This is a genomic window from Marinobacter sp. (assembly GCF_046484525.1).
Classification (GTDB): domain Bacteria; phylum Pseudomonadota; class Gammaproteobacteria; order Pseudomonadales; family Oleiphilaceae; genus Marinobacter.
On record NZ_JAWOIS010000030.1, the window covers coordinates 57,400 to 115,070 of the forward strand.

Annotated in this window: 47 protein-coding genes (2 of these 47 only partly in view); 30 read left to right on the forward strand and 17 right to left on the reverse strand. The window is 59.5% G+C overall.

What is annotated here, in order from left to right:
• From R6W86_RS06910 to pdxJ, 8 genes are all read left to right on the forward strand, one after another.
• Positions 1-1,540: the 3' portion of an EAL domain-containing protein gene (locus tag R6W86_RS06910; RefSeq protein WP_410328636.1), read on the forward strand. It extends 1,187 nt beyond the left edge of the window; 1,540 of the gene's 2,727 nt are visible here — the last part of the coding sequence; the start codon falls outside the window, past its left edge; its stop codon occupies positions 1,538-1,540.
• Positions 1,541-1,646: 106 nt separating this feature from the next.
• Entirely contained in the window at positions 1,647-3,449 is a 1,803-nt protein-coding gene (gene lepA, locus R6W86_RS06915) for a translation elongation factor 4 (RefSeq protein WP_410328637.1), read from the forward strand.
• Between the two features lie 15 nt (positions 3,450-3,464).
• A complete protein-coding gene (gene lepB, locus R6W86_RS06920) occupies positions 3,465-4,271 on the forward strand; it encodes a signal peptidase I (RefSeq protein WP_410328638.1) in 807 nt (268 codons plus the stop codon).
• Between the two features lie 27 nt (positions 4,272-4,298).
• Complete coding sequence (locus tag R6W86_RS06925; protein ID WP_113861046.1) at positions 4,299-4,688, forward strand: DUF4845 domain-containing protein; 390 nt, start codon at positions 4,299-4,301, stop codon at positions 4,686-4,688.
• The gene (gene rnc, locus R6W86_RS06930) at positions 4,685-5,374 is read left to right on the forward strand and encodes a ribonuclease III (RefSeq protein ID WP_410328639.1); all 690 of its coding nucleotides are present in this window, start codon (positions 4,685-4,687) and stop codon (positions 5,372-5,374) included. Before R6W86_RS06925 ends, rnc begins: the two co-directional genes overlap by 4 nt.
• On the forward strand, positions 5,374-6,291 hold the full coding sequence (gene era, locus R6W86_RS06935; protein WP_410328640.1) for a GTPase Era: 918 nt from the start codon (positions 5,374-5,376) through the stop codon (positions 6,289-6,291). The genes rnc and era overlap by 1 nt, the downstream gene beginning before the upstream one ends.
• A 7-nt stretch (positions 6,292-6,298) precedes the next feature.
• Positions 6,299-7,027 carry a DNA repair protein RecO gene (gene recO / locus R6W86_RS06940; protein ID WP_410328641.1) on the forward strand — a complete coding sequence of 243 codons (729 nt, stop codon included), beginning with the start codon at positions 6,299-6,301 and terminating at the stop codon, positions 7,025-7,027.
• Complete coding sequence (gene pdxJ, locus R6W86_RS06945; protein WP_410328642.1) at positions 7,017-7,757, forward strand: pyridoxine 5'-phosphate synthase; 741 nt, start codon at positions 7,017-7,019, stop codon at positions 7,755-7,757. Before recO ends, pdxJ begins: the two co-directional genes overlap by 11 nt.
• Positions 7,758-7,766: 9 nt before the next feature.
• Here the strand turns inward: pdxJ and R6W86_RS06950 are convergent, their stop codons facing one another.
• Positions 7,767-10,640, reverse strand: coding sequence for an ATP-binding protein (locus R6W86_RS06950; protein ID WP_410328643.1), 2,874 nt, complete (start codon positions 10,638-10,640; stop codon positions 7,767-7,769).
• Between the two features lie 221 nt (positions 10,641-10,861).
• Between R6W86_RS06950 and cysM the strand changes: the two genes are divergently transcribed.
• From cysM to R6W86_RS06975, 5 genes are all read left to right on the forward strand, one after another.
• Positions 10,862-11,755 (forward strand): cysteine synthase CysM, encoded by an 894-nt coding sequence (cysM, locus tag R6W86_RS06955; protein WP_410328644.1) that lies wholly within the window; start codon positions 10,862-10,864, stop codon positions 11,753-11,755.
• A 23-nt stretch (positions 11,756-11,778) separates the two neighbouring features.
• The gene (rlmD, locus tag R6W86_RS06960) at positions 11,779-13,128 is read left to right on the forward strand and encodes a 23S rRNA (uracil(1939)-C(5))-methyltransferase RlmD (RefSeq protein WP_410328645.1); all 1,350 of its coding nucleotides are present in this window, start codon (positions 11,779-11,781) and stop codon (positions 13,126-13,128) included.
• A gap of 58 nt (positions 13,129-13,186) precedes the next feature.
• Positions 13,187-15,424, forward strand: coding sequence for a GTP diphosphokinase (relA, locus tag R6W86_RS06965; RefSeq protein ID WP_410328646.1), 2,238 nt, complete (start codon positions 13,187-13,189; stop codon positions 15,422-15,424).
• Entirely contained in the window at positions 15,421-16,272 is an 852-nt protein-coding gene (gene mazG, locus R6W86_RS06970; RefSeq protein ID WP_410328647.1) for a nucleoside triphosphate pyrophosphohydrolase, read from the forward strand. Before relA ends, mazG begins: the two co-directional genes overlap by 4 nt.
• Before the next feature lie 136 nt (positions 16,273-16,408).
• Positions 16,409-16,753, forward strand: coding sequence for a pilin assembly protein (locus tag R6W86_RS06975; protein ID WP_092004802.1), 345 nt, complete (start codon positions 16,409-16,411; stop codon positions 16,751-16,753).
• Positions 16,754-16,830: 77 nt separating this feature from the next.
• Here the strand turns inward: R6W86_RS06975 and R6W86_RS06980 are convergent, their stop codons facing one another.
• Positions 16,831-17,064, reverse strand: a complete 234-nt coding sequence (locus R6W86_RS06980; RefSeq protein WP_410328648.1) for a hypothetical protein — start codon at positions 17,062-17,064, stop codon at positions 16,831-16,833.
• Between the two features lie 103 nt (positions 17,065-17,167).
• On the opposite strand from R6W86_RS06980, the gene ppc reads away from it, so the two are divergent.
• From ppc to R6W86_RS07005, 5 genes are all read left to right on the forward strand, one after another.
• The gene (gene ppc / locus R6W86_RS06985; protein WP_410328649.1) at positions 17,168-19,813 is read left to right on the forward strand and encodes a phosphoenolpyruvate carboxylase; all 2,646 of its coding nucleotides are present in this window, start codon (positions 17,168-17,170) and stop codon (positions 19,811-19,813) included.
• Positions 19,814-19,858: 45 nt separating this feature from the next.
• Positions 19,859-21,229 carry an HDOD domain-containing protein gene (locus R6W86_RS06990; RefSeq protein WP_410328650.1) on the forward strand — a complete coding sequence of 457 codons (1,371 nt, stop codon included), beginning with the start codon at positions 19,859-19,861 and terminating at the stop codon, positions 21,227-21,229.
• Positions 21,230-21,436: 207 nt separating this feature from the next.
• On the forward strand, positions 21,437-22,090 hold the full coding sequence (adk, locus tag R6W86_RS06995; protein WP_410328651.1) for an adenylate kinase: 654 nt from the start codon (positions 21,437-21,439) through the stop codon (positions 22,088-22,090).
• Between the two features lie 30 nt (positions 22,091-22,120).
• Complete coding sequence (gene tsaB / locus R6W86_RS07000; RefSeq protein WP_410328652.1) at positions 22,121-22,819, forward strand: tRNA (adenosine(37)-N6)-threonylcarbamoyltransferase complex dimerization subunit type 1 TsaB; 699 nt, start codon at positions 22,121-22,123, stop codon at positions 22,817-22,819.
• 3 nt (positions 22,820-22,822) lie between these two features.
• Entirely contained in the window at positions 22,823-23,641 is an 819-nt protein-coding gene (locus tag R6W86_RS07005) for a class I SAM-dependent methyltransferase (RefSeq protein ID WP_410328653.1), read from the forward strand.
• 5 nt (positions 23,642-23,646) lie between these two features.
• Here R6W86_RS07005 and plsB read toward each other — a convergent pair whose 3' ends face one another.
• Positions 23,647-26,118, reverse strand: a complete 2,472-nt coding sequence (gene plsB / locus R6W86_RS07010; protein ID WP_410328654.1) for a glycerol-3-phosphate 1-O-acyltransferase PlsB — start codon at positions 26,116-26,118, stop codon at positions 23,647-23,649.
• A gap of 140 nt (positions 26,119-26,258) precedes the next feature.
• On the opposite strand from plsB, the gene nudC reads away from it, so the two are divergent.
• Together nudC and murI are read left to right on the forward strand one after the other, a co-directional pair.
• A complete protein-coding gene (gene nudC / locus R6W86_RS07015; RefSeq protein ID WP_410328655.1) occupies positions 26,259-27,086 on the forward strand; it encodes an NAD(+) diphosphatase in 828 nt (275 codons plus the stop codon).
• Complete coding sequence (gene murI / locus R6W86_RS07020) at positions 27,079-27,936, forward strand: glutamate racemase (RefSeq protein WP_410328656.1); 858 nt, start codon at positions 27,079-27,081, stop codon at positions 27,934-27,936. Before nudC ends, murI begins: the two co-directional genes overlap by 8 nt.
• Here murI and R6W86_RS07025 read toward each other — a convergent pair.
• From R6W86_RS07025 to R6W86_RS07040, 4 genes are all read right to left on the reverse strand, one after another.
• Positions 27,914-28,921 carry a DUF2156 domain-containing protein gene (locus tag R6W86_RS07025; RefSeq protein ID WP_410328657.1) on the reverse strand — a complete coding sequence of 336 codons (1,008 nt, stop codon included), beginning with the start codon at positions 28,919-28,921 and terminating at the stop codon, positions 27,914-27,916. The two genes, murI and R6W86_RS07025, sit on opposite strands and share 23 nt — an antisense overlap.
• A gap of 42 nt (positions 28,922-28,963) precedes the next feature.
• Positions 28,964-29,617 (reverse strand): class I SAM-dependent methyltransferase, encoded by a 654-nt coding sequence (locus tag R6W86_RS07030; RefSeq protein ID WP_410328658.1) that lies wholly within the window; start codon positions 29,615-29,617, stop codon positions 28,964-28,966.
• A gap of 231 nt (positions 29,618-29,848) precedes the next feature.
• Positions 29,849-32,023, reverse strand: a complete 2,175-nt coding sequence (locus R6W86_RS07035) for an EAL domain-containing protein (protein WP_410328659.1) — start codon at positions 32,021-32,023, stop codon at positions 29,849-29,851.
• Positions 32,020-34,026, reverse strand: a complete 2,007-nt coding sequence (locus R6W86_RS07040; protein WP_410328660.1) for an HDOD domain-containing protein — start codon at positions 34,024-34,026, stop codon at positions 32,020-32,022. Before R6W86_RS07040 ends, R6W86_RS07035 begins: the two co-directional genes overlap by 4 nt.
• A gap of 207 nt (positions 34,027-34,233) precedes the next feature.
• Between R6W86_RS07040 and R6W86_RS07045 the strand changes: the two genes are divergently transcribed.
• The 4 genes from R6W86_RS07045 to R6W86_RS07060 all read left to right on the forward strand — a co-directional run bounded on the left by R6W86_RS07045 (position 34,234) and on the right by R6W86_RS07060 (position 40,224).
• A complete protein-coding gene (locus tag R6W86_RS07045) occupies positions 34,234-35,547 on the forward strand; it encodes a MinD/ParA family protein (RefSeq protein ID WP_410328661.1) in 1,314 nt (437 codons plus the stop codon).
• A 181-nt stretch (positions 35,548-35,728) separates the two neighbouring features.
• The gene (locus R6W86_RS07050) at positions 35,729-37,270 is read left to right on the forward strand and encodes a fatty acyl-CoA reductase (protein WP_410328662.1); all 1,542 of its coding nucleotides are present in this window, start codon (positions 35,729-35,731) and stop codon (positions 37,268-37,270) included.
• 299 nt (positions 37,271-37,569) lie between these two features.
• A complete protein-coding gene (gene acs / locus R6W86_RS07055; protein ID WP_410328663.1) occupies positions 37,570-39,519 on the forward strand; it encodes an acetate--CoA ligase in 1,950 nt (649 codons plus the stop codon).
• 39 nt (positions 39,520-39,558) lie between these two features.
• Positions 39,559-40,224, forward strand: a complete 666-nt coding sequence (locus tag R6W86_RS07060; protein WP_410328664.1) for a LuxR C-terminal-related transcriptional regulator — start codon at positions 39,559-39,561, stop codon at positions 40,222-40,224.
• A 113-nt stretch (positions 40,225-40,337) separates the two neighbouring features.
• On the opposite strand, the gene R6W86_RS07065 is transcribed toward R6W86_RS07060, so the two are convergent.
• Positions 40,338-41,321, reverse strand: a complete 984-nt coding sequence (locus R6W86_RS07065) for a D-2-hydroxyacid dehydrogenase (protein WP_410328665.1) — start codon at positions 41,319-41,321, stop codon at positions 40,338-40,340.
• A 307-nt stretch (positions 41,322-41,628) separates the two neighbouring features.
• Here R6W86_RS07065 and R6W86_RS07070 point away from each other — a divergent pair, with 307 nt between their 5' ends.
• The 3 genes from R6W86_RS07070 to R6W86_RS07080 all read left to right on the forward strand — a co-directional run bounded on the left by R6W86_RS07070 (position 41,629) and on the right by R6W86_RS07080 (position 43,722).
• Positions 41,629-42,855, forward strand: coding sequence for a pyridoxal phosphate-dependent aminotransferase (locus R6W86_RS07070; RefSeq protein WP_410328666.1), 1,227 nt, complete (start codon positions 41,629-41,631; stop codon positions 42,853-42,855).
• A gap of 9 nt (positions 42,856-42,864) precedes the next feature.
• Positions 42,865-43,056, forward strand: coding sequence for a CPXCG motif-containing cysteine-rich protein (locus R6W86_RS07075; RefSeq protein WP_410328667.1), 192 nt, complete (start codon positions 42,865-42,867; stop codon positions 43,054-43,056).
• Positions 43,057-43,149: 93 nt separating this feature from the next.
• Positions 43,150-43,722 carry a DUF1439 domain-containing protein gene (locus R6W86_RS07080; RefSeq protein ID WP_410328668.1) on the forward strand — a complete coding sequence of 191 codons (573 nt, stop codon included), beginning with the start codon at positions 43,150-43,152 and terminating at the stop codon, positions 43,720-43,722.
• Positions 43,723-43,839: 117 nt separating this feature from the next.
• On the opposite strand, the gene R6W86_RS07085 is transcribed toward R6W86_RS07080, so the two are convergent.
• Together R6W86_RS07085 and R6W86_RS07090 are read right to left on the reverse strand one after the other, a co-directional pair.
• Positions 43,840-45,099 carry an aspartate aminotransferase family protein gene (locus tag R6W86_RS07085; protein WP_410328669.1) on the reverse strand — a complete coding sequence of 420 codons (1,260 nt, stop codon included), beginning with the start codon at positions 45,097-45,099 and terminating at the stop codon, positions 43,840-43,842.
• A 44-nt stretch (positions 45,100-45,143) separates the two neighbouring features.
• Positions 45,144-46,298, reverse strand: coding sequence for an isocitrate/isopropylmalate dehydrogenase family protein (locus R6W86_RS07090; protein WP_410328670.1), 1,155 nt, complete (start codon positions 46,296-46,298; stop codon positions 45,144-45,146).
• Between the two features lie 293 nt (positions 46,299-46,591).
• On the opposite strand from R6W86_RS07090, the gene R6W86_RS07095 reads away from it, so the two are divergent.
• Positions 46,592-46,948: a hypothetical protein gene (locus R6W86_RS07095; protein ID WP_410328671.1), complete on the forward strand. Its 357-nt coding sequence runs from the start codon at positions 46,592-46,594 to the stop codon at positions 46,946-46,948.
• 50 nt (positions 46,949-46,998) lie between these two features.
• Here R6W86_RS07095 and R6W86_RS07100 read toward each other — a convergent pair whose 3' ends face one another.
• The 3 genes from R6W86_RS07100 to R6W86_RS07110 all read right to left on the reverse strand — a co-directional run bounded on the left by R6W86_RS07100 (position 46,999) and on the right by R6W86_RS07110 (position 52,454).
• The gene (locus R6W86_RS07100; protein WP_410328672.1) at positions 46,999-50,061 is read right to left on the reverse strand and encodes an FAD-binding and (Fe-S)-binding domain-containing protein; all 3,063 of its coding nucleotides are present in this window, start codon (positions 50,059-50,061) and stop codon (positions 46,999-47,001) included.
• Positions 50,045-51,391, reverse strand: a complete 1,347-nt coding sequence (locus R6W86_RS07105) for an MmgE/PrpD family protein (protein WP_410328673.1) — start codon at positions 51,389-51,391, stop codon at positions 50,045-50,047. The genes R6W86_RS07100 and R6W86_RS07105 overlap by 17 nt, the downstream gene beginning before the upstream one ends.
• A 100-nt stretch (positions 51,392-51,491) precedes the next feature.
• Positions 51,492-52,454 carry a GlxA family transcriptional regulator gene (locus R6W86_RS07110; protein ID WP_410328674.1) on the reverse strand — a complete coding sequence of 321 codons (963 nt, stop codon included), beginning with the start codon at positions 52,452-52,454 and terminating at the stop codon, positions 51,492-51,494.
• Between the two features lie 77 nt (positions 52,455-52,531).
• Between R6W86_RS07110 and R6W86_RS07115 the strand changes: the two genes are divergently transcribed.
• Positions 52,532-53,476 carry an alpha/beta hydrolase gene (locus R6W86_RS07115; protein ID WP_410328675.1) on the forward strand — a complete coding sequence of 315 codons (945 nt, stop codon included), beginning with the start codon at positions 52,532-52,534 and terminating at the stop codon, positions 53,474-53,476.
• A 50-nt stretch (positions 53,477-53,526) separates the two neighbouring features.
• Complete coding sequence (locus R6W86_RS07120; RefSeq protein WP_410328676.1) at positions 53,527-54,414, forward strand: amidohydrolase family protein; 888 nt, start codon at positions 53,527-53,529, stop codon at positions 54,412-54,414.
• 57 nt (positions 54,415-54,471) lie between these two features.
• Here the strand turns inward: R6W86_RS07120 and R6W86_RS07125 are convergent, their stop codons facing one another.
• The 4 genes from R6W86_RS07125 to R6W86_RS07140 form a co-directional block, all read right to left on the reverse strand.
• A complete protein-coding gene (locus tag R6W86_RS07125; protein ID WP_410328677.1) occupies positions 54,472-55,308 on the reverse strand; it encodes a nitrilase-related carbon-nitrogen hydrolase in 837 nt (278 codons plus the stop codon).
• 88 nt (positions 55,309-55,396) lie between these two features.
• Entirely contained in the window at positions 55,397-56,287 is an 891-nt protein-coding gene (locus R6W86_RS07130) for a glycine betaine ABC transporter substrate-binding protein (protein WP_410328678.1), read from the reverse strand.
• An 86-nt stretch (positions 56,288-56,373) separates the two neighbouring features.
• Positions 56,374-57,105: an ABC transporter permease gene (locus tag R6W86_RS07135; RefSeq protein ID WP_410328679.1), complete on the reverse strand. Its 732-nt coding sequence runs from the start codon at positions 57,103-57,105 to the stop codon at positions 56,374-56,376.
• On the reverse strand, positions 57,102-57,671 hold the 3' portion of the coding sequence (locus R6W86_RS07140; RefSeq protein WP_410328680.1) for an ABC transporter ATP-binding protein. The gene runs 594 nt beyond the window's last position; the window shows 570 of its 1,164 coding nt (coding positions 595-1,164); its start codon lies off the right edge, out of view; the stop codon is at positions 57,102-57,104. The genes R6W86_RS07135 and R6W86_RS07140 overlap by 4 nt, the downstream gene beginning before the upstream one ends.

A 57,671-nucleotide genomic window follows, 5' to 3' on the forward strand; every position in this document is an offset into this window, starting at 1 on the left:
TGAACTGGTTCACAGTGACGACTGGCCACAGCTCCAGCGCGGGTTTGAGGAGTCAGTGAAGTCTCCGGGCAAACAGATGCCGGTCATCCGGGCCCGGATCCGGGATGCCGGCGGCCAGTGGCGGGACATGGAGGGCACCTACACCGCCATGCTGTCGGTGCCGGGGGTCAACGGTGTGGTACTCAGCCTGCGCGACCTCACCCAGCTTAAGGCGGCGCAATCGGAACTGCATCGACTGGCGTTTTACGACCCGCTCACCGGTCTGGCTAACCGTCAGCTGTTCCGGGACCGTCTCAACCATGTGGTTCGCCGTTGTCGCCGCAGCGGAGACTCGGCAGCCCTGATGTTCCTGGATCTCGACGGTTTCAAGCGCATCAACGATACCCTCGGCCATGATGCCGGTGACGAGTTGCTGCGCCAGGTAGCCTATTGGCTGGAAGGGTGTGTCCGGGAGGAAGATTCGGTCGCACGCCTGGGTGGAGACGAGTTCGTGGTGCTGCTGTCCAGGATCAGTGGCCCGGATGCCGCCCGCAAGGTGGCGGATACCATTCTGCGACGGTTGTGCCAGCGCGTCCGCCTCAATGACCATGAGGTTGGCGTCACCGTCAGTATCGGCATCACCATGGTGCCCCGTGACAGCGAGGATTCCGGCACACTGATGAAATACGCGGACCTGGCGATGTACCGAGCCAAGGAAATCGGTCGGAATACCTGCCAGTTCTTCACGCCGGCGATGAACATCCAGGCCGCCCGCCGGCTTTTGCAGCAGGAAGAATTGGCGACCGCATTGGATGAGGACCGCTTTGTCCTGCATTACCAACCCAAGGTGGACCTGACCACCGACCGGGTGATCGGGGTTGAAGCCTTCCTGCGCTGGCACCATCCGGAGAAAGGTTTGGTCTCGGCCCAGCAGTTTATCGGGCTTGCCGAGGAAACCGGGCTGATCGTGCGCCTGGGTGAGCAGGCTTTACGCCAGGCCTGTATCCAGGTACGGGCCCTTGAGCGGGCCGGCTTCGAGTCCCTGAAAATGGCGGTGAACCTCTCGGTGCGACAGCTGACCGACAGCGGTTTCCTGGATATGGTTCGGCAGGTGATCACCGAAACCGGGGTCTCGCCGGACCAGCTGGAACTCGAAATGCCGGCGGAATTGCTGAATGAGGACCCGCGCATGCTCCGTGAGCTGCTGGTGGCCCTCAATGACTTGGGCGTCTGCCTGATTCTTGACGATTTCGGTACCGGCTCCTGCTCACTGGTGGCGTTGCAGCAGTTGCCGCTGGACGTGATCAAGATTGATCATCGTTTCATTCGCGACATTCCCTACAACGTCAGCGCCACCGATGTTGCGTCCGCCGTGATCGCGCTTGCCCGGAAGCTGCATCTGACGGTGGTGGCCGAGGGCGTGGAAACGCTCCAGCAACTGAGTTTCCTGAGAGCCGCCGGTTGTGCCCAGTGCCAGGGCAATCTGTTCAGTTATCCCCTGGATGAGGATGCCCTGATCGGCTTCCTGATTCGCCAGTATGAGAAACCGCTGATTTCCTGATCATGGCAATGGCCGGCGGTAACCGGTAAAATCACGCCGTTCCCGGATCCCGGTAGCGGCTCCTCCGGGCTCAATCCTTCGTCTTAATTATGAGTATTCATTTTCTGTGACTGAACTGAGCCGAATCCGTAACTTTTCCATCATCGCCCACATCGACCACGGTAAATCCACCCTCGCTGATCGTTTCATCCAGATCTGTGGCGGCCTGACGGACCGTGAGATGGCCGAGCAGGTCCTGGATTCCATGGACCTGGAACGGGAGCGCGGGATCACCATCAAGGCCCAGAGTGTCACGCTCAACTACAAGGCCCGGGATGGTGAGACCTATAAGCTGAATTTTATCGACACCCCGGGGCATGTGGATTTCTCCTATGAAGTGTCCCGCTCACTGTACGCCTGTGAGGGCGCGCTGCTGGTGGTGGATGCCGGGCAGGGGGTTGAGGCCCAGTCCGTGGCCAATTGCTACACCGCCATCGAGCAGGGTCTTGAGGTGGTTCCGGTCCTGAACAAGATGGACCTGCCCCAGGCCGAGCCGGAGCGGGTGGCTGCCGAGATTGAGGATATCATCGGTATCGAGGCGTCCGACGCTGTGCGCTGCAGCGCCAAAAGCGGTCTGGGCGTGGAGGATGTCCTGGAAGACCTGATCCGGAAAATCCCCCCACCCAAAGGCGACCGCAGTGCGCCCCTGCAGGCGCTGATCATCGATTCCTGGTTCGATAACTATCTGGGCGTGGTGTCCCTGGTACGCGTTACCGAGGGAACCCTGCGCAAGGGTGACAAGATCGTAATCAAGTCCACCGGCAAAGCGTGGAATGCCGACAAGGTGGGTATTTTTAATCCCAAGCCCACGGATACCGATATCCTTGAGGCGGGTGACGTAGGTTTCGCGGTTGCCGGCATCAAGGACATCCATGGCGCGCCGGTGGGCGACACCATCGTGCACCAGAAGTTCGCGGAAGAAACCCCGATGCTGCCCGGCTTCAAGAAGGTCAAGCCGCAGGTCTATGCCGGCCTGTTCCCGATCAGCGCGGATGATTATGACGATTTCCGTGACGCCCTCGAAAAGCTGACCCTGAACGATGCCTCCCTGTTCTTCGAGCCGGAGAATTCCGACGCACTTGGTTTCGGGTTCCGCTGTGGCTTCCTCGGCATGCTGCACATGGAGATCATTCAGGAGCGGCTCGAGCGCGAGTACGACCTGGATCTGATCACCACCGCGCCGACGGTCATTTATGAAGTGGTGACCAAACAGGGTGAGACCCTGTCGGTGGACAACCCATCGAGGCTTCCGGATATTGGCTCCATCGAGGAGATGCGTGAACCGATCGTCGAGGCCAACATCCTCGTGCCACAGGAGCACCTGGGTAACGTCATCGCCCTGTGCGAGGAGAAGCGGGGTATTCAGAAGAACATGCACTTCATGTCCACTCAGGTGCAGCTGACCTACGAGTTGCCCATGGCGGAAGTGGTGATGGATTTCTTCGACCGGATCAAGTCGGCCAGCCGTGGCTTTGCCTCCCTGGACTACCACTTTGTGCGCTTCCAGCCGGCGAATCTGGTTCGACTGGATGTGCTGATCAACGGTGAACGGGTGGATGCCCTGGCACTGATTGTTCACAAGGAGCAGGCACACTACAAGGGGCGTCAGCTCATCGACAAGATGAAGGAACTGATTCCCCGGCAGATGTTTGATATTGCCATCCAGGCGGCCATCGGTACCCATGTGGTGGCCCGGGTGACCGTCAAGGCCCTGCGCAAGAACGTGACTGCCAAGTGTTACGGCGGTGACGTCAGCCGTAAGAAGAAACTGCTGCAGAAGCAGAAAGAAGGTAAAAAGCGTATGAAGCAGCTGGGTAATGTCGAGGTGCCTCAGGAAGCGTTTCTTGCCGTTTTGAAAGTCGACAAATAAATAGAAGGCACCCGGATGGATATCGATTTTCCCCTGGTTCTGGTAGTACTGACCTTTGCGACGGGTCTGATCTGGCTGGCGGACAAGCTCTTCCTGCGTGAACGGCGGCTTGCGGCGGCCCGGGCCAGCAGTCCCGGCACCGGTCAGAAAGCTGAACCGGTATCCGCTGAGGAGGAACCCAAAGAACCCTACCTGGTTGACCTGAGCCGCTCGTTCTTCCCGGTTCTGGCCATCGTCCTGGTACTTCGGTCGTTCCTGGTTGAACCCTTCCAGATTCCGTCTGGTTCGATGTTGCCGACACTGGAAGTCGGTGACTTCATCCTGGTCAACAAGTACGCCTACGGCATTCGCCTGCCGGTGGCCGGCACCAAGATCCTGGAAGTCGGCAACCCCGAGCGGGGTGATGTCATGGTGTTCAAGTACCCGGAAGACGGCGAGACCAACTACATCAAGCGGGTCATCGGACTGCCGGGGGACCGGATCCGGTATCAGGACAAGCAGCTGTCCATCAACGGCGAACTGGTTGATACCCGGTTTGTTGCCCGGCTGCCACCGATGGATCTGCGGCGGGAAGACCTCGGCGAGGTGGAGCATGATATCTTCCTCACCCTTGGGCGCCCGGGTAACTCCGGAGAAGGCGAATGGGTGGTTCCCGAGGGTCATTATTTCGTCATGGGTGATAACCGGGACAACAGCAACGACAGCCGCTACTGGGGCACGGTGCCGGACGAGCTGATCGTGGGCAAGGCCTTTGCGATCTGGATGCACTGGAAATCGATCACCAGTCTGCCATCCTTTGATCGTGTTGGTGGGATCGAATAACGCAGACTAATCTGGAGTGCAGTTATAATGAAGAAAAACAATCTCTCCACGATGGGGCGTCAGGGCGGCGCATCCGTCCTGACCATTCTGATCATGGTGCTGTTTTTCGGCAGCCTCCTGACCCTGGTGGTCAAGCTGGGGCCGGTTTACATCGATGACATCACCATTCAGGAGGCCCTGGAGAGCCTTGATGGCACGGAGGGTCTCTCGAATATGGGCCCGGCGCAGGTGCTTACCCTGATCAACAAGCGCCTGAGCGTCAACAATGTGCGTGGCTTTGATCCCAAGCACATTTCCGTGGAGAAGAATGGCGAATTCGTTGTGATCAAAGTGGATTACGAGGTTCGTAACAACCTTTTCAGTAACGTGGATACTGTTATCCACTTCAAGCATGAGTATGAGTTGAAGGGCAAGTGAGTTCACAACCGGATCTGGATCAGCTACAGCGGCGCATCGGTTATCAGTTCAAGACCCCGGAGCGGCTGCTGCTGGCGCTCACACACCGCAGTTACGGCAACCAGAACAATGAGCGGCTGGAGTTTCTGGGGGACTCCATCGTCAATATGGTGATTGCCGAGTACCTGTACCTGAACTTTGACAAGGCCCGGGAAGGGCAGTTGAGCCGGCTTCGGGCCCGCATGGTCAAGGGGGTGACCCTGGCAGAGATCGGCCGGGAGTTCGAGTTGGGAAAATACCTGCGGCTGGGTTCCGGTGAACTCAAGAGTGGCGGATTCCGCCGTGAGTCAATTCTCGCCGATGCCGTGGAGTCGATTATTGGTGCGATCTATCTGGACAGCGATTTCCATACCTGTCGCTCCCAGGTCCTGCGCTGGTTCGAGCAGCGCCTGAGGAACCTGGATCTCCAGGATACCCAGAAGGACCCCAAGACCCGACTGCAGGAGTATCTGCAGTCCCGGCAGTTTCCGCTCCCGCGCTATGATGTCATCTCGGTTGACGGTGAAGCCCACGACCAGACCTTCCATGTATCCTGCGCCCTGCCATCCCTGGACCGCAAGACTACTGGCACCGGCAGCAGCCGCCGTGTAGCCGAGCAGCAGGCGGCCCGTAACGCCCTGAAAGAGCTGGGTGTGGAGAATTCCTGATGAATGATATTACCCGTCCCGAGAATCCCGACAGCCGTTGCGGATTCGTGGCCATTGTTGGTCGCCCGAATGTTGGCAAGTCCACCTTGCTGAATCATATCCTGGGGCAGAAGCTGAGTATTACTTCCCGCAAGCCTCAGACCACCCGCCATCAGGTGCTGGGCATAAAAACCGAGGGTCCGGTCCAGGCCATCTATGTGGACACCCCGGGCATGCACGAGGACGAGCCCCGGGCACTGAACCGCTACATGAACAAGGCGGCCTCATCGGCCCTGATTGATGTCGATGTGGTGGTGTTCGTGGTGGACCAGTTGGCCTGGACCACCGCGGATGAAATGGTGCTGGAGAAACTCTCCAGGGTGAAGTGCCCGGTGATCCTGGCCATCAATAAAGTCGACAAGCTGGAAAACCGGGACGCCCTGTTGCCGCACTTGGAGATGCTGTCGAAGAAGCGCGAGTTCGCCGAGATTATCCCCTTGTCGGCCCTGCGGGAAACCAACCTCGCCCCCCTGGAAGAGGCGGTTGGCCGCTATTTGCCGGAGAGCGTGCACTTCTACCCGGACGATCAGATTACCGATCGCAGCGAGCGCTTCATGGCAGCGGAAATTGTCCGGGAGAAGATCACGCGGCAACTGGGCGCCGAGTTGCCCTACTCGGTGGCGGTGGAGATTGAAGAGTTCAAACAGCAAGGCAAGACCCTGCACATTTCCGCGCTGATCCTGGTGGAGCGGGAAGGCCAGAAGAAAATCATCATCGGCGACAGGGGCGAGCGCATGCGTCACATCGGCCAGGAAGCCCGCACTGACATGGAGCGGATGTTCGGAGGCAAGGTCATGCTCCGGCTGTGGGTCAAGGTGAAGCGCGGCTGGGCTGACAGTGACCGGGCGCTCAAAAGCCTGGGCATGAACGACTTCTGAGGCGTCTATGAGGGGGCCGGAGCAACAGGAGCCCGCCTATGTCATCCACCGCCGCCCGTGGCGGGAAACCAGCCTCATGGTGGATGTCTTCACCCTGAACCGTGGCCGGATGACCGTCATTGCCCGGGGCGCGAGCAGTGCCAAGAGCCCGCTCAAGGCGCAGCTCCAGCCGTTCCAGCCGCTTCTGCTGGACTGGACCGGGCGTGGTGACCTCAAGACCCTGACCCAGGTTGAAGTGCGTCCCGGTCCGGAGCTCAAACGCACTGCGTCGCTCTACAGCGGGCTGTACCTGAACGAATTGCTGCAACGGATTCTCCCTGTGGCCGATCCCCATCCCGCCCTGTTTGCCGCCTACATTGATGCCATAAGCGAACTGTCTGCCACCTCCGATATAGAACCGGTCTTGCGTCGGTTCGAACAAACCTTCGCCGGCGCCCTTGGCTACGATTTTGCCTGGGACCAAACCACCGATACCGGTGAAGCGGTCGAGGCCGGCCAGCGCTACGGCTATGATCCGGAGCAGGGCATTGTCTCGAAACCTTTCCAGGGTGTTCGGTTGCAGGATTTACCGGGTGAGGTTCTGCTGGCGATCGCCGCCGGCGACCTGGAATCCGCCGGCAGCCGACGGCTTGCCAAACGGGTCATGCGGGTGCTGGTCGATTACCTGCTGCAGGGCCGCCCATTGAACAGTCGAAGCCTTTTCAGTCACCTTCGTGGAGAACACCATGAATCCTAGAGTATTGCTTGGCGTCAACATCGATCACGTGGCCACCCTGCGCCAGGCCCGTGGCACCCGCTACCCGGATCCGGTACAGGCGGCGATCCTTGCCGAGGAAGCGGGGGCCGACGGTATCACCATTCACCCCAGGGAAGACCGGCGCCACATCCAGGACCGCGACGTCCTGTTGCTGCGTGAGGTCCTGCAGACCAAGATGAATCTCGAAATGGCCGTGACCGATGCCATGCTGGCGTTTGCCGAGCAGGTTCGTCCGGAGTGTGTCTGCCTGGTGCCCGAGAAGCGGGAAGAGCTGACCACCGAGGGTGGTCTCGACGTTGATGGCCAGGAAACGCGGGTAGCCAATGCCTGCGAGCGGCTGGGCCGGATCGGTGCTGAGGTTTCCCTGTTCATCGACCCGGATCCGGTCCAGATTGATGCGGCGGTGCGCTGCGGTGCGCCGGTGGTGGAGCTGCACACGGGTGAGTATGCCGAGGCAAAAACCGTCGCGGAGGAAGATAAGGCTTTCCAGGTTATCGCCAACGCCGTGGCCTATGCCCGCAAAAAAGGCCTGATCGTGAACGCCGGCCACGGCCTTCACTATCACAACACCGAGCGGGTGGCGGCGATCCCCGGTGTCAATGAACTCAATATCGGTCACGCCATCATCGCCCGGGCGGTATTCACCGGCCTCAAGGAAGCGGTCGCCGACATGAGGGCGATTGTGGACCGGGCCTGCGGTTGCGCCTGAAGCTGGGGTTCAGGGCGCGGTGCCGGTCTGGTACTTGTCCTGCCTGAACAGCCGTTGCCAGTCGGTCTGCTCACTCCAGGCGTGCAGTCGCTCCATGGCGTCCAGCAAATGGTCCTTGTGGGCCCCGGTATCCGGGGCCGAGCACTTGAGGGCGGTTTCCAGCTGGTTGGCGGCGGCTCTCAGTTCCGGCACACCGCAGTAGCGGGTGGCGCCGTGGAGCTTGTGGACGCAGTCCAGCAAGCTGTCCATGTCGTCCTCTGCCCAGAAGTCCCGGATTTTCTGCAAATCCGGATAGAGCTGCTCGAGCAGCATGCTGAACAGCTCTTCCGCCAGGTCTGCCTTGCCGGCTGCCAGTTGGATACTCTCTGACACGCTGACGCAATCCTGTTGCACCCTTCGCGAAGAGGGTCTCAGGGTTTGTCGGGTGTCACGGATTTCGGAAAAATGAGCCTGGGCGCCCCGGTTGCCGCAGTCATACCCCGTGTGGTCCCGGATAATGGTGGTCAGCTCCGCGCTGCTGATGGGCTTGGCCATGTAGCCGTCAAAACCCTGCTTTGCCAGCACTTCCTGTTCGTCGGCCAGCGCATGGGCGGTCAGGGCAATTATAGGCGTCCGGTGGCTGTTGGTGTCCAATTCGCGGATTCGGGCCGTGGTTTCGACGCCATCCATGCCAGGCATCTGAAGGTCCATGAACACCAGGTCGAAGGGCTCCTGCCGGGCCTTGCTCAGGGCTTCGAAACCATTGCAGGCGGACTCGGCCTCCAACTGACGTTCATCGAGCAGGGTCATGATCAGCTTCAGGTTTGCCTCGTTGTCGTCCACGGCGAGTATTCTGGGGACGTTGTTTCGGACTTGCCGCCCGGCGCCCTGGGTATAGCTGTCGATTGCCCGCCCGCCGGCGTTGATGCCGTGCACCAGCGACAGCAGTTCGTCATAGAGCGCGTTGCGGCACACCGGCTTGGTCAGGTGGCTACTGGAGAGGGCGGAAAGGCCTGCGTCATGGGTCTCCAGGGTCGGGGTGAGCAGTAGGGTCCGGCAGTCCCGCTCAACTTCCAGGTTATGCAGCAGGTTGCGGTACTGATTGGAGTTGAGCAGGTTTCGGGTGACGCCGACAATGGCAACGGCGTAGCCGGCCTGGCTTTTCTGGGCTTCCTCGATCTGTTCCTGCATGGCGCCGGAGGAGGCAACGCGATCCACCACCATGCCCCAGTCCCGGAGCATATGCTCTACAGCCAGCCCCGTGGTTTTCTGATGTTCCAGGTAGAGAACCTTTTCGCCCTTCAGGGCGTCCCTGGGAGCGACGGCCTCGCCGGTAGCTGACAGTTCGGTGTTCAAAGTAAACCAGAACGTGGAACCCTTGCCCAGCTCACTCTCCAGCCCGATCTGACCGCCCATTTCCTCCACCAGTCGTTTGGAAATGGCTAGCCCGAGGCCAGTCCCGCCATACTGCCGGGCAGTGGAAGCATCCGCCTGACTAAAGGCATTGAACAGGGATTGCTGCTGGGCCCGGGAAAGCCCAACGCCGGAATCAGTAATGCTGATCTTCACCGTCACCCGGTTGTTCTCCTGGTCTTCGTCCTCCAGGCTGGCTCGCAACACCACTTCCCCGGTCTGGGTGAACTTGATGGCGTTGTTCACCAGGTTGGTGATGATCTGCTTGACCCGCAGCGGGTCGCCCATGACGTTATCCGGTACGTCGTTATAGACCAGCGGGGCAAGATCCAGGTTCTTGCTGTGGGCCGCCGGCGCCAGCATGACCATGACTTCCTCGATGATGTCCCGGAGCTGGAAGGGCACCCGGTCCAGGATCAGCTTGCCGGCCTCGATCTTGGAGAAATCCAGGATGTCGTTGATGATCGTCAGCAGAATTTCCGAGGATTTCCGGATGGTGCTGAGGTGATCCCGTTGTTGCCGGGGCAGGGGGCTCTTCAACAGCAGTTCAGTGAAGCCGATAATGCCGTTGAGAGGGGTCCGGATCTCATGGGACATGTTGGCCAGGAACTCCGATTTGATACGGCTGGCTTCCAGTGCCTCCTTGCGGGCAAAGTCCAGTTCGATGTTCTGGATCTCGATGGTTTCCAGAGTCTCGCGCAGGTCCTCGGTGGCCTGATCAATATTCTGCTGCATCTCGGCCTGGGCCTTGCTCAGCTCCTCGGCCATGTCATTGAGGCCGGATTCCAGCTGCTCGAATTCCGGGCCGGCACCGGTATGGACCCGGGTATCGAGCTTGCCTTCCTTTAGCTTCGCCACCGCCTCGTTCAGCTCGAACACAGGATCGGTGAAGGCGCGGCTGAGGCGCACGGCAATAGCCAGACTCAGGAGCACGCCGCCGAGTACCAGCAGCAGGGAAATGAGCATGGCCTTGTAGGTTTCTTTCTCGGTGCGCACATGGGACATCTCCACCGACACCCAGCCGAGTGGTTCCTTCAGTTGGCTCATGGACTGGCGAGCGTCCGGATCGAGCATGGTCTCGATCATCAGGTCCTGGAGGTACACCGGTGTCAAGAAGCGGGTGCTGTCCTCACTGGCCATTCGGATGGCATGGTCGGGGGGAAGGGCTTCGGAGGCGGGGGCCTGTGAACTGCCCGGTCCGGTGTGCAGCAGCCGACGGCCGTCGCTGCTATAAAAGGTGATCGAGCGGACATCCTGTTCTTCCAGAAGGGCGTTGGAGAGGCTGCTCAGCAGGCTGCGGTTGGCGGTAAACAGGCCGTACTCGGAACCTGCGGCCAGCTGCCGGGACAGAGACTCCCCGCGATCGCTCAGCAGGCTCTCGATGTTGTTTACCCAGCTGTAGGTGAAGAACAGCCCCAGAATCAGGGTGGTCAGCAGGGTGGGGACCAGAGTCACCACCAGCACTTTCTTGCGAATGCCCCAGCGCCGCATACGATTTTCCTGAGAATTGCCTTGCCGCGGGAATGAACCCACAGTCACTTCCCTGTCAGAATAGATGATTCGGCCGGGACTGACTGTGGTATCTGTCCCGGACCATACAGAAAAAGTTCAGGTTATAGCCGCCGGTCATGGATATAGCGAGAAGCTGTATTGGGATGCCGGGGCCATAACGCGTATGATTCGGAACCAAAAGTGTACCACAGGGTTTTATTATGGATTTCCCTACCATTGAAGATTATGTTGGCCATACCCCGTTGGTCCGCCTGCAGCGCCTGCCGGGTGATACCAGCAATGTCATCCTGGCCAAGCTTGAGGGCAACAACCCGGCCGGCTCGGTGAAGGACCGGCCGGCACTCAGCATGATCCAGGAGGCCGAGCGCCGTGGCGAGATCAAACCCGGGGATACCCTGATTGAGGCCACCAGTGGCAACACCGGAATCGCCCTGGCCATGGCGGCGGCGATCAAGGGCTACCGCATGGTGCTGATCATGCCGGCCAACATGAGCGAGGAGCGGCGGGCCTCGATGCGTGCCTACGGGGCCGAAATCATTACCGTCAGCAAGGAAGAGGGTATGGAGTCGGCCCGCGACCTTGCCTTGACGATGGAAGCCGAAGGCAAGGGCAAGGTGCTGGACCAGTTCAGCAACCCCGACAACCCGTTGGCACACTACCGCACCACGGGCCCAGAGATCTGGGAGCAGACCAAAGGGCGCGTGACCCACTTTGTCAGTTCCATGGGTACCACCGGAACCATCATGGGGGTTTCCCGCTACCTGAAGGAACGTAACCCCGATATCCGGATCATCGGTCTGCAGCCGAAGGAAGGTGCTTCCATTCCGGGCATTCGCCGTTGGCCCGAGGAATACCTGCCGAAGATCTACGATGCCAGTCGCGTGGACCAGGTGCTCGATATCGGCCAGGAAGAGGCTGAGAACACCATGCGTGCCCTGGCCACCCGGGAGGGCATTTTCTGTGGGGTGTCGTCCGGCGGTTCGATCGCAGCGGCCCTGAAGTTGTCAGAGCAGGTTGAAAACGCCGTGATCGTGGCCATTATCTGTGATCGCGGTGACCGCTACCTGTCGACAGGTGTCTTTCCCGGCGCCTGAACCAGCCAGCAAGAGATTTCAGTATGAGTAGAAGACGCAGGAAGATTCTGCCCAAGGAGCCTGTGCGCTGTGTGATTGAATCCCTGAGCCATGACGGCCGGGGCATCGCCCGCAATGACGGCAAGACCCAGTTCGTGGACGGTGCACTGCCCGGCGAAACGGTGATGGCGAAAGTGGTCTCCACCCGCAGCAAATTCGACGAGCTGCGAACACTGGAAGTGCTGGAAGCCTCGTCCGAGCGCCAGGAAACTCCCTGTGAGTTTGCCGATCTTTGTGGCGGCTGCAGCCTGCAGCACATGAGCGGCGACGCCCAGATCCGGTTCAAGGAAGACACCCTGCGCCAGCATTTTGCCCATTTCGGGGGCATTGAACCGGAAGAATGGGTGGCGCCCATGCGTTCCGAGGCCAGCCTCGGCTACCGGCGCAAGGCTCGCCTGGGAGTCCGTTTCGTCAAGGCCCGGGAGTCCGTGCTGGTGGGGTTCCGGGAGAAGCGCAACAGCTTCCTGACCGATATTGACCGTTGTGTGGTCATGGATCCGCGCATCGGGGAGCGTATCCTGCCGTTGCGCGAACTGGTGCACAGCATGGATGCCTTCGACCGCATTCCCCAGGTCGAGGTGGCTTGCGGTGACGACATGGCAGCCATGGTGTTTCGCAACATGGATGAGCTCAGTGCCGGGGACCGGGAAAAACTCATCGCCTTTGGTCAGGCGCAGGACTTGCATATTTACCTGCAGCCCAAGGGGCCGGATACCGTGTACCGGATCTGGCCGGAATCGGCCGGTCGGGACGATGAGCGGCTGGGCTATCGACTGGACGAGTTCGATCTGACCATGCAGTTTCATCCCATGGACTTTACCCAGGTCAATGCGGGTATCAACCGATCCATGGTACATCGTGCGGTCGAGTGGCTGGATGTCCAGCCGGGCGAGCGGGTGCTGGACTTGTTCTGCGGGCTGGGTAACTTTACCCTGCCGCTGGCCCGTCGGGGTGGGCAAGTGGTCGGTGTCGAGGGTGACGAGGCCATGGTGGTGCGCGGACGGGAGAATGCCGAACGCAATGGCCTGGCCAACGTGGCTTTTCACGGCGCTGACCTGCATGGCGATATTACCGGTCAATCCTGGGCGAAAGAGGGCTTTGACAAGATCCTGATCGATCCGCCCCGCTCCGGTGCCGAGGAGATCTGCAAATATCTGACGGCCTTCGGCGCCCGTCGAATTGTTTATGTCTCCTGCAACCCGGCAACCCTGGCCCGGGATGCGGGCGTCATGGTACGCAATGGCTACCGCCTGGTGCGCGCCGGTGTGATGGACATGTTCCCGCACACCACCCATGTGGAGTCTATCGCCCTATTCGAGCGGGCCGATCGCTGAACAGGATTGAGCGCGGGCAGGGATGTCCGCGACCACGAACAGGAACAACAAGACCGATATGGTAAAAGTTCGCGAAGATTATGCTGTAACAGGTGACGGCGACGTCGACATCGAACGGTGCGTCAGCCACATTGCCTCGCAAACCCATCTCGAAGACGTTGACCAGTTCTGCCGCGCCTGTGAGAAAGCGGCCGAGATCGATCTGCAGGCGTTCCGGGAGGACCGGCTGTGGGCGCCGGGCTCCAGCAGCTTCCGGATCGGACTGGAGATGGCTCAGGTGCTGGCGGAGCTGCACTTGGATCAGGCCAGTCTGGTCGCCGCTATCCTCTACCGGGCGGTGCGCGAGGAACGGGTTCCGCTGGAGGAAATCCGCAAGGCTTTCGGTGACGAAGTGGCGGGGCTGATCAACGGTGTCCAGCAGATGGCGGCCATTTCCTCCATCCATCACCCGCTCAAAGGCAATGTCCTGGGCCAGAGCGAAGGCCAGCTGGATAACGTTCGCAAGATGCTCGTCACCATGATCGACGATGTCCGGGTTGCCCTGATCAAGCTGGCGGAGCGCACTTGCGCCATCCGGGCGGTCAAGAACGCGCCGGAAGAAAAGCGCATGAGGGTTGCCCGGGAGGTTTTCGATATCTACGCGCCCCTGGCCCACCGCCTCGGTATCGGTCACATCAAGTGGGAGCTGGAGGATCTGTCCTTCCGGTACCTGCACGAATCGGCCTACAAGAAGATTGCCAAGCTCCTGGACGAGAAACGTCTCGACCGCGAGGGCTACATCCGCCGCGTGATCGAATCGCTGCAAACGGAGCTTCGCGGCTCCGGAATCGAGGCTGAGCTTTCCGGCCGGGCCAAGCATATCTACAGCATCTGGCGGAAGATGCGCCGCAAGGGTATCGACTTTTCCCAGGTCTATGACGTGCGGGCCGTGCGCATCCTGGTGCCGGAAGTCCGGGACTGCTATGCCGCGCTGGGGATCGTGCATTCACTCTGGCGCCACATCCCCAACGAATTCGATGACTACATCGCCAACCCGAAGGAAAATGGCTACCAGTCGTTGCACACCGCGGTGATCGGGCCCGAGGGTAAGGTCATGGAAGTGCAGATCCGGACCCACAAGATGCACCAGGAGGCCGAGTTGGGCGTTTGCGCCCACTGGCTTTACAAGGGTACCGACAAGCACAACAAATCCGCCGGCTACGACGCCAAGATCAACTGGCTGCGGCAGGTCCTGGAGTGGCAGGAAGAGCTGGGGGATCTGTCCGGCCTGGCCGATCACCTGAAGTCCGACGTGGCCTCGGACCGGGTTTATGTCTTTACTCCGGAAGGCCACGTGGTGGACCTGCCCCAGGGCGCGACGCCGGTGGACTTCGCCTACCGGGTTCACACCGAGATTGGCCATGCCTGTCGGGGTGCCCGGGTCAACAGCCGGATTGTCCCGCTGACCTATCCGCTGAAGACCGGGGATCAGGTATTTATCCTGACCTCCAATAACCCGGCGCCGAGCCGTGACTGGCTGAACCCGAGCCTGGGCTATATCCAGACCTCCCGGGCCAGGGCCAAGGTCACCCACTGGTTCAAGCAACAGGACCGGGATCGCAACATTATCGACGGCCGCGCCATCCTGGAGGATGAGTTCAAGCGTCTGTCCCTGTACGACGTGGATCTCGAGGAACTGGCCAGGAAAGTGAACTGCCACAGCTCAGCCGACATGTTCGCTGCAGTCGGGGCCGGGGATCTGCGCCCGACCCACGTGGCCAATGTGGCCCAGCAGATGTTGGAACCCCGTTCCGGTCAGTTGGACCTGAAGTTGACCACCCAGCGCAGAAAGCCCTACGACACCGAATCGGATATCCAGATTCTCGGGGTGGGCAAGCTCAAGACCCAGGTGGCGAAATGCTGTAAGCCGTTGCCTGGAGATCCGATCGGTGGCTATATCACCGTGGGTCGCGGGGTAACCGTGCATCGCCTGGATTGCCTGACCTTCCTGAACCTCAGGGAGTTCGAGCCGAACCGGATCATTGAGGTGAACTGGGGCGGCAAGCCGGCGGCGGTCTATCCGGTGGATATCGAGATTGAGGCCTACGACCGTTCGGGATTGTTGCGGGATATCACCCAGGTGTTGTCTGCCTCCAAGAGCGATGTGCTGTCATTGAATACCCAGACCAACAAGGACGAGAACACCGCGATGATGACGGTTACCGTGGAAATTTCCAGTCTGGAGCAACTGGCGCGATTGCTGGCGCAGATCCGTAACCTGCCAAACATCATCGACGTGAGGCGCAAGCGCGGATGAGTTACACCATTGACGATCTCAAAATGCTGATGGCCAGGTTGCGGGACCCTGAAACCGGGTGCCCGTGGGACACCAGGCAGACCTATGGCACCATCGTGCCGCACACCATCGAAGAGGCCTACGAGGTGGCAGATGCTATCGAGCGTGGTGACTATCCCCACCTGAAGGACGAGCTGGGCGACCTGCTGTTCCAGGTCATCTTCTATGCCCAGATTGGGCGGGAGGACGGCCACTTCGATTTCGATACCATTGTCGATTACCTGGTGCGCAAGCTGATAAGGCGTCACCCCCATGTCTTTCCCGAGGGTAACCTGGAGAGCCGCATTGACCCGGATAACCGGCCCAGTGAAGCCTGGATCAAGGAAAGCTGGGAGCGCATCAAGGCTGAAGAGCGTGCCGACAAGCCCGAGACCGTGGAGTCGGTCAGTCGCCTGGACGGCATCGCCCGTACCCTGCCGGCCATGGCGCGGGCCGAGAAACTCCAGCGTCGGGCCGCCCGCCACGGTTTTGACTGGCCGGACATCTCGCCGGTGTTTGACAAGCTCCACGAGGAAATCGATGAACTCAAGGAGGCCTGGCAGGCCGCCGAGAGTGGTGTCGGTGATCGTGATGCTGTCGAGGATGAACTGGGGGATCTGCTATTTGTCTGCGTGAACCTGGCACGTTTCATGAGGGTAAATCCTGAGCAAGCCCTCAAGCGTACCAATCATAAATTCGAGGCCCGGTTCCGGGCCATCGAGCAGGTGCTGGCGCAGGAGGGTCGCGACATGGACGAGGAGTCGCTTGAGGCGCTGGATGCTATCTGGCAGGCGGTTAAGGGTGTCGAGAGGGACCGCTCCGGGCGTTGAGAACCTGTCTTCGGTAAGTACAATCCGTTACCAATCAGGTGGTTCCCAAACCCGAGGCTTCGTCTACACTTCCGGTAACGGACGCACGACTACAGTGCGCCGGATGCTATCAATAAGATGCAGGAGTGCAGGCACCATGAAAATCAAAGATCTGGTCAACTACTGGGATAAGCACGCACGGGGACGGCTGACCCGAGACGCCTATTTTATGGCGCTGTCTGACCAGCATCACAAGCGACTTGAGAAACTTGCTGCGCTCTACCCGATGAAGTCGCCGCAGGACCTGATGCGGGATCTGATCTCCGCTGCGCTGGATGAGCTGGAAACCAGCTTTCCGTACGTTCAGGGTACCCGGGTGGTGGCTTACGATGAAGATGGTTTCGAGATCTACGAGGATCAGGGGCTGACCCCGAAGTTTGTCAGCCTGAGCCAGAAGCACATCCAGCGCCTCAAGGCCCGCCAGCTGGAATCCGTGGCCTGACCACGGGAAGAATTCCAGCCTGAATTGCTTTTCCGGAGTGGTGCTTTAACCACTCCGGCATGAATCCCTGCCCCTGTTTACTTATCCTTGCTTTCCAGCTTGTCTTTGATCGGGCTCTGACGCACCAGGTCGTCCAGCGCAGCGCCGATCATGTCATTCAGAATGTCGGCCTCGGTACGATCCGGGTATAGTTCCGCCAGGGCGGCAATCCTGGCGGCATCCTCCAGTGGCAAGCGGAGGTTGTAGTCGTGGGTGCGTTCCACGGGTTTTTTGTCTTTTTCCCAGTGCCTGGGAAGATCAGTTACTTTCATGAATACTCCTTGCGACCACAAGCGGTTACGCCAATAGACTTTCTCGGCTGATTCTTAGTATCGTAAGTTTACTTCGCCTCCGTCAATTCAAAAGGACGTCAATGTGACTGAGCTACATCCGGATCTGCGCGAAAACGTACGCATGCTGGGCGAACTGCTGGGGCAGAGCATCCAGCGTTACCCCGGCCAGGACTGCTACGACCTGATCGAGGAAATACGGGCGGCGGCGAAAGCCGATCGCCGGCAGGAGAGCGGCTCCGGCCAGCGACTGGTGAGCCTGCTGAGAAAGCTTGGCGACGATGAGCTGCTGCCAGTCACAAGGGCCTTCAACCAGTTTCTCAACCTGGCCAACCTCGCCGAGCAGTACCATGGTATCCGCCGCAAGCGTGGGCACCAGTCCGATTTGATGGTGGAATCCCTGGAGGAAGTGTTTGACCGGCTCAAATCCGGGGGTGTGCCCGCGGAGGAGCTTCACCGCCGGGTTGCCGACCTGCGCATCGAGTTCGTGCTCACCGCCCATCCCACCGAGGTGGCCCGCAGAACCCTGATCATGAAGTACGACGAGATGTCCGACTGCCTGTCCCAGCTGGATCATGATGATCTCATGCCGGCAGAGCGGGACGAGATCGTCACGCGATTGTCCCGTCTGATTGCCGAGGCCTGGCATACCGATGAGATCCGCCATGAGCGGCCGACGGCGGTGGATGAGGCCAAATGGGGATTTGCCGTCATCGAAAACAGCCTCTGGCAGGCACTGCCGGACTTTCTGCGCAGTCTTGATATCTCCCTGTCCGACGCCACTGGCAAGGGTTTGCCACTTCAGGTGTCACCCATCCGTATCGCCTCCTGGATGGGGGGTGACCGGGATGGCAACCCGAATGTGACCCACGAAGTGACCCGTACGGTGTTCCTGCTCGGTCGGTGGATGGCAGCGGATCTGTTCCTGCGGGACATCCAGTCACTGCGGGCCGAGCTATCCATGTGGCAGGCCAGTGACGAACTGAAAACAGTGGTCGGCGAGTCCCGGGAACCCTATCGCCAGGTGCTGGCGGAACTCCGGGAACGGCTGGTGAAAACCCGTGACTGGGCCGAGGCGAAGGTGCATGGGCAACCGGCGGATGCGGAGGGCATCCTGTTCGAGAACGAGGCCCTCACCGGGCCTCTGGAGCTCTGCTACCGTTCCCTGATCGACTGCGGCCTGGAAACCATTGCCAACGGGCCCTTGCTGGATACCATCCGGCGTGCCCACACTTTTGGCCTGCCGCTGATCCGCCTGGATATCCGGCAGGAGGCCTCCCGCCACGCCGAGGCCGTGGCTGAAATGGTCGACTACCTTGGCCTCGGCGACTACACGAGCTGGACCGAGGACGAGCGCCAGGCCTTCCTGGTCAAGGAGCTTCAGGGTCGCCGGCCGCTGGTACCCCGGAACTGGGAGCCATCGGATAACGTCCGGGAGGTGCTGGCCACCTGCGAAGTGGTGGCAGCACAGACGCCCGAAGCACTCGGTTCCTATGTTATCTCCATGGCCAGCAAGCCCTCGGATGTGCTGAGCGTGATCCTGCTATTGCGGGAAGCGGGCATGAAGTTTCCGATGCGGGTGGCGCCCCTGTTCGAAACCCTGGATGACCTTCGGGGTGCCCCGGATGCCATGGCCGCCCTGTACGAGGTGGACTGGTACCGGGAGTACTGCCAGGGTCGCCAGGAAGTGATGATCGGCTACTCTGATTCATCCAAGGATGCCGGTCAGCTGATGGCCGCCTGGGCCCAGTACCAGGCCCAGGAAAAGCTGACCCGCGTGGCCAGTCAGTACGGTGTTCACCTGACCCTGTTCCATGGTCGCGGAGGCACCGTCGGGCGGGGCGGTGGCCCCGCCAATCGCGCCATCCTGTCCCAGCCGCCAGGATCGGTGAACGGAAGTTTCCGGATCACGGAGCAGGGTGAGATGATCCGCTTCAAGTTTGGCCTGCCACGTCTGGCGGTCCAGAGCCTGACCCTTTACAGTACAGCCGTAATCGAGGCGACCCTGGCACCACCCCCCGAGCCCGAGGACAGTTGGCGGGAGACCATGGACTGGCTGACCGAACGGTCATTGAAAGCCTATCGGGATGTGGTTCGTGAAAACCGTGACTTTGTGCCGTATTTCCGCCAGGTGACGCCCGAGCAGGCACTGGGCAAACTGGCCCTGGGCAGCAGGCCGGCCCGGCGCAAGGCTTCTGGAGGGGTGGAGAGTTTGCGGGCGATTCCCTGGATTTTCGCATGGACCCAGATGCGTCTGATGCTGCCAAGCTGGCTGGGCAGCGATGTGGCACTTGAGGACGCGGCCGGGGAAAAACGACTGCCGGAACTTCGGGAGATGATGCGGGGCTGGCCGTTTTTCCGCACCTATGTTGATATGTTGGAAATGGTGCTGGCAAAAGCCGATCTTCGGATTGCCAGCTATTATGAGCAGACACTGGTCGAGGAACCGGCGCTGCAGACCCTCGGGGCAGGCTTGCGCGAACGTCTTGCCGGCTGTATCACCCATGTTCTGGAGCTCAAGGAGCAGCAGGAGCTGTTGGAGCAGGAGCCGGTCTTTGCCCATTCAATGAAGGTTCGCAATCCCTACACCGACCCCCTGCATTACCTGCAGGCTGAACTCCTCAGGCGAGATCGGGAGAGTGAAGGCAAAGGCGAAGTGCCGGAAATGGTGGAAAGGGCCTTGAAGGTGACCATGGCGGGCATTTCGGCCGGCATGCGTAATACTGGCTGACCTGGCGCCAGCTGATCGCCAGACGTAGACAGAGGAGTACCGGATGTGGCGCTTGCTGCCAAGCTGGAGCACTATCTGACAGAAAGGGGACTGGCCTTTCGGGAGGTGGCTATAGAGCCAGCTCCCAACCTCGACGCGGCGGTGATCGCGTCAGGCAGGTCCCAGCATGACTTTGTCCAGGCGACACTGTTACTTGACATTGACGGCGTGGTCATGGCTGTTCATCGGTTTGACAGCACGCTTGATCTGCCGGCGGTCCAACAACTGACCGGCCGGCGGCTGCAGCCCTTGACGGCGCGACAGAGCCGACGGATCTTTGAAGACTGCGAGCCGGGATTCGTGCCGCCGGTGGGTTGCGCCTATTGTGTACCGGTTCTGGTGGACGAGGATGTCATGGATGCGGAGTCGGTGCTGCTGTCCGGGGGGCGGAACGACGCCCTGATCGAACTGGACAGGGAAACTCTGAAAATCCTGCTGGCGGACGCGTTCCGGGCCCGCCTGGTGATTCATGGTCAAGGCGGGGACGACCGAGGGGGCCTGACTCTGGACGAGATTGCGTCGAAATTACGGGACATATACCGGCTCCCCCCCATGCCCGCACTCGCACCCCAGATACTGACGATGGCAACGACGGACGGTGCGGTTGCCGAGGACCTCGCTGAAATCATTGAGCTTGACCCCAGTCTGACGGCCCAGATACTGCGATATGCCCGTTCCGGCCTGTTCGAGAGGTCTGGTCAGACAAGCAGCGTGCGGCATGCTGTCACGGGGATTCTCGGCAAACACCGGGTAGCGCATATCGTGCAGGGTAGTGCCCTGGTTGGTGATTTTTCTGTTCCCCGGGATGGCATCCTCGGCATGCAGTCATTCTGGTCCCATGCCCTCTATTGCGCATTCCTGAGCCAACGGATTGCCCCCCGCTGTGGTGCAGACCGGGATATGGCCTATCTGTGCGGATTGCTTCACAACTTTGGCCTGCCATTACTCGGGTATCTTTTTCCGTCGGAATTCGAGGAACTCAGTCGGCTCCGGGAAGCCAACCCTGGAGCCAGCATGAAATCCCTGGAAAAGCAGGTATTCGGGCATGGCGACGATGAGGACTTGCTGGCGGTGGGTCACGGTGCCATTGGCGGTCTTCTCCACCGGTTCTGGCAGTTGCCCGAGCCGGTTATCAAGGCGGCCGGCATGCATCAGTACCAGGGCTATACCGGTGAGCATGAGACCTATGTACGGATTGTGCAGTTGGCCAACGGATTGCTGAAAGCCAGGGGGATAGGGGATGAGTTCAACGAGGATAACGTCCCGGTCCTGCTTGGTTCCCTTGGCCTGAGGCAGGATGCGGTGTACGACTTCGAGAACGAGATCGACAGCCTGTCACCCGACCTCGACGCACTGACTTCTTCACGCCCATCCTGACTGCCCGCCGAGCCTCTGCAACCGTCCGGTAATGCTGCTTTTCGGTGCATGATACTGAGGTCGACTTTCTATGGGGAGGCCGACTTCGTATAATGCGCGTTCGCCGTTCCGGGCTGTCATCTGTCCCGCAGAGAGAGGTTGTCGCAAAGGCAGGCGTTTTTGCCACAGCTTTTCGAACGATAATGACTAAAACGGGAGCACAGCGTTATGCGAATTATGATGTTAGGCGCGCCAGGCGCAGGTAAGGGGACTCAGGCACAGTTCATCACTGAGCGCTTTGATATTCCCCAGATTTCCACTGGCGACATGCTGCGGGCCGCGGTCAAGTCCGGTTCCGAGCTGGGTAACCAGGTCAAGGAAGTCATGGCTTCCGGTGGTCTGGTGTCAGACGACATCATCATCGCCCTGATCGAGGACCGTATCCAGCAGCCGGATTGCAAGAACGGCTTCCTGCTGGACGGTTTCCCGCGCACCATCCCCCAGGCGGAAGCGCTGAAGGACCAGGGAATTGCTATTGACTATGTGGTCGAGATCGCAGTGGATGACGAGGAAATCGTCAGCCGCCTGTCGGGCCGTCGTGTCCATGAGGGCAGTGGCCGTATCTATCACGTCAAATACGATCCGCCCAAGGTGGAAGGCAAGGACGACGAAACCGGCGAGCCGCTGGTTCAGCGTGAAGATGACCAGGAGGAAACGGTTCGCAAGCGTCTGAAGATCTATCACGAGCAGACTGCTCCGCTGGTGGGCTTCTACCAGGACTGGGCGGAGAAGGATCCTTCCGCTGCACCCAAGTACGTGCGTGTAGAAGGCGTTGGCAGCCTGGACAGCATCCGCGACCAGATCCTGTCCAAGCTTCAGTAATTTATCATTGATGTCGAGGCGTTCACTGCCGTGAAACTGCTGGCACTGGATACGTCATCAGAGGGCTGCTCGGCAGCCCTTCTTGTTGATGGCGAGATAACGGAGCGATTCGAAGTCGCACCCCGTGGCCATACCCGGCTGCTCATGCCCATGGTGCGGGAACTGCTGGCGGAAAAGGGCCTGATGCCTGCCGATCTGGATGCCCTTGCATTTGCCTGCGGGCCGGGTTCCTTTACCGGTCTGCGGATCGCGACCGGTGTGGTGCAGGGCCTGGCCTGGGGCCTCAACCTTCCTGTGGTTCCGGTCTCCTCCCTCGCTGCCGTGGCCTATGGCGCCATGGAGTCCCTCGATATCGCCGAGGGCGATGCCGTGGCTGTGGCTTTCGATGCCCGCATGGGGGAGGTCTACTGGGGCTGCTACCGTCGCAACGACGGCCTGCCCGAGTTGCTGGGCGAGGAACGGGTCTGTCCGCCGGGGGCGGTCAGCCTGACTGGCCAGGCCGAGCACTGGTATGGTGTGGGCCCCGGCTGGCAGTTCCTGGACCAGATGCCGGCAGAAGTGTCCGGCCCGATGGTATCCGTGGCGCCGGACCTGCTGTTGCGCGCCAGTTGGGTCGCGCGTCTGGCCGAGAAGCCGGCGGCAGAGGGCCACACCGTGCCCGCTGAACAGGCGCAACCGGTCTATATCCGTGATGAGGTGGCCTGGAAAAAGCTGCCCGGCCGCGAGTAAGCCGTGGCGACTCCCCGTCCTGACCTCTCATCTTCTTCCCTGGCTGTTGCCCGCAGCAGCTTGGGTGATCACACCCGGGCCATTGAGCTCAGCGAACGCCTGGGGTTTCCCTATCTCGGGGTCGTTCGCCCTCGCGATGTCGCCGATGCGACCGTACTGCTGTTCCTTGACGAACAGGGCCTTTGCCTCCAGCTGACCGGGAAAGGCGCACCCGGCCCAGTCCGGGTCGAGTTTGTTTCCGGCAAGATGGGATACCGGCGTGAGCATGGTGGCGGTGCCGGCCAGCTGGTTGCCAAAGCCGTGGGTCTGCAGAAGACCAGGGCCAGCCTGCATGTGCTGGATGCGACCGCGGGTTTGGGTCAGGATGCTTTTGTTCTCGCCAGTCTCGGGTGCGAGGTGACCCTGTTTGAACGCAATCCCGTTATCCATGCTCTGCTGGAGGATGGCCTGGCCCGAGCCGCACTCAATGTTGACTGCGCGCCGATCGTCGCCAGGATGACCCTGGCCGCCGGTAGCAGCATCGACTGGTTGCGTCAGACCGACAGTGGATCGGTGGATGTGGTCTACCTGGACCCTATGTTCCCGCACCGGGACAAGTCAGCTCGGGTAAAAAAGGAAATGGAAGTGTTCCGGATGATCGTGGGCGATGACGAGGATGCCTCCAAGTTGCTCGAGGCGGCCCTGAAGGTGGCTACCTACCGGGTGGTGGTCAAGCGCCCCCGCAAGGCTCCAACTATCGAAGGCCCCGAGCCCAGCACCCGGGTCGAAGGCAAGAGCAGCCGCTACGATATATACGCCTTCAAGGCGCTACCGGTGACCTGAACCGCTCAGGCGCCGAGCATGGTCACCTGCTGGATGGCCTGACGCTTCTCTACGCTCAGCACCAGGCGGGCGTCGTCCGCCACTTCCTCCAGTCCCTCGCCATAGTTGATGAGGCCGTTGTCATCGGTGGTGATGACGCCGTTCTCCTGCATGTTGGCAATGAAGTTCCGAAACAGGGTCTTGTCGAAGAATTCCGGCGCGTTAAGGCCGAACAGAATCGACATGCGCTCCGCCAGTAGGGTGCTCTGTTCTTCCAGTTCCGAAGCACTGATTTTGCCTGAGCCGTACTTGCGCAGGATGCCCAGTGTGATGTGGTAACGCTCCAGGGTCTGGATGATGAACCGGGACAGCACCCGCAATCGCAGCATAACCTCGGTGCCTTCCTCGGGGCGGCCAATACGGTTGTCCTCCAGGGTTTCCAGCAGCCCCTGTTCCACCAGGATATCAATCCAGTGATTGATGACGCCCTTCACCTCGTCCGCAGAATGCTTAAGGAACAGTTCGGACTGCAGGTAGGGGTAGGCCACGGTCGCCAGGAATACAATCTTGTCCCGGCGCAGTGAGTCCCTGTTCTCGAACAGGCTTGCAACCAGGGATGGGAGGGCAAACAGGTGCTGGATATTGTTGCGGTAGTAGGTCATCAGGATGGCATTGCTGCCTTCAAGGGCAATGATGTCGCCCAGCTTTTGGGGCTGGCGGGTAACCAGTCCCATGTCCTCACAGTAGGCGACCCAGTCTTTGCCGGATCCGTCCGGCAGGGTGACGGTTTCAGCATAGGGGTAGGCTTTCAACAGACCGGCGTATTGGTCCATCAGCCGGATCAGCTGGCCTTCGTCCATGGCCAGGCGGTCGGTTCCCAGTAATACCGTGGCGGTCATGCCGATGGGATTTACGGCAACCGATGCGTTGATGTTTGAAGCCACCCGGAGCGAGAGCTGATCCACTGCCCGGGTCAGCCAGGCCGGTCGGTACTCGGCATCGTAGGCTTCCTCGCGCCAGCTCTCGTGCGTATCGTCGAGGACATCGGCCAACGGAATGGCATCGCCGAAATTCACTGCCACCCGGCCGAAGGAATTGGTGAGTTTGCGGACAGTCTTGGCCAGCCCGAACACACTCTCTTTCTGCTTTTTCTTGCCGCGCAACTCGCCCAGATAGGAGCGGCCTTCCATAACCTTTTCGTAGCCAATGTAGACCGGCACGAAGACGATGGGCTTGCGGTGATCCCGCAGGAAGCTTCGAACAGTCATGGAGAGCATGCCCGGACGGGGTTGCAGCATTCGTCCGGTCCGGCTGCGCCCGCCCTCCACGAAATACTCCACCGAGTAGCCCCGGGAGAACATCACGTGCATGTATTCGTTGAACACGGTGGCATACAGTGGGTTGTCCCGGAACGAGCGACGCATGAAGAAGGCTCCGCCCCGACGCAGGATAGGCCCGACGATGGGCATGTTCAGGTTGATGCCGGCGGCAATGTGCGGGGGCATCAGGCCGTTCTTGTAGAGTACGTAGGACAGCAGCAGATAATCGATGTGGGATCGGTGGCAGGGCACATAAACTACGGCGTTGTCCTGGGCGACTTCCTTGGCTACTTTGATGTTGTTCACGGCAATGCCGTTGTAGATGCGGTTCCAGAGCCAGGACAGCACCACCTCCAGAAAACGTATAGTTACGATGGACATGCTGGCGGCGATTTCGTCCGCATACTTGTAGGCTTTTGCCCGCACTTTCTCGGGCGGTATGTCATCCCGGGCAGCGGTTTCACGAATCGCTTCCTTCACCGCCTGGGTGCGCACCAGCCCCTCCACCAGGGTACGCCGATGGGACAGGTCCGGACCGAGCACGGCCTGGCGCACCCGGCGGAAATGGGTACGCAGCAGCCGGGCAAGCTTGCGGTTGGCTCGCTCCTCGCTGTGCCGGTATTCGTCAATGACCTGTTTCAGGGACAATGGCTGGTTGAACTGCACGTAGGTATTTCTCCCGTGCACCAGAATGATCAGGAACTTCTGCAGGCGCCCGGCCACCGACCAGGTGTCGGACAGCAGCAGTTTGACCAGGGATTTCTCCTTGTCCGGCGACCGACCCCAGAACATGGACACCGGCACGATCTGCACGTCCCGGTCCGGATGCTCCAGCCCATAGCGGACCAGCGACTTGAACTCGTTGGTGGGCACCGGTGTCTGGCGACCGCCACTGAACAGGCCGCCGATGCGCCGATAGAGGAAGAAAAATGAATGGGAGGGCCCGTTTTTCACCGGCAGGGCCTCGGTCGCCCCGGGGAACCCGGCGCGGATGACCTCCTGTTCCAGCACCAGCCGGCTCGAGAGCGAGCTGTACTGCAGCACGTAGCACACCGGTTTGTCCGGATCGAGGCCCAGGGATTCGGCATTGTTTCCGCTGACGTCTGTCCGCACCCACAAGAACAGGATCTTGCGGAGAATGGTCAGAATCAGGCTGCGAATGCCCTGGTAAAGTCGCATAAATTGATGCTCCGGTGACTGAAAACAGGCGCTAAGTTTACTTGGTTGCGTACGGTGCGGAAAGTCGGCCCGTGATTCTTGGCACTTGCCGCAATGTGGTACATTTCTCCATCACCGTTTTTTGTAAAGCGACCCATTGGATGAACTACTCAGATACAGACTGGAAGCCCGGCTGGAATACCGTCAAGCCGGAGCCGGACGACTTGGTGCTTCTGGTTTCCGGAGCCCACATCCTGAAGCCCGAAGAAGGCTGGCTGGTAGCCCGGGATGATCCCCGGATCGCCGGTGTCGGTGCCGATGCGGTGGCCCTGGGCTCCATCCGTGAACGGGCAGTCTATGTTACCGAAGTGCCGGAAGATACCGTGGGCTTCGAGCAGGTCAACCTCCGGGAGGCGATCCTGATGCGAGAGGGTGTGCCCACGGCCCTGGTGAGCACGGGGTTCCAGGTCTGGCAGTGGTGGCGGGATCACCGTTTCTGTGGCCGCTGCGGGGGGGAGACCGGATTCCATCCCCACGAACGGGCAAAGTGGTGCGACACCTGCAACATTCCCTGGTATCCGCGGCTTGCGCCCTGTGTGATCGTGGTCATTCGCCGGGATGATCGCTTCCTGCTGGCGAAGAATGCCCGGGTCAAACGTCAGTTCTACAGTCTGATCGCCGGTTTCGTGGAGCCCGGTGAGAGCCTGGAGGAAGCGGTGGTCAGGGAGGTCATGGAGGAAACCGGTCTGGCCGTCACCAACGTGCAATATTGCGAATCTCAGCCCTGGCCGTTCCCTCACCAACTCATGGTCGGTTTTTTTGCCGACTACGCCGGTGGTGAACTGGTACTCCAGGAGGACGAGTTGTCGGATGCGGGCTGGTATCGCCCCGGGGACACTCCGCCGGTTCCTCCGCAGACGACCATTGCCGGCCGCCTGATCCGTCTCATGGAGCAGGAGATAACAGAGGCAGGGGGCACCCGTGACTGATCCCGCGTCGCCGTGCATCCTGGTTTTCGATTCTGGCGTGGGTGGACTAAGCGTCGCCCGTTGTATCCTCGAGGCCCTGCCGGGTGCCGAGCTGGTCTACCTGGCGGACAATGCCGGCTTCCCCTACGGCGATCAGCCGGAACCGTTGGTGATCGAGCGTTGCACCACACTGATTCGCCGGGCGCTTGAGGAAATACCCTGTGACGTGGTGGTGGTGGCCTGTAACACCGCCAGTACCGTGGTTCTGCCCCGGTTGCGGGCGCTGATTGATGTGCCGGTGGTAGGGGTGGTGCCGGCGATTAAACCCGCAGCTGGCCAGACAGCCAATCGCCGGATAGGTGTGCTGGCCACCCCGGCCACGGTCCGCCGGCCGTATCTGGATCGGCTGATCGATGAGTTTGCCGGTGATTGCCAGGTTGTGCGGGTCGGGCACCCGGCCCTTGTGTGCTGGGCAGAACAGCTGGTGCGTGGTATTCCGGTGCCGGAGGCGGAGCTGCGGGAAGCGCTGGCTCCCCTGAAACGGTCAGGCGTGGATACGGTGGTGCTTGGGTGCACTCATTACCCTCTGCTCCTGGATGCGTTGAGAGCCGTGTTACCGGAGATCCGTCACTGGGTGGATTCCGGTGACGCCATCGCCAGGAGGGTGCAGTTCCTGCTCGGTGAGACTGGCCGGGATCTGGAGGCCATCGCCGGAGGCGAGCACCCCGAGCCGGTCCGAGCGGTGCTGCTGTCCGGGGAGGTGCCCCACGGATTGGCGGAGTTCATGGCGTCACGGGGCCTGGCGGCGCGGCGAATCGATGGGCGCTGGGGTGGGCTGGCCGACCCGGTCAGAGCAACCGGGTCAGCTTGAACATGGCCAGAAATTCCATGGCGGGTATGGCCCGGCGGTGGCAGCAATAGGTCTTGAAAACCTCACCCCGGAACCGTGATTTGGTGAACTCCAGTCCCTTGAAGTTGTAAAGAAAGTTGGCTTTCTCGTACACCAGGTGCAGCAGGCGCTTGAGCAGTCGGCTTTCCTGGTGTTCCGTGGTACGGTCCAGCGACAGCGGAATCAGTCCCAGATCCAGATAGGGCACGCCTTCGGCCCTGAATACTTCCATGGCATGGGCCATCAGCGTGTAGAAAATGCCCTGGCGGAAATCGGCATTGGCCCGGGAGATGTTGGGCACGTAGCTGATGATTTCGTTATTCCGGTAGATTGGGTCGAAGTAGATGAACCCCACCGCCTTGCCATCCTGGTAGGCATAGAAGTGCCGTTCATTCTCCCGGTATGCCATCTCCATCGGCCGGATCAGGAAGCGGATTTCGTTACTTTTGCATTTCCGGGTGCGGATCCAGGCTTCGGAGATCTCCCGGGTGTGGTCGTCGCTGAAACGTTCCTTCACGGAGATCCCGTTCTTCTCTGCCTGGTTCAGGGCCGTGCGCAGAATCTGCTTTTTCTTGCCGCTGAGACTCCAGCGGGACAGGTCTATCCGGGATTCGCTGCCGAACTGGGTTCCAAACAGGCCAAATCGCTGGTGCAGGCAATCCACGACCGGTCGTGACACCTGGATGTAGCTGGCATTGGGGTAGCGCCGGTAAAACTGTTCCAGGATCTGCCCGAAGTTCTCGGGGGCACAGACCGGATCGGACAATACAAATGTGCCACCCCATTTGCGCATGAACGCGATGTAGCCGATGCCCGGCAGGTCAAAGAAATGCATGCCCGGCTGAAGCGTTGAGAAGGACTGGGAGTGGGTGCCGTACTTCTTCAGGTAGCTCACCCGTTCGGCAAAACTGAAGGTCCCGCTATCCAGTTCGCGGGCGCTGTCCAGTGCAAGAATCTGGTCCGTCATGTTTCTGCTCCGGTGTTATTGTTCTTGGGCAATCTTTTGGAGTCAGGCCTGCTTGCGCCCGAGGATGGACCAGTAACAATCCATGTTCAGAAGCTTGAAGTGCTTCTTGTCAGTGACCTCGAGGCCCAGCCGCTGCATGTGTTCCGGGTAGTTGTAGATCTTGTGGAAGGCATTGTTGGCAAACAGCCAGAACACGAACACGGCCATGTACCAATAAAGCTTCTTGAACAGGCGGGAGATCAGGTTGCCGGTGGGGTAGCAGAAGTCACCGACCACCACCCGGGCATTCGCCTTGCCCAGGCGGATCAGGTGTTCCAGAACCTTTACCATCATGGTCTCGTCGAACACGTTGAGGAAGAAGTTGGCGACAACCATGTCGTAGTGCTCGAATTCCTCGACCTTCATGATGTCACTGTGAATCCTCCGGATACTCAGCTGCGGGGCCTCCTCCTGCTGGGCTTCGCTGAACTTGCGCAGCATGGTTTCGGATAGGTCGACCACGGTGACGTCGGCGCCAAGCTCGGCGGCACGGATTGCGTCCCGGCCATGGCCGACGCCGGCAAACAGGATGCGGTCGCCCGGATGGACGGTTTCCACATCCAGCATGGCGGTTTTGCAGCGATGAATGTTCTTGCCGCTGTAGAGGTTGCTCAGGAAATCGTAGACAGGGCCAATGTATTTGTACTTGTCGCGCATGATCACTGCTGCCTGTACCTGTTCGGGGGATGCTGAAGCGTTATTGTCTTTGTTGACCCTGATTTCGTAACAGGGAGTTCCGTTCCAGCGCCTTGAGCTTCGAGAGTAGAGAACAGGTGGGGGGAATTATGTGCAGTACTGCGCATTTCCGGATACATAAAGTAACGCAACGCAACACTTTGCAAACCCGATCAAGAATTGTGATAGGAGTGTAAGACAATCGGTTGGGTGTCAGAAGGAGGCGGCTTTGACGAACCTCTCTGCCAGGGCCTTGAAAACTTCCTCCGCCGGTCGGGCGGGCCCGTAGAAGAAGCCTTGCACCTGGTGGCAGCCCAGATTGCGTAAATAGGAAAGCTGCTCGTCGGTCTCCACACCCTCGGCCACGATTTCCAGCTTCAGGCCATGGGCCATGGCAACGATGGCGTTGACGATGCAGGCACCGTCCTCGCCGCTACGAATGGCCCGGACAAAGGATTGGTCAACCTTGAGGGTATGGATGGGCAGCCGGTGCAGGTAGTTGAGGGAGGAATAGCCTGTGCCGAAATCGTCGATGGCGATGCGCACACCGACGGTCGCCAGTTCACGCAACTTGTGGCTGATCTGGTCAAGATCGCTCATGATCACGTTTTCTGTGATCTCGATCTCGAGATTGTCAGGGGGGAAGTGCTGTTTGGTCATCCGCTTGACGAGATTGTCCACGAAGCGGGGATGCTCGACCTGGGTCGGGGAGAGATTCACTGCCAGGCGCAGGTCCGGATGGCCGTTCCGGATCCAGTCGCCCACATCCCGGAAGGCGTGGTCCATGACCCATTCGCTGAGCTGCACGATGAGTTTGGTTTCCTCGGCCAGCGGCAGGAAATCCCCGGGATACAGCAAGCCACGTTCCGGGTGCTGCCATCGCACCAATGCTTCGAGACCGACAATACGGTTGCTCCTGGAGCAGACCTGGGGCTGGTAGAAAACCCGAAGTTCTTCGCGCTCCAGGGCCAGGCGAAGATCCCGTTCCAGGTTCAGCCGATTGGCGGTATCCACGTTCATGGTCCGGGAGTAGAACCGGTAGCCATCCTTGCCCCGGCCTTTGACATGGTACATGGCAATATCGGCACTCTGGATCAGTTGATCCAGGTTCTCGCCGGCCTCGGGGTAGACCGCGATGCCGATGCTAACACCGACGAACACCTCGTGCTTGCCCAGCTGGAACGGGGCCTGGAGCGCCCGGATCAGCTTTCTGGCGATCTGCCGGGCATCGTCATTATCGTTAATCGCGGGCAGCAGCAGGGTGAACTCGTCCCCGCCAAAGCGGGACAGAGTGTCCCCCTTGCGCAGGCACTTCTCCAACCGCTGGGTGACCGCCTGGAGCAGGCGGTCACCCATGGCATGGCCGAGGGTGTCGTTGATGACCTTGAAACGATCAAGATCCAGAAACATGACTGCCAACTTCTCGTTACCCCGCCGGGCCTGGGCAATTGCCAGTTCCAGACGGTCCTTGAACAGGGCGCGGTTGGGCAGGCGGGTCAGAAGGTCATGATACGCCTGGAAATTGATGAACGCCTCGGCTTCCTTACGCTCCGTCACATCTCGGGCCGTGCCGTAGTACCGGGCGGATTTGGGCGTCGCACCGATCTGGCTCTCACCGGTGTGTGGCCAGGTCTGGGGGTCAATCGGAAAGGCCGTGATTTCAAAATGACGGGTAGCCTGCTGACTGCCACGGGTTTTGAGTCGTACTTCCAGTGTCCGCGGGTTATCCGCGTTGATATTGGCCCCTTTCAGGGCATAGGTTCCCTTTGACACGTCCCGGTCGTCGAGAATTTGCCGGAAGTGCTGGCCGCAGAGTTCCTCCGGTTGATAGCCAAGCAGTGATTCGACCTTGCTGTTGATGAAGCAGATATAGCCATCATCATCGAGCATGAACACGATGTCCGGTGAGGTGTTGACGATATAGCGATGCAAGGCTTCGGATTTCTCCAGCCGCACCTGGATATGTTCGTGTGCCCGCATGAGGGATTGCTTGTTGATGACGTTCTCGACGGTTGCCAGCAGTTCCTCGGGGTCGAAGGGTTTGCGGATGTAATCCAGCGCGCCCCGGCGCAGCGCCCGGCTGACCGCCGCAAACGAACTTTCACCGCTGATGACGATGGTGCCACAGTCCGGTTGCTTACCGGTCAGTTCCGCCATGACCTCGAAGCCATCCACGCCGGGCATTCGAAGGTCCAGAAGCGCGAGGTCAAACGAGTGTTGAGCAATCAGCTCACAGGCTCTTTCGCCGCCCTCCGCCTCGGTTACCTCGTAGCCCTGGCTACGCAGCAGAGAGGCAAGCGAACTGAGAAGCCGGGGCTCATCATCCACTACCAGGAGCCTGGCCGGTAAACCCTGACTCGGGGTCTGATCAGCATGTTCAGGTTTCATTGGTCGGTACCCGTCGTTTGGTCATCAGTCGATGTCATTTTATGAATCGTTGCCGGCAGCAGGATGCGGAAAGTGGTTCCATCCTGCCCCGTCCGGCAAGCGATGATGCCTTCCATGTCATCAACGAGCTGCTTCACAATGCTCAGGCCCAGACCGCTGTGGCCCTCTCCCTTTGTGGTTTTTACCGGCGCAAACAATTTGTTCCTGACTGCTTCCGGGATGCCCGTGCCGGTATCGGATATTTCAAGTTCCACCCAGGTCCGCTGGTTTTGCCAGACCGGGGCCGAGGTTCTCAAAGTGACGGTGCCGCCGCTCTCCGGCAATGCCTCGGCGGCATTGCGCAGCAGGTTGATAATGACCTGTCGCAGAGCCGAGGCGGGACCGCTGACCAGGGCGGGGTTGTCGGTCAGATCCAGCCTGAGCCGACATTTGCCATCATCAAAGAGGCTGTCCTCGACAATGCGACTGAGGCTATCAAGCTCGTCATTGAGTGAGATGCTGCCCCCATGTTCGGGGCCCGGCTCTTTCTGTCCCATCTGCTGCAGCAGATCGCCCGCCCGGTCCAGTTCTTCGCGGATGATGTCCAGCTCCTGGTGGACATCGGGGTCATCGAGCCGATTTCGTAACTGGTAGATGTACTGGCGGATGATGGTTAGCGGGTTATTGACTTCGTGAACCTGTTTGCGAAGCTGCTGGCGGTCGAGCTCCTGCTGGAGCTGTTCCGCAGCCCCGGTAATCTGCCCGGTGGACTGGCGGGTGGCGAGGATCTGACCCAGACGGTGACTGAAAAGGCTCGCCAGTTCCAGGATACTGTCCTGCCTGGTTTCATCAGAGCCCAGTGCAAAGACGCCGGTGCATCCAGTGCCGGCGTTGACCGGTATTGCTGCCAGAGAGGGCGTTCGCAGCAGGGAGAGTAGCTGGCGGTCGAGAATCGTGCGGCTGCGACCGGCAAGCTTGACCGCGCTGCCCGTATTGAAAGCCTCGGTCAGGACGCTGCCGCCTGGTTTCGCTGAAAGGGTGAGTTCCGGAATGTCGACTCCTGTCCCTGCGACCAGTGCCAGGAGGTCATTTTTGGCTGCAAAACAAAGGACGGGAGATCCGGTGATCAGCCCCAGGCTGTTCGCGGCCTGGGCAATAAGGCTGTTGGCTGGTTGCCCCGAATCGGCGAAGTCCAGGGCCTGGCTGACAATGGCCTGCTGCAGGATCACCTCTTGCAGTTCGCGGAGGGCCTGTTCGCCATCATAGCTGTCATCAAGGACTATCCCGAGGGATCGGGCGATCCCGGCAACTTCGTGGGCGATACGCCGGTTGATCTCCAGGGTCAGCTCTTCGCTGAGACCGAAGACGATGCCGGCAGCGGCAATGCCCTCAACATTGGACAGGGCGAGCCGGGTGGCCAGACTGATCAGTTTGACCAGATGTCCGGCATCCCTCGACTCCTCCGGCGCGGCCTGCTGATAACGCATGGCGTCCGCGGCCATCGATCCCAGGCCCCATGCGCTGACCAGATCGGCAACCACATCGCATTGGTTATTCAGGTAATGCTGGCGGGCATCCGGGGTGCTGGTTTTGATAGCAACCAGTTCGCCGACGTTATGGAGCATACCGAGCATGTACGCTTCTTCGGGATAAGGGTAGGCGGTGAGTGTCGCCAGTGCTCGGGCCGTCAGCGCGGTGGTCAGGGAATGCCGCCAGAAGTCCCGGACCTGCCGCCAGTCGTCGGTGTCCAGTCCGAACTGTAACTGGTTGAGGGCGGCCGTCAGCACTAGAGTGCGCAGTCGTTGAGGGCCGAGTCTGACCAGGGCCTGTTCGATGGACTGGATCCGGCCTTCATGGGTGTCCATTGTTGAATTGGCGAGGGAGAGAACGCGGACGACAAGTGCGGTATCGGCAGAGATGATGTCACTGATCGTCTGGAAACCGGCGTCCTGGTGACAAGCCTCAAGCACCCGCAACGTCACCTCCGGGAGACTCGGTAGCTGTAGCTCTGGCGCTAGTTCCATAGGCATGCCTTGCCGAACCCTGATCAGACGTCGTTTCCTGACGCCGGTTTCATTCTTGTTATCCGAAAATCCTAAACAATCGCTTTCGGTTATTAAATGCTCTTTGTTGTTTTAATGAGCAATATATTATCTCATCTGTGATATGTGTAGACTTTTTACAGGTTAGTTTGTTATTCGCTGTTTTCCCAGGGACGAGAACACATTCAGATGGCCCTTGATCCGGATACCGACAAGCATGATTCGAACCAGCCTCACACGGTTGCCATTGCGGGGGGCGCGGGTGGAGTAGGAAAAACCTCCGTGGCGCTGAATCTGGGCCTTACCCTGGCAAGGCGGGGTAAACGGGTGTTGTTGCTGGATGGTGACACAGGGCCCTCCAGCCTGAGCGCGCAACTGGGACTGGAATCAGGCAAGGATTTTACCGACGCGCTGGACGGACGATGCCGTCTGGAAGAGGCGCTGGCGAAAGCGGATTATGACCTGGCCATCCTGCCCGGGGCCGCCGGGCTGCGCCAGTGCCTGGACATGGATCAGCTGGATGCCGTGACGGTGCTGGAAGAGCTGGCCGATCTGGAACGGGCTTATGACTATGTGCTCGTGGATGCCGGCAGTGCCCTGGATCTTACGGGGCTGCACATGGTGGCCAGCGCAGCGCTGGCCTGCATGGTGGTGATGCCGGATCCCGAGTCCCTGAAGCATGTGTTTTCACTGGTCCGGAATCTGAGAAAGTGCGGTTATCGGCGGGTCCCCAGCGTGGTCGTTAATATGGCATCCGGAGCCAGTCAGGCGCAGTCGATTTTCCAGCGGCTGGACAGCGCTGTCGGGCGTTATCTGGAGGTTTCACTGCATTATCTCGGCGCGGTCTGGCGTGACGAAACCCTGCGCCAGTCGGTAGTGACCGGAGTCCCGGTGGCAATGTTGCCGGTATCCGATCCTTCCTGCCGCCAGTTCCATACCCTTGCTGACATACTGGACGTTCGTCTTTCCCGTCTGCCGCCCGAAAAATCGGGAGTGGCGGGTTACTGGCAGTCGGTTATTCGACGCCGGTACAAAACGGAATTGCACCATCGGGAAGAAACCGTCGAGCGCCCTCGGAGCGAAAAAGAACGTCTCTCGGTCTCCCTGGATGAGCTGGATTCGCTACTCGGCCAGCGCCTGGACCCCATGCTTCGTTATGAGGCATTCAACCGTTTTTTTGCACTGCTGGGGCACAATCTCGGTGCCGATAGCATCGAGTTTATCCAGACCGGTCTGGCAGCAATGCCCTGGGAGAAAATGCGTCCCGGGGACCGACAACACATGGCCACTCATTTAAGGCATCTGGCAGACCAGATCGCACCTCCGGAGGATGAAACCCCCGAGTTAGCCGCTGCGCCTGCGGCAGCACCCGAGCCCTTGTTTGACCGTATCAGCCTTGGTGAGCAGGAGCGCCTGGTGCGGGCTCTGAGGGAACAGCCGGCTGATGTTTCCATTGATCAGTTGCTTCGCGCCCTCGCCAGTCACGGTGCTGACCGCTCCTGAGATCTGTCTCAGGTGTGCCCGTTTTATTGTCATTTTATTTGTACTTTATGTGTCGTAACTTTGCGGTTTGTCACCATGTTGTAACAGGGATTGTGCAAATATTGATCGTAGAGAAAGGCATGGTGGCCCGTAATATGCAACCGATCCGGCTAACCAGCTCAGTCAGAGAAGGAGTTCGTCCATGGCAACACAGCAAATCACCCCCGAAGTATCTTCATCGAAGGTACTCGATGCACTTCGAGGCAAGCAGGTTCTGGTTACCGGAACCACCGGATTCCTGGGCAAGGTTGTCCTGGAGAAACTGATCCGGACAGTGCCGGACATTGGTGGCATACACCTGCTCATTCGGGGGAACAAACGTCACCCGGATGCCCGTAGCCGGTTCCTCAACGAAATCGCTACGTCGTCCGTGTTCGAGCGCCTGCGTGTCGAGGATCCCGAGGTTTTTGAAGCCTTTATTGAGGACAAGGTCCATTGTGTTACCGGAGAAGTGACCGAATCCTGCTTCGGCTTGCCCCTGAAGGATTTCGACGCTCTGGCCAACGGCCTGGATGCCGTAATCAATTCTGCCGCGAGTGTAAATTTCCGGGAGGAGCTCGACAAGGCACTGACCATCAATACTCTCTGTCTGGACAACATTGCCGAGCTGGCGCTCAGGAGCCGCGAACTGGCGGTGATTCAGGTTTCCACCTGTTACGTGAACGGGATGAATGCGGGGCAGGTGACCGAGTCCGTCATCAAGCCTGCCGGCGAAGCGATTCCCCGCAGTGAAAACGGTTATTTTGAGATCGACGAGCTGGTCAACCTGCTCGAAGACAAGATTGCAGACGTGCGCTCACGCTATTCCGGCAAATTGCTGGAAAAGAAACTGGTGGAACTGGGTATCCGGGAAGCCAACCGTTACGGCTGGAGTGACACCTACACCTTCACCAAATGGCTGGGTGAACAGCGCCTGATGAAAGCGCTGGCGGGTCACCCCCTGACCATCGTTCGCCCTTCTATCATCGAGAGCGCGCTGGAAGAGCCGGCGCCAGGCTGGATTGAAGGTGTGAAGGTGGCGGATGCCATCATCCTGGCTTATGCCCGCGAAAAGGTGACCCTGTTTCCGGGCAAGCGCTCCGGTGTCATCGACGTCATTCCGGTGGATCTTGTGGCCAATGCCATCATCCTGGGTGTGGCCGAGGCGCTGTCCGAGCAGGCAGGGCGCCGCATTTACCAGTGCTGCAGTGGCAGTTCCAACCCGATCTCCCTGGGCGAGTTCATCGACCACCTGATGGCGGAGTCGAAGAGTAACCATGCCGAGTATGACCAGCTGTTCTATCGCCAGCCCACCAAGCCTTTTGTGGCGGTGAACCGCAAGCTGTTTGACACTGTGGTTGGCGGTGTCCGCATACCGTTGAGGCTCACAGATCGGGTGCTCAAGCTACTGGGCCACACCCGGGAACTGAAAATGCTCCGGAACCTGGATACCACCCGGTCGCTGGCGACAATCTTCGGTTTCTATACTGCGCCGGACTATATCTTCAGGAATGACGAGTTACTGGCCCTGTCAGCACGGATGGGTGGCCTGGATCAGGCCCTGTTCCCCGTGGATGCCCGCCAGATTGACTGGTCGGTGTATCTGCGCAAGATTCACCTTGCCGGCCTCAACCGTTATGCGCTCAAGGAACGAAAGTTGTACAGTCTGCGCGCGGCCCGTGACCGTAAAAAGAAAGCGGCCTGACCTTGCCCGGGTATACGGATCCGGTCGCAATGACCGGGTCCGGCCATTTTTACTGGCGATTTTCCTGTCTCGGACTATCCTCAAGATAGCTTCTCAGTTTGTGTTTTTTCCAGCCGTTTCTTGCAGTTTGCCGTCAGTTTGGGGCTAAAAGTGCAGGCACATTAGGACGTTAGTCTAATTCATTGTGTGGTGGCACACATGTTGAACTACGACTATCCGTCTTCTGGGCCGGAGAGGCCCGATCGCTCTGTTTTTAAAAACCGACAATGACAACAGACTCTAACTGAAAGGGGAGCACAATGACTGATAAACAGCTATATCCGGTAAGCCCCGAAGTGGCCGAAAGGGCCTTGGTCACCCGGGAACAGTATGACGAGATGTATCGTCAGTCAGTCGACGACCCGGATGTCTTCTGGGGTGAACACGGTAAGCGGATTGACTGGATCAAGCCTTTCACCAAGGTCAAGAATACCTCTTACGACTACAACAACCTGTCCATCAAGTGGTTCGAGGATGGTGTCCTGAACGCTTCCGCCAACTGCCTGGATCGTCACCTGGCGGATCGCGGCGACCAGACTGCGATCATTTTCGAGGGTGATGATCCCTCCGAATCCCGCAATGTCACCTACCGTGAACTGTACGAAGAGACCTGCAAGTTCGCGAACGTGCTGAAAGATCAGGGTGTCAAGAAAGGCGATGTGGTTACCATCTACATGCCGATGATCGTGGAAACCGCGGTTGCCATGCTGGCCTGTGCCCGTATCGGCGCGATCCATTCCGTGGTCTTTGGCGGTTTCTCCCCGGAAGCACTGGCGGCGCGGGTCGTCAACGGCAAATCCCGCTTCGTCGTTACTGCTGACGAAGGCCTGCGTGGTGGCCGCGCGATCCCCCTGAAGAAGAACGTGGATTCCGCACTCAAGCATGAAGAAAACGCCAACGTCGACAAGGTGGTTGTTGTCACTCGCACCGGCAACAAGGAAGTACCCTGGACCGAAGGCCGTGACCTGCGTTACGAAGACCTGATGAAGTCCGCCTCTGCCGAGTGCGAGCCCGAGCCGATGAACGCGGAAGACCCACTGTTCATGCTCTACACCTCCGGCTCTACCGGCGCTCCGAAGGGCGTGCTTCACACCACCGGTGGTTACATGGTTTACACCTCCATGACCCACGAGTATGTCTTCGACTACCACGACGGTGACGTCTACTGGTGTACAGCCGACTTCGGGTGGGTGACCGGCCACAGCTACATCCTGTATGGTCCGCTGGCCAACGGTGCCATCACCCTGCTGTTCGAGGGCGTGCCCAACTACCCGGACAGTTCCCGTATGGGTCAGGTGGTCGACAAGCACAAGGTCAACATCCTGTATACTGCGCCGACCGCCATCCGTGCCCTGATGGCACAAGGCGAGTCCTGCATGGACGGCACGACCCGTGAAAGCCTGAAACTGCTGGGCTCCGTGGGCGAGCCAATCAACCCGGAAGCCTGGGAGTGGTACCACCGTGTTATTGGTAACAGCAAGTGCCCGATCGTGGACACCTGGTGGCAGACCGAGACCGGGGGCATCCTGATTTCTCCGCTGCCCGGTGCCGTGGACCTGAAGCCGGGTTCCGCAACGCTGCCGTTCTTCGGTGTCCAGCCGGCGCTGGTGGATAATGAAGGTAACATCCTGGAAGGCAAGGCCGAGGGTAACCTGGTTATCCTGGACAGCTGGCCTGGCCAGATGCGCACCATCTACGGTGACCATGAGCGTTTCGTGCAGACCTACTTCAGCACCTACAAGGGCATGTACTTCACCGGTGACGGTGCCCGTCGTGATGAGGACGGTTACTACTGGATCACTGGCCGTGTGGACGACGTGCTGAACGTCTCCGGTCACCGCCTGGGCACCGCCGAAGTCGAGAGCGCACTGGTTGCCCACGACAAGGTGGCGGAAGCGGCCGTGGTAGGCTACCCGCACGACATCAAGGGTCAGGGCATCTACGTCTACGTAACCCTGGTGCAGGGCGAGGAGCCCACCGAAGAACTGAAGAAGGAACTGGTCCAGTGGGTACGCAAGGAGATCGGTCCGATCGCTTCTCCGGATGTGATCCAGTGGGCGCCTGGACTGCCGAAGACTCGTTCTGGCAAGATTATGCGTCGGATTTTGCGTAAGATTGCCGCTAATGAGCATGATCAGCTGGGCGATACCTCTACTCTGGCAGACCCGGGTGTAGTGGACGAGCTGATCAACAGCCGGGCGTTCAAGTAACTTCGGCTGTCAGCCAATAACCTGTAAGGAATCTGTTGAATGACACAAACAATTATCGTCGCTGATGATCACCCGCTGTTCCGAGCAGCATTGAAGCAGGCGGTCAGTCAGGCGGTGCCGGATGCCAAGACGGTTGAAGTCGACAGCATCAAGTCACTGCAGGCGGCGGTAGAGTCGCACCCGGATGCGGATCTGGTTCTGCTGGACCTGAACATGCCGGGCGCCCACGGCTTCTCCGGACTCGTGTTCATGCGCGGGCAGTATCCGGGGTTGCCGGTGGTAGTTGTGTCAGGATCGGAAGAACTCCAGGTGATGCGTCGTTCGATCGACTACGGGGCGTCTGGCTTCATTCCGAAGTCGGCGCCGCTGCCGACCATTACCGAGGCGATTCAGGCAGTCCTGGAAGGGGATGTCTGGCTGCCGGAGGGTGTGGCCGAGAAAATCGAACGGATGCAGTCCGAGGCGACGGATTTCTCCGAGCGCCTGGCGTCCCTGACGCCACAGCAGTTCCGGGTACTGGGTATGCTGGCCGAGGGGCTTCTGAACAAACAGATCGCCTATGATCTGGATGTTTCGGAGGCGACCATCAAGGCCCATATCACGGCCGTATTCCGGAAGCTGGGGGTCCGTAACCGGACCCAGGCAGTGATCGCGATCCAGCAGATGGAGATCGATCCTTCGGATCAGTCGCTTTCCGGTGGTTGATTGAAGTTGGAGTCAGATGAAAACTTTCATCTGACTCCGGGTTTGACCTGAAAAACGGGAGCCCTCGGGCTCCCGTTTTTGTTGTTATGGCCCCTTAGTTCGGGTTCCGGTCGTTACTTGCTGCCGGCGTAACCGAGTCTCTTGTCGACCAGGTTGAACCGGTCACGGCCTTTGTGCCACAAATCGAAGTTCTCCAGGAACTGGTCGGTCAGGGCGCGCTTCCAGCCGATGAAGTCGCCGGCCATGTGGGCGGTCATTATGACGTTTTCCATATCCCAGAGTGGGTGTCCCTCGGGCAGAGGTTCTTCCTCGAAGACATCCAGGGCGGCGCCGGCGATTTCCCCTTCTTCCAGGGCGACGATCAGATCATTGGTTTTCACGATGGGGCCGCGGCCGATGTTGATGAGCCGGCCGCTGTTACGCATGGCCTTGAACGCCTTGTGGTCGAACAGGCCCTCTGTCTGGGGCGTGAGGGGAGCGGCAATCACCACAAAATCATAGTGCGGCAGCTGATTGAACAGGTCATCGTTGCCGTGCACCGCCACGAAATCCGGATCGTCGTGGCGCGGGGTGCGGGCAATGCCATGGGGCTGGAGCCCCGCAGCCCGGACCAGCCGGCCGATCTGGCGGCCGATGGAGCCGGCACCAACCACCAGCACCTGCTTGCCCTCGGCCCGCTCCGTGTCCCGGTGTTTCCACTCATGCCGGTACTGGAGGCGGATCGAATTGGGAAAATCCTTGGCGAACATGAGAATCGTACAGAGCACGTACTCGGCGATGGTCCGGTCGAAGATGCCCCGGGCGTTGGTGACGACCACATCGCTTTCGATCAGGCCCGGGAACATGAGGGCATCGACGCCGGCACTGGTGGCGTGGATCCACTGGAGTTTGTTGGCACAGGGCCAGGCGGCTTCCAGGGCTTCGGTCCTGAAATCGGTCACCATCATCACATCCGTGCCCGGCAGGGTGTCTCTCAACGTTTGTTCATCACAGGCAAACCGGACCTCGGCCCGGGCTTTTAACGCATCCATTCCCGGTGGCTGCTGTTCGCCAGGGGCTGTCAAAACGGTTACAACCGGTTTGCTTTGCTGAGTCATTGGGCCTCCGCCTCGTTATCGGTGAACAATGAAATTCCTGCGGTGGGTTGGGTATACCGCTTCCTACAGTCTGGTTTGACGATGGAGTGCGGTCAACCCGGGGTCAGATGAAAGCTTTCATCTGACCCCGGGTTCGCCTTGTCGCATTGGCGAAATCGTGCGGCTTCAGGGCCCGGAATCATGCGCCCCGGGGCCGTATTTTTACTTATCCCATCTTTGTTGTTTTTTGTCTTGTACCGCCTGTTCTTACTGGCTAACCTGCAGAGGTACGTCTTTTCCCGTCCCGTCCCGTCCCGAGGAGGTATTTATGGCAGAAGCTCCCAACCGCGAAACCGGTCAGGCCAAGCCACGCAAGATCAAGTATCGTAAGGCGAAGGCCAGTTGGAACCCTGCCATGCAGGCGATTCCGGTATCCGGTATTCGTCGTCTGGTGAATATGGCCTCGAGCATGAAGGACGTGATCCATCTGTCCATCGGCCAGCCAGATCTGCCCACGCCGAAGCACATCATTGATGCCTATGTCGACGCGCTCAATGCAGGTCAGACCGGCTATACCATGGATGCCGGCCTGCCGGAGCTTCTGGTGGCACTGCGAGACTATTACGGTCGCCGTTACAACCGGAAACTCACCCGGGACAACATTCTGATTACCAGCGGCGCCACCGAGGCCATGTACCTGGCGTTGTCGGCCACTTCGGCACCGGGCCGGCAGTTCATCGTCACCGATCCCTCGTTCCTGCTCTACGCGCCGTTGATCCGGATGAACGGCGGGGAGGTCAAGTACGTTCCGACCCGCGCCGAGAACAACCACCAGCTGGATCCGGATGACGTCATCAAGGCCATGGGATCCCGGACCTTTGCACTGGTTCTGAACAACCCCAACAACCCCACCGGGGCGGTTTATCCGCGCAGTACCGTGGAAACCATCCTGGAGGAGTGCGCCTACCGGGGCATCCAGGTCTATGCCGACGAGGTGTATGACCACCTGATCTTCGATGACGATGACTTTGCCAGTGTCCTCAACTGCTCCATGGACCTGGATAACATCATGTGCATCAGCAGCTTCTCCAAGACTTACAGCATGGCGGGACTGCGGGTTGGATGGGTGATCTCCAGCCAGGCTGCAATCAAGTCACTGCGCCGGTATCATATGTTCACCACCTCGGTAGCAAACACCCCGGCCCAGTTTGCCGGGGTGGCGGCCCTGACCGGTGACCAGCAGTGCGTAAAAGACATGGTGGATATCTACCGGGAGCGCCGGGACAAGGTGGTGGAGCTGATCGATCAGACTCCGTACATGACTGGTTACAAGCCAGGGGGCGCGTTCTTTGCTTTCCCGGACCTTCCGCCACACGTGGACGGTTCCGATCTGGCACTGCGGATGCTCAAGGAAACCGGGGTCTGCGTGGTGCCGGGGGATGCGTTTGGCGATGAATGCACCAATGCCCTGCGCATCAGTTTCTCTACTACCTGCGAACGGCTCGAAGAAGCGTTCGACCGGATCATCCCCTGGATGGCCAAGCAGCAGCTATAAGGAGGTGGAGTGTCAGCCCTGGAGTCCGTGCTCATTCAATGCCCCTACTGCTGGGAGGCGCTCGACATCGGCGTCGACCCGTCAGTGGCGGAGCAGGAGTACGTGGAGGACTGCCAGGTTTGCTGCCAGCCGATCCTGCTGCATGTGACCATTGACGAAAACCTCACACCGCACGTACAAGCCCGGGCCGAAAATGAGTAGGTCCGGGTTGTTCCTGACCAATCTTTAATACCCTGTGGTTGTCCGATCCTGCCCCCTGGCGCAGGATAAGAGCAGCTTTCGGAGGATCCATTCATGAAGACATTACCAAACCGTGCACTGTGGGCACTTCTGGTCATCGTGGCACTGCTCTCAAGTGGCTGCGCCAACATCTCCCCTTACGCAATTTCAGAGGGGGAACTGGAGAGTCATCTGAAAGATGTGGTGGCGGAGTATGACCGCAAGCAACTGCAGAGCGGCTCCCCCCTCAGCCTCAGCCTGGATGATGCCGACATCACCCTGGGGCCGGATGGTCGGGATGTTGCGGTGATTGATGTGCGTGGTCAGGTGGCCCTGAATGCTCTGATGACAAAGCTGCCGGTGGATATTGCCTTGAAAGTGGAGGGGGCTCCCTACTACGACAGCCAGGAAAAGGCCGTTTATATCCGCCGCCTGCAACTGCTGGAAAGCAGTATCGACTCTCCGTTCTTCAAGGGTGATCTGGCGCCGGTGACCGATACCGTGATGCGGGTGGTTGCCCAGATGCTGGAGACCATGCCGGTGTATCGTCTGGATGAGGCCGACTTTGCCCAGCGGATGTTCGGGATGGTGCCGATGGATGTGCGGGTGGCGCCGGGGCGGCTGGAATTCGTGATGGACAACGAATGAAGATGGGGTCAGATGAAAGCCTTCATCTGACCCCGGATTCACGCCCAGGCTTCGGAAACAAAAATGGGGTCAGATGAAGGCTTTCATCTGACCCCGTCTTAGGCCCGGCTTCAAATTTCAGGCAGTCGCCTTCAGTGCCTCTTCGAAGATCCCCGTCGCCTCGTCGATCTGCTGCTGGTTCACGATCAGCGGGGGCAGCCAGCGCACGATCTCGTGATAGGGTCCGCACCGTAGCATCAGCAGCCCGCGCTTTTCGCATTCCTTGAGCAGCTTGCCTGCCCGTTCACCGTCCGGGCAATCGCCACGGCGCATTTCCACGCCCACCATCAGGCCCTTGCCGCGGATATCCGCCATCTCGGGGTAGTCCTTCTTCAGGGCATGCAGGTTGTCCCAGAGGCGCTGGCCCATGCTGGCAGCGTTTTCGACCAGGCCCTCCTCCTTGATCACATCGATGGTGGCAATCGCCGCAGCCGCAGATACGGCATTGCCACCGTAGGTGCCCCCTTGCGATCCGGGCCAGCCCTTGGCCATGGTTTCCTCGGAAGCTGCCAGTGCGGAGATCGGGAAGCCGCTGGCCAGGCCTTTGGCAATCATGATGGCGTCCGGGGTGACACCGAAGTGCTCATGGGCCCAGAACTTGCCGCTGCGGCCGAAGCCTGCCTGAACCTCATCGAACACCAGCATGATGCCATGCTTGTCACAGCGTTCCCGCAGGCCCTGCATGAAAGTGGCATTGGCGGGCACATAGCCGCCTTCTCCCTGGACCGGCTCGATCAGCATGGCAGCGGTTTCCTTCGGTGCTGAGTAGGTCACAAAGATCCGGTCCAGTTCCTTGAGGCAAAAATCCGTGGCCTCCTCGACGCTCCAGCCGTAATGGAAAGCATGAGGGAAGGGGGCAACGACTACGCCACCCATCATCGGACTCACGCCGGCCCTCAGACCGACACTGGAGGTGGTCAGAGACAACGACCCCATGGTCCGGCCATGGAAACCACCGTGGAACACGATGATGTTTGGGCGCCCCGTAACCTGTCGCACCAGCCGGATCGCTCCCTCTGCCACTTCTGTCCCGGCATTGGAAAAGAAGAAAGAGTTCAGGGGATCCGGCGTCAGTTCACCGAGCTTTTCAGCCAATTCAGGCAGCCTCGGATTCATCACCGTGGTGGCCTGGGCATGGATCATGGTGGCCACCTGTTTCTGGGCTGCCTCCACAACTTTCGGGTGGCAGTGACCGGTACTGGTTACCCCGATCCCCGACGTGAAATCCAGATAGCGTTTGCCCTCCGGATCAATAATGTAGGCGCCTTCGCCCTTGGCGGCAGTGATGCCGGTGGCCTGCTTGAGCAGGGGGGATAACTTGCCTTTGTACTCGGTCACAATGCACCTCCAGAAGTGAGTGGAATACCTCTTTTGCAGACTAGTCAGGCCCCCAGCTGTTTACAAATGGCCTGGCCTATTTCGTGGGTACCGCGACGTGTGCCCGCATTCTGGGCGAGGTCTGCGGCAACCGCGTCGAATAGTTCCTTCCCTGCTGCGGCCAGAGTCGGGTCCTTGCGGCCCAACCATTCCAGCATGCGGGCGGTGGTGAACAGCATGGCCGTCGGATCCGCCAGACCCTGTCCCGCGATGTCAGGGGCACTGCCGTGGGTGGGCTCAAACATGGATGGCATATCCGGGTCTGTGGGATTCAGGTTGCAGGATGGTGCGACGCCCATGCCTCCGGACAGCACGGCTGCCAGGTCGGTGAGGATGTCCCCCTGGAGGTTGCTGGCGACGACCACGTCGAACGCCCACGGGCTCTGGACAAATTTCATGCAGGCGGCGTCCACCAGTTCGTGATGGGTCGCGACATCCGGGTACTCCTTGCTGATAGCCTCGAAAGCTTCGGTGTACATGTCACCCCAGTAACGTAACGCATTGCGCTTGGTAACCAGGCACACCTGGCTCTCGCAGGTACGACCGTCCAGAGTCCGGAAGCTGCGAGTTCGGCCATCGCGTACCCGTTCTTCGGCCCGCCTTCGGGCCTGCTCAAAGCCGTAACGGATGATCCGGTCGGTGGCCTTGCGGGTGAAAACCTCCATCTGGGTCGCCACCTCATCGGGCCTGCCTTGGCGCAGGCGGCCGCCCTGGCTGACATACTCGCCCTCACTGTTTTCCCGGATGACCAGCATGTCGACTTCTTTGGCGCGGTTATCGGCCAGGTACTGCCGTGCGCCCTCGAGCAAGCGGGCAGGGCGCTCGCAAACCCATTGATCGAATCCCTTCCGCATCTCCAGAAGCGGCGCCAGGGAAATGCTGTCCGGTAGCAGGTACCGGTCAGGATCATCCATCGGGCCCGGGTCACCGAGGGCGCCAAGCAGTATCGCGTCGTACCGTTTCAGTTGCTCCAGTGCGTCCGGGGGCCATGATTCACCATTTTCCTCATGCCAGGCGTGAGAAGGCCAGGGGAAACGGGTCCATTCCAGCGCCAGCCCATGCTTGGCGCGCAGGGTTTCAAGGCAACGTACTGCCTCCGCTACCACTTCCGGACCAATGCCGTCGCCCGGTGTAACGGCAATACGTGTAGATTGGACCATTCTGGAGACTCCTTTTGATGAAAGACGCGTATAAGTACAAAAGTCAGTGTAGTCACCCGCTCCGGGTATGCCACCGGTTGTCCAAGAAGAGTGTGTACGTGGATTTACCAACGGAAAACCAGCAACTATAGTTTGGAGAAGTATATTCAACAGACATGGGGCCAGAGAAGCCAGGAGCAAGTGTGGGGTGAGCGGAAGTTTTTTTTGATGCGTCCCAGTGTGATCATTGTGCCTGCCGGAACCCGAGTATCCTGCCTGATCCAGGCCTTCACTGATCCTCAAAGGACACGAAATTGCTCTACCGCATCATCACCATCATCGGCGCGCTGGTCTTTGTCGCCGCCCTGTTCGGGCTTATCTGGTTCTTCTGCAAAAAGTTCCTGGAACACCACGGCGTCACCGACCAGGTTTCCGACCGTGCCACTGTCCTCGCCACCTGGACTTTTGCCGGTATCAGTGTCGGATTGGTGTTGGCTGTGGTCGGCGCTTTCGTTTTGGGGCCGTGGGCGTTCTACCGAACTCTGCGAGGGCATGGCGCCAACATTTCCGATGCCGCTGCCGTGTGGTGGGGGCTGGGGATTGTTGTGGCGTCCCTGAGTATCACTGCTGCCGGATTCTTCGGCTTCCTCGTGGCGGTGGGGGCTTACTGAACATGGGGTCTGATGAAGAAGGCTTTCTTCTGACCCCATCCTCGGGGGGATCATCCAGAAGCCTCCATCCGCCGAAATCTGTCTCGCAAATACTCCAGAGGATGCCTGGCGACCTCACCATCAAACCTCTTGACCTGTGACCGGCACGAATACCCGGTGGCCAGCACCGTCCCCCGATCCTTCAAAGCGCTGATCTTCGGTCCCCAGGACAGGTCATAGATGGCCCTGGATGTGACAAGATTACGGGTTTCATGCCCATAGGTCCCCGCCATGCCACAGCAGCCGGTGGCCTCAATTCTGATTCCGATGCCCAGTGCTTCAAACACCTGTCGCCACTGATCCATGCTGCCGGCAGCGTTGGTTTTCTCCGAGCAATGGCCCAACAGAGTTACATCTTCGCCCTGAGCCGCGTTAACAGAAGGCGCAAGGTGCCCAATCCTTTCGGCCAGAAACTCCTGAAGCAGCATCACGCCGGGAACGTCCAGGCCGACGTATTTCCGGTATTCCGACCGGAAAGCGAGGGTCATCGACGGGTCAATGCCAACCAGAGGAACGTCATACTTCGCGTAGGACTTCAGCAGGTCGACATGCCTGCCTGCAATGGCACGGAACTGTCTCAGAAAGCCATGGACGTGAAGCGGTTTGCCATTCGGGTGGAAGGGCAGCAGCCAGACCCGTAGGCCGAGATATTGTAGGGACTCGAGGATGGCGGCGAACGTATCGGTTTCGAAGTAGCTTGTGAACGCATCCTGCACGATAATGAGTGACCGAGCCCGTTCCGTCTCGTCCAGGCCTGACAGCTCCTTGTCATTCACGATACCGATGCCCAGCCGGGCGGCTGCCGCGATGGGCGTCTGCGGTGCAAGCAGAGGACTATCCACCATACCAATCTTCCGGACCAGCGCCCTGACAGGTGCCCACAGCATGAGGCAGTTATAGATGGGCCGGGCCAGGGGGTTGGCGATGAACGGAATCATCTGCTCCAGCCTCCCGATCAGATGATCCTTGACCGGTCGAAGGTAGCGGCTGTGGTAAAGATGCATGAACCTGGCGCGGGCTTCGGGAATGTCGACCTGGACCGGGCATTGGCCGGAGCAGGATTTACAGGACAGGCAGCCGTCCATCGCTTCCCGGACTTCATGTGAAAAGTCGAACTCTCCCCGGTTGCGCGCCCGGGTATTCCGAAACCTGGCGGGCAGGCTCCGCAGTGCCGGGGTCGAGTTCGTCCGGGTAGCCAACGACTCGGTATCCACACCTTTCTCGCCGAGCAGCCTGAGCCACTCCCGGATCAGGGAGGCGCGACCCTTTGGGGAATGCCGGCGATCGCGGGTCGCCTTCCAGGACGGGCACATCGCATCGTCGGGGTCGAAGTTGTAGCAGGCGCCATTACCATTGCAGTTCATGGCGTCTGGCTGGCTGCGTTGGCTGGCAACGGGAATGGTGCGGTCCAGCGCTCCCCGTTGTCCGGGCTCATCCACTTTAACCAGCGGGATTCGGGCATCGGGGGTCGCAATCTTGCCGGGGTTGAGTTGATTGTGTGGGTCAAAGGCCTGTTTGACGGCCTGCAGTTCCGGGTACAGATCCCCGAAGAATCTGGGGGCAAATTCCGAACGGAAGCCCTTGCCGTGCTCGCCCCAGAGTAATCCATGGTACTTGTGCACCAGTGCGACCACCTCCTCGGTGACCGCACGAACGATATGGATAGTGTCCGGATTTTTGAGGTCTAGGGCAGGGCGGACATGGAGCACGCCAGCATCCACGTGTCCGAACATGCCGTAGCTCAGCCCCCCGCGGTCGAGGATCTCGCGAAACTCACGGATAAAGTCCGCCAGATGCTCCGGGGGAACGGCAGTGTCCTCAACGAACGCCACCGGCCGGGCCTCTCCGGAGGTCTTGGCCAGCAACCCCACGGCCCGCTTGCGCATTTTCCAGACCTGGTTGACCGCCTTCGCTCCGAAGGCGATAGCGTAGTGGCGGGCCGGTGTTTGGTCCGGATCGTCCAACATGTCGGTCAGAGCTCTGACTGCATGACGAACCTGTTCTTCATCGCCCCCGGTAAATTCGACAAGGTTTACTCCCCGGACCTGAGTATCCCCGGTGGAGGGGAAAAACGGCGCAACGTCGTGCCAGACGATGTCGCCCCTGGCAAGCTCCAGTACCTTGCTGTCGATGGTTTCGATCGAGGTTGGGCCAGCGCACATCAGGGCCCGGGCATCCCGCAGGGATGCATCGAAACTGTCATACTGGACCACCACCAGCGACTGGTATTCGGGAATCGGCACCAGGTTGATTTTCGCTTCCACGATAAAGCCCAGAGTGCCCTCTGAGCCGCAGAGGATGTTGTTGGCATTGATCCGCCCCTGATCATCGCGGAGGTGGGCCAGATCGTATCCTGTCAGGCAACGATTCAGCTTTGGGAAGTGCTGTTCAATATCTGTCCGTCGACGTTGCCAGATGTCGGCCAGGGTCCGGTAGATTCCACCTGCCAATGACGAGGCTTTGGCCTCGTCTTCTTCCTGCTCCGGAGCGAGCGCCCGGGTCCGCAGCAGGTTTCCGTCCATCAGCACCGTTTCCAGCTCCAGAACATGATCCCGGGTCTTGCCGTACATGACTGACCCCTGGCCGCTGGCATCGGTATTGATCATGCCACCGATGGTGGCACGGTTACTGGTGGACAGTTCCGGTGCGAAGAACAAGCCGTAGGGTCTCGCGGCGGCATTCAGCTGGTCCTTGACCACCCCGGCCTCGACCCGTGCCCAGCCCTCTGCCGGGTTGATTTCGAGGATCCGGTTCAGGTGCCGGGACAGGTCCACCACAATCCCGTCCGTCAGCGATTGGCCGTTGGTGCCGGTGCCGCCGCCGCGAGGGCTGAGGACGATATCCCGCCAGTTAGCCTCCGAAGCGAGACGGGTCAGTGCCTGCAAATCCTCCTTGTCGATCGGGAACACCGCCGCCTGTGGCAGGACCTGATAAATGGAATTGTCGGTCGCCAACACCGTCCGCGTACCATAGTCCGGCGTCATTTCTCCCCGGAAACCCGATTGTTTCAGGGTCTTGAGAAAGGCCAGGTAACGGGATTGGGTCGGTGTTATTTGTTCAAGTCGCGGTAGCATGGCTTAGGCTGCTTTCCTTTGGGTCCTGGTATGGCATGGTCGGGCTCAGTTGAGCCAGAAGCTCAGTCACCGGTTGATCAGGCAGGGCATTGACGGTGCGCTCAAGTCGATCGGCTGCGGAGCCAAGGACAGGCTGCGCCAGTTCGTGGAATTTGGTGACCAGTTCGTTCCGGTCTATCGGGTTGCCCGGAGTACCCCGCGCCTCAAAGCGGCCACTGACCAGTTCCCGACCATCTGTCAGTCGGATCGTGACCATGGCGTACCGCTTTGCGGGGAAGCAGTCCGAGAACTCGGCTGATTCGCAAAGCCGGATTTTTCCGCTCAGTCGGAGAACCTCGGGGTGAACCAGATCATCGGTCACTGACTGCCGGTTCACCGTGCCACGGTGCAGCGCGCAGGCCACCGCCCAAGGCAGGCTGTACTGGGCCCCTTCGGTACTTTGGGGGAGGGAGGTATGCAGTCGAATCGCCTGATGAAAACTGGTTACTCGAATTTCCTCGACCTGCTCCGTGTCGGGTACTGAGGTTCGGAGCGCAAGCGCTGCCTCCACTGCCGGCTGGGCCCAGTAGCACACTGGGTAGCGTTTGAAATAGGTATCCAGGAAATGCCAACGGGTTCCGAGGTCCTCCCAGAGGTCGGGTTCCTCAAGCAGCAGTGCCGGGGCGCCGGTAAAACCGGCCCTGGCCAGCAGCGCGGCGGAGACGCCGGTCATGGCACCCCAGCCTGAACCGTCTTTCAGCATGGTGGGGTGGTCGATGCAGCGCATCATCTGGCTACGTGGTCCGTAGAATTCCGCGGTACCCAGTGCTTCGGCCAGTTGCTGTGCTGACAGTCCCATCATTCGGACAGCCACGGCAGCGACGCCCAGGCAGTTCCAGGCGCCCGAGGTATGGTAGTCGCAGGCTGAGTTGTGCAGGCTGATCCCGGCCCGGATGGCAATCTCGTAGCCAATGGCCAGTTCTCCCAGGAACCGTCGTCCCGACAAGGTCTGAATTTCGGGTAACGAGAGCATTCCTGGCAGGATGGCGACGCCGGCATGCCCCTTGGTCAGGACATGACCATCGTGAGCATCCAGGGCATCAATCAGCCAGCCACCATAGAGCGCCGCACCGGTGCTTGAGGAAACCCCTTCCGAGAACAGCAGGGGCTGCTTGCCTGGATACTGGTTGAGCACAAACTCACGGGCGATCCGGGTTAGGGGAATGCCGGTTGCGCCGGCTGCCACGCCCAGCAGGTCCAGCAGGCAGGTCCGGGAAAGGTCATAGACTTCGGCCGGCAGAGCGGTGGCATCAAGCTCCAGAATCTTCTTTGGTACTGACAGGTCGGGCATGGAAGGCACTCGGTATTATTGTGCCTACATCATTGAGGTTCACGGCCTGGCCGACTGCAAATAAAGCGACATTGGTTGTAATAAAGCCGACAACTTCGGTTCAGTCCTTTACCCGTTTCTGTCTCTGTTCCCGGGGTGTCAGCCCGAAGCCCTTGGTGTAGCAACGGGTAAAATAGGAAGTGGAGTTAAAGCCACAGGCCGTCGCTATCTGGGTGATGCTCATGGTGGATTGGAGCAGCAGGTGCTTTGCCCGCTCCAGGCGAAGGTCCATGTAGAAGGCGTTGGGCGTCGTTCGAAGCTGGGCCCTGAACAGCCGTTCCATCTGGCGGGTCGAAAGGCCGACCTTCTCTCCGATCTCCGTGAGGTTCAGGATCTCTTCAGTGTGGTTCTGCATCAGCTGGATAACCTTGAGCAGGCGGGGATGATTGGTGTTATGCCGGAACTGCAGTTCCATCCGCTGCTTTTCATTGGCCGGTCGGATCTGGGGATGGATGAACTGCTCCGCGCACCCCATGGCCAGATCCGCCCCGTGCTCCAGGGCGATCTTGTGGCACATCATATCGAGACTGGCCAGACCGCCTGAACAGGTCATGATATTACCGTCTATCTCATACAGCTCCCCGGTCATGTTGAGTTCGGGGAACTCCTCCTCGAAGCTTTCCTTGTTTTCCCAATGGATGGTGCACCGTTGATTCGACAGTAGCCGGGCTCTGGCCAACAGAAGGGAGGCGGTAGAGGTTGCGCCCAGAGCTACGCCCCGACGTGAGAGTTGCCGCAGCCATTCAAACAGCTTCTTGTCCCGGATCAGCGTGGTCCCGATGCCCGCCACCACGATCATCAGATCAATGTCGCTGGTTTCATCAAACGACCGGTCCGGGCTGATCGGCAGCCCGTTACTGGCAGCCACTGGCTGGTTGTCCTGGGAAAAGATATGCCATTCATACAGCGGCTGCTCGCTCAGGCGATTGGCCGCGCGCATGGGTTCCAGTGCCGCGACGAACGAAAGCATGGAGAACTGGGGGATGGCAAGAAAGCCGATTTTCTGGGTTTCCGGTTCTGTCATGGGGCCGCCCGAACGAAATGTCGCTTTTTTTGTGCATGATGGCGTTTTATTAAATTTTTGTCGATGCGGATTTTCTGATGATGGGAGCCGTATTCGTAAACAACAACGCCCATTGGCAGGAACCCGAAATGATCGAACAAAAAGTGAAATTCCAGAGTGACAAGCTCACCCTCGACGGCGCCTTCTTCAAGAATGAGGAGCATGACGATCCTCGTCTGCCGATCGTAATCGTTTGCTCCGGCTTCACCGGACAGAAGAACATCCACCCCGAGCGTTATGCCCGGTTCCTGACTCAAAAGGGCTTTACCGTATTCGGCTTCGACTACCGAGGCTTTGGCGAGTCCGAGGGTGAGCGTGAGCATGTTCTCATCGAGGAGCAGGTTCGTGATATCGCCAATGCGGTGGCTGTGGTTGCCGAGCGCGCCAAGGAAGAAAAGCGTAAAGTTGTGCTGGCAGGCTGGGGCATGGGCGGTGGCCTGGTACTGGACGCTTTCCGCGTCTGTGAGGACCAGGTTGACGGTCTGATCGCCATGAACGGTTTCTATGATGCCGTGCGTGTGCAGAAAGCCCTGCGCGGTGAGCATGGCTGGAAGCAGTTTCGCGCCTTTATGGCTACCGAGCGCCTGCGTCTGGCCAAAGGCGGCGAATCCAAGGGAATCGACCCGTTCGAGATTTATCCGCTGGATCCGGTCAGCCGCGAATACGTGTACACCGAGCTGGTCAAGGCGCCAGGTTATGGTGTGACTTCCACTTTCGATTTCGCAGACTCTCTGATCAGCTTCTGCCCGGAAGCGCATCTGGATGACCGCTTCGCGCAGATTCCGTTGCTGATCGCCCATGGTGCCGAGAATGACCTGCACCCGGTTACCGAAGCTCGCTCTCTGTACGCCTGTTACCCGGGCCCGAAGGAGCTGTTCCTGCTCGAGGGCGGTGGCCACACTGAGTGGATGCTGGATGATAATCCCAAATTCCAGACCTTTGCAGGCAAGATCGCCGATTGGATCACCTCGACTTTCCGATAGTTTCCGTGCGGCGGCTTCTGGCCGCCGTTTTCCCCTTTGAGTGACCGACTATGAGTTCCGAGATTCCCTTCTGTGAGGCGGCCCGCACGGTGTTGCGCCGGCCGGAAGTGGCGGTTCCGGCCAAGAGCTGTGATACCCATGCTCATGTCTTCGGCCGTCATGAGGACTACCCCTTTACCGCCAACCGCACCTATACGCCGCCAGAGGCGTCCCTGGAGCAGTATCTTGAGCTGCACCGGATGCTGGGTATCGAGCGTGGCGTTCTGGTTCAACCCAGTGTCTATGGCACGGATAATCGTCTGCATCTTCATGCCCTGCGGCAATTGCGGGAGAGGGGATATGACTACCGCGGAGTGTGCGTTGTTGCCCCGGATGTCACCGCGGCTGAACTCCAGGAACTTCATGAGGCCGGATTCCGGGGAGTGCGGATGAACCTGTTGTTCCGGGGCGGCCTCCTGTGGGCGGACGTTCTCGGACTGGCGGACCGGATCGCGGCTCTGGGCTGGCACCTCCAGTTCCTGGTCAATGTCTCGGACTGTGATGACATCATGGACCGCGTTGCTGATCTGCCGGTTCCGGTGGTGTTCGATCACATGGGGCATATGCCCGCGACCCTGGGCACGGGCGAATCGGGATTCCGCAAGTTGCTCCAATTGCTTGCAGACAAAAAGGCCTGGGTGAAACTCTCCGGCAGCTATCGTGTCACCCTGCAGGGCGAGTACCCTTATCCGGACGTTGAAAAAATTGCACGGGCATTGGTGGCCGCCAATGCCGATCGATGTGTCTGGGGGTCGGACTGGCCTCATCCTCATTTTCCGGGGCTGATGCCGGATGATACGGATCTGCTGGATGACCTGGCCCTTTGGGTGCCGGATGCAGAAATTCGGGAGCGGATTCTGGTATCGAATTCTTCCCGTTTGTATGGCTTTGATGATTGAGGTGTTGATGAAGATGTTTTTCGGGCGGCCATGGCCGCCCTTTTTTATGCCTTGATCTCAGTAATGATCATCAAGCAGACGTCGGATCAAGCGAGTGTTGGAGTCCCGCACTGTCGGCATCTCGAAGCGGGCGCGGTCGATGGATTCCTGGTTCAGTTCTGCCTGGATAATGCACTCTCGGTCGTCTGCAGCCGCCAGTATCTCGCCTTTCGGACCGAGGATACAGCTCCCGCCCCAGAACCAGAGATCTTTCTCGTGACCATAGCGATTGGCCATCACCACGGGCGTGCCGTAGATCATGGCGTAAAAGCTGACGTTGGTCTTCCAGTTGTCCTCGTTGGAGAAGTTCTCACTGACAACGCCGGAGGCAGAATTGATCGGTGCCAGCATCAGTTCGGGCTGCTTCAGGAAAGCGCAGTGGGTGAGGGCAGGGTTCCACAGGTCCGCACAGATCAGGCAGCTGGATTCCCAGTGCTCCCGGATTGCCACGTTGCCGATCTGGCTGCCGGAATGGAACCACTTGCCTTCTTCCAGACCGCCATAGGTGGGCAGGTTGATCTTGCGATGAACGTGGACCACCTCACCGTCCCGCAGGTACGCCATGGCGTTGTAGAGTTCGCCTGCCCGTGCCCGCTCCACAAAGCCGACCACAAGCGTGATGCCCTGTGCCTGCCCGGCGAGGCTTAGCAGGGCCGGATCGTCCCGGCGCATGGCAACGGTGGGTGCATCGCGTCCGACCTGGTAGCCAGTCAGAGATAGCTCGGGAAACAGCAGCAATTCCGCGCCACTCTGACGGGCCTGCTCAGCATATTTGCAGTGCCGTTCAAGGTTGGTTTCCACATCCAGTAACTGGCTGTTGATCTGTGCGACGGCCACATTGAGGTTGGTGATCATGTCGGCTTCTCGGTGATTGACAGACGGGTTTAAAACGGCAAACGCCCTGTGAACCGCTGGGGTACACAGGGCGTTGTCTGACTCGGGGTCAGATCAGGTCGTTTTGCTCGAGGAAGTTGCGGGCAACCTTCTCGATGTCCTCTTTGTCAACATCAATCTGGGCGTTCAGGCGAGACATCACTTCGTTATCCAGCAAGCCGGAAAGCTTGTTGAGCTGATCGTCCAGTTCCGGGTTCTGGTCCAGGATTTCCTGACGTACCACCGGAGTGATCGCATAGTCCGGGAAGAAGTTCTGATCGTCTTCCAGCAGCACGAAATCAAACGCCGGGATACGTCCGTCAGTGGCGAAGACCAGAGCCAGGTCCACTTCACCTTCTTTCAGCGCGGTATAGGTCAGGCCGGAGTCCATACGCTTGATCTGGTCGCGTGGCAGCTTGAAGTCATAGGCCTTGGAAAACGGACGGAAGCCGTCTTCACGGGCATACCACTCAGCATTGCTGGCCAGCACAAGTTCCTTGCCATCGTTGATGGCGGCTGCCATGTCACTCAGGGTTTTGATGCCCATTGCGTTGGCTTCTTCGGCCTGCATTGCCAGGGCGTAAGTGTTGTTGGCATTAGACGGATTCAGCCAGACTAGTCCTTTCTCCATATCCAGCTCGCGCACTTTTTCATAACCTTCCTGGCGACCGAGCTTTTCCTTGACGTCGTTGTAAACAATCAGGCCGGTGCCGGTGTACTCCCAGTACACATCCACCTGGCCATTTTCCTGGGCGGAGCGCAGAACAGCACTGCCCATGCCGGCCCGGGTATCTACGTCGTAGCCCTTGGCGCGAAGGTACTGGGCTGTCATGGAAGTCAGCAGCTGCTGTTCGGTGAAGTTCTTGCCACCCACGACAATGGTTTCGGCGGCGGCAACACCACCGAAGGTCATGGTTATGGCGAGGGTCGCGACGGATACCAGTTTTTTGACGATTTTCATGTTTCAGTGCTCCAGGTGACTTCTTGTTTTGTGGCCATTCTGTTCGGAGTGGCCGGTTTTCACAGCCCGGGTCGCCCTGTGCGACCTCAGGCACGGGATGGATTGACGCCCCGGGGAACCATCAGGAACGCGCAGGCGGCTACCAGGATGTCCACGGTGATGGCCAGAAGGGCGGTCATGAGGGCCCCGGCCAGCATCATTTCGGTGTCGAACAGGTCGATGCCGGTGAAGATCAGTTCGCCCAGGCCGCCACCGCCGATCAGGAAAGCCAGTGGTACGGTGCCGACGTTAATGGCCAGCGCAGTGCGGATGCCCGCGAAAATAACGTAGGCGGCGTTCGGGATTTCGACGCGCAGCAACATCTGTCCCGGAGACATTCCGATGCCCGAGGCCGACTCCTTGAAGTGCGCAGGAACCCCCAGTAACCCAGCGTAAGTGTTGCGCACGATCGGCAGCAGGGAGGCAATAAACAGGCCGAATACCGAAGGAATGAAACCGATGCCCAGGAGGCTCATGGACAGCGCCAGGATCGCCAGGGTCGGGATCGTGGTGCCTACGTTCAGCCCCTGCATGGCCCATTCGGAAACTTTGATGAAGCGGGGCCTGCTCAGGATGACACCAAGGGGGACGCCCACCGCGATCGCGAGAGTGCCCGAGATGGCTGTCAGCTGGATGTGCTGTTTGGTCAGGTAGACAATGTCTTCCCAGTAGAACAGCATGCCATCAATCAGGCCCGAGCGCTGGAGGTAGACCCCCAGCAGGAGGACGACAACCAGTGCCGGCAACTGGAAGAAACGGGACTGTTTGAGCTTTTTCATGTGGCCACCCTGATGCGCCGCACATTCTGGTCATCGCTGCGGGATGACTTGTAGGTCGCGCCCAGATAATGGGTAATGCCGCGCTGGGTCACCACGCCCATCAGCTTGCCCTCTTCGGAAACGCAGGGCAGCCAGGTGGCGTCGTGGGTAAACATCTTCGAGGCGACGGTACGGAGGTCATCCTCGAGACGGACCACGGTACGCAGGTTGTAGCTGTGCTGGCCGCACTTGCCTTTGGTAGTGGTGGCCACGCTGCGGGAGACATAGCCGACGGGCCGGTCATTACCGTCAACGACGATGATGGCTCTTTCGTAGCCGGCATCGTCCATACGTTGTAGAGCGGTGGACAGCGATTCCTCGGCGGTAACAACGCTGGATTCGGTTTCCAGCACCTCGGAAACCGTGACCAGTTGGAGCCGTTTCAGCGCCCGATCCCGCCCGACAAAGCCCTTGACGAAATCATTGGCCGGATGGGAAAGCAGATCATCCGGAGTGTCGTACTGGATCAGCTTACCGTCCTTGAAAATGGCAATGCGGTCCGCCATCTTCACCGCCTCGTCGATGTC

Coding starts and splice junctions, on each gene's coding strand:
- R6W86_RS07130 (WP_410328678.1), bottom strand. CDS start 56,287: ATGAAAATCGTCAAAAAACTGGTATCCGTCGCGACCCTCGCCATAACC.
- rlmD (WP_410328645.1), top strand. CDS start 11,779: ATGAGTAGAAGACGCAGGAAGATTCTGCCCAAGGAGCCTGTGCGCTGT.
- R6W86_RS07110 (WP_410328674.1), bottom strand. CDS start 52,454: ATGACAGAACCGGAAACCCAGAAAATCGGCTTTCTTGCCATCCCCCAG.
- R6W86_RS07035 (WP_410328659.1), bottom strand. CDS start 32,023: ATGAAACCTGAACATGCTGATCAGACCCCGAGTCAGGGTTTACCGGCC.
- R6W86_RS07040 (WP_410328660.1), bottom strand. CDS start 34,026: ATGGAACTAGCGCCAGAGCTACAGCTACCGAGTCTCCCGGAGGTGACG.
- R6W86_RS07125 (WP_410328677.1), bottom strand. CDS start 55,308: ATGATCACCAACCTCAATGTGGCCGTCGCACAGATCAACAGCCAGTTA.
- R6W86_RS07120 (WP_410328676.1), top strand. CDS start 53,527: ATGAGTTCCGAGATTCCCTTCTGTGAGGCGGCCCGCACGGTGTTGCGC.
- mazG (WP_410328647.1), top strand. CDS start 15,421: ATGAGTTACACCATTGACGATCTCAAAATGCTGATGGCCAGGTTGCGG.
- lepB (WP_410328638.1), top strand. CDS start 3,465: ATGGATATCGATTTTCCCCTGGTTCTGGTAGTACTGACCTTTGCGACG.
- nudC (WP_410328655.1), top strand. CDS start 26,259: ATGAACTACTCAGATACAGACTGGAAGCCCGGCTGGAATACCGTCAAG.
- adk (WP_410328651.1), top strand. CDS start 21,437: ATGCGAATTATGATGTTAGGCGCGCCAGGCGCAGGTAAGGGGACTCAG.
- R6W86_RS07100 (WP_410328672.1), bottom strand. CDS start 50,061: ATGCTACCGCGACTTGAACAAATAACACCGACCCAATCCCGTTACCTG.
- R6W86_RS06950 (WP_410328643.1), bottom strand. CDS start 10,640: ATGCGGCGCTGGGGCATTCGCAAGAAAGTGCTGGTGGTGACTCTGGTC.
- R6W86_RS07070 (WP_410328666.1), top strand. CDS start 41,629: ATGGCAGAAGCTCCCAACCGCGAAACCGGTCAGGCCAAGCCACGCAAG.
- cysM (WP_410328644.1), top strand. CDS start 10,862: ATGGATTTCCCTACCATTGAAGATTATGTTGGCCATACCCCGTTGGTC.
- R6W86_RS06975 (WP_092004802.1), top strand. CDS start 16,409: ATGAAAATCAAAGATCTGGTCAACTACTGGGATAAGCACGCACGGGGA.
- R6W86_RS07050 (WP_410328662.1), top strand. CDS start 35,729: ATGGCAACACAGCAAATCACCCCCGAAGTATCTTCATCGAAGGTACTC.
- R6W86_RS07080 (WP_410328668.1), top strand. CDS start 43,150: ATGAAGACATTACCAAACCGTGCACTGTGGGCACTTCTGGTCATCGTG.
- R6W86_RS07065 (WP_410328665.1), bottom strand. CDS start 41,321: ATGACTCAGCAAAGCAAACCGGTTGTAACCGTTTTGACAGCCCCTGGC.
- era (WP_410328640.1), top strand. CDS start 5,374: ATGAATGATATTACCCGTCCCGAGAATCCCGACAGCCGTTGCGGATTC.
- R6W86_RS07090 (WP_410328670.1), bottom strand. CDS start 46,298: ATGGTCCAATCTACACGTATTGCCGTTACACCGGGCGACGGCATTGGT.
- recO (WP_410328641.1), top strand. CDS start 6,299: ATGAGGGGGCCGGAGCAACAGGAGCCCGCCTATGTCATCCACCGCCGC.
- plsB (WP_410328654.1), bottom strand. CDS start 26,118: ATGCGACTTTACCAGGGCATTCGCAGCCTGATTCTGACCATTCTCCGC.
- R6W86_RS06925 (WP_113861046.1), top strand. CDS start 4,299: ATGAAGAAAAACAATCTCTCCACGATGGGGCGTCAGGGCGGCGCATCC.
- relA (WP_410328646.1), top strand. CDS start 13,187: ATGGTAAAAGTTCGCGAAGATTATGCTGTAACAGGTGACGGCGACGTC.
- acs (WP_410328663.1), top strand. CDS start 37,570: ATGACTGATAAACAGCTATATCCGGTAAGCCCCGAAGTGGCCGAAAGG.
- R6W86_RS07115 (WP_410328675.1), top strand. CDS start 52,532: ATGATGGGAGCCGTATTCGTAAACAACAACGCCCATTGGCAGGAACCC.
- pdxJ (WP_410328642.1), top strand. CDS start 7,017: ATGAATCCTAGAGTATTGCTTGGCGTCAACATCGATCACGTGGCCACC.
- R6W86_RS06980 (WP_410328648.1), bottom strand. CDS start 17,064: ATGAAAGTAACTGATCTTCCCAGGCACTGGGAAAAAGACAAAAAACCC.
- R6W86_RS07025 (WP_410328657.1), bottom strand. CDS start 28,921: ATGACGGACCAGATTCTTGCACTGGACAGCGCCCGCGAACTGGATAGC.
- R6W86_RS07045 (WP_410328661.1), top strand. CDS start 34,234: ATGGCCCTTGATCCGGATACCGACAAGCATGATTCGAACCAGCCTCAC.
- R6W86_RS07030 (WP_410328658.1), bottom strand. CDS start 29,617: ATGCGCGACAAGTACAAATACATTGGCCCTGTCTACGATTTCCTGAGC.
- R6W86_RS07135 (WP_410328679.1), bottom strand. CDS start 57,105: ATGAAAAAGCTCAAACAGTCCCGTTTCTTCCAGTTGCCGGCACTGGTT.
- R6W86_RS07105 (WP_410328673.1), bottom strand. CDS start 51,391: ATGCCCGACCTGTCAGTACCAAAGAAGATTCTGGAGCTTGATGCCACC.
- R6W86_RS07060 (WP_410328664.1), top strand. CDS start 39,559: ATGACACAAACAATTATCGTCGCTGATGATCACCCGCTGTTCCGAGCA.